The following is a 51,945-nucleotide window of genomic DNA, read 5'->3' as shown; positions in this document are numbered from 1 at the left end:
GGTATTAACCAGCGGGATTTCCTCCCGAACAAAAGTCCTTTACAACCCGAAGGCCTTCTTCAGACACGCGGCATGGCTGGATCAGGCTTGCGCCCATTGTCCAAAATTCCCCACTGCTGCCTCCCGTAGGAGTCTGGGCCGTGTCTCAGTCCCAGTGTGGCGGATCATCCTCTCAGACCCGCTACTGATCGTCGCCTTGGTGAGCTCTTACCTCACCAACTAGCTAATCAGACGTCGGCTGCTCGTATAACGTGAGGCCTTACGGTCCCCCACTTTCCCCCTCAGGGCGTATGCGGTATTAATCCGGCTTTCGCCGAGCTATCCCCCATTACACGGTACATTCCGACGCATTACTCACCCGTTCGCCACTCGTCAGCGGTGCAAGCACCCTGTTACCGTTCGACTTGCATGTGTAAAGCATGCCGCCAGCGTTCAATCTGAGCCAGGATCAAACTCTTCAGTTCAATCTCAAGCAAATTTTCTGGCACGCAAGTTCAAAGAAATAAACAAGTATCTCTTGTCTCTTGCAGTGCAAGTGTTCGGCTTTCGCCAAGCACTTACACCTATCGGTTATTCGTTCTGTTAAAGAGCAGTGCCATCCGCTGCGTCGTCATCACCGGAACCGTTTCGTTTCCGCTGTTTCGTTCGCTGCGTCAGCTGAGGAGGCGAACTATACGCCCGGCCCCCACCTCCGTCAACACCTTTTGCGAGAAAAAATGAACTTTCTTCGGCCAGTCTGCGCAAGTCGCTGATTTACAAGAAAGTGAGTGGGGAGGAATTTTCATGGAAACGTAAAACGCCGCTTGAAAGCGGCGCTTCGATGGGGTGGCGGTCTTGCTATGGCTTGGCCGCGGCCTGCGTTTCCGGCTGCAAATACGGCAAAAAGGCGTTGACCACTTCCGGCGCGTCCGGCTTGGTGCGGGTGCCGATGCTGATCACCTTGCTGGCGCCGGGCAAGATCAGGTACTTGTGGAAGTTCCACATCGGCGCGTCGTCGGTGGCGGCGATCAAGTCCTTGAACACCGGCTGGGCATCCGCGCCCCTGACATGCCCCTTGCCCGCCATCGGGAAGGTCACGCCGTAATTAGCCTGGCAGAAGGCGCCGATCTCGCTGTTGCTGTCCAGCTCCTGCAGGAAGTCGTTGCTGGGGAAGCCCACCACCATCAATCCGCGCGGACCATACTGCTTATATAGAGACTCCAACTGGGTGAACTGCGGCGTGAAGCCGCAATGGCTGGCGGTGTTCACCACCAACAACGGCCGGTCGGCGTATTGGCACAGATTGATCTGCCCGCCCATCAGTCCCGGCACGGTATGGTTCAGCAAAGCGGGACACGCGGCCAGCACCGCCTGCCCCCACAGCATCAATACCACTCCCCAGCGTTTCATCGCATCCTCCTTGCCAAACCGGCTATTGGTTCGGCGCTCGCTAGATATAAGAATAGGGCAATGCGCCCATGCATGGCCCTATCGTCTCACATCGCGAAGGCATATGCCCTCGCCCTGTCATTCCGGCTGGCTGGCGATATCCGCTCGCACCTTGTCCATGTCCAGGTCGCGCAGGCTCTGGATCAACTGCTCGAACTGGCCGGCCATCAGCGCGCCGGCCTGATTGAACACCATCACGCCATCCTTGACCGCGATCAGCGTCGGAATGGAGCGGATATTGAAATGAGCGGCCAGATCGCGCTCGGACTCGGTATCGATTTTGCCGAACACGATGTCGGCATGCTTCTCCGACGCCGCCTCGAACACCGGGCCGAACATCTTGCACGGGCCGCACCAGGGCGCCCAGAAATCGAGGATGACCAGCCCTTCTTCCTTCATGCTGGCGTTGAAGTTGTCGGCGGTGAGGTTGATGTAGGACATGGCGGCTCTCTTTCTATGAATCGGTGGCCCGCCAGGCGGCGGGCTGTCTCAGATCAAGATATGAGCGGGCCCATGCCATTGCAAGGCATCGCCCCGGTTGTATTTTTCAATCCGCCCGATAGCCGCTCAGCCTATGAACGGCAAAGCTAGGTACAGCTTGATCACAATGGCGTTGACGATATCGATGAAGAAGGCCCCCACCATCGGCACCACCAGAAAAGCCAGATGCGACGGGCCGAAGCGTTCGGTCACCGCCTGCATATTGGCGATGGCGGTGGGCGTGGCGCCCAGGCCGAAGCCGCAGTGGCCGGCGGCCAGCACCGCGGCGTCGTAGTTGCGACCCATCACGCGGAAGGTGACGAACACCGCGTACAGCACCATCGCCAGCGTCTGCAGCAGCAACAGCGAGAAGATAGGCAGCGCCAGCGCCGCCAGGTCCCACAGCCGCAGCGACATCAGCGCCAGCGCCAGGAACAGCGACAGGCTGACATTGCCCACCACCGACACCTCGCGCTCGAAAATCCGGTACCAGCCCAGCGCCGACAGGCCATTGCTGATCAACACGCCGACGAACAGCACGCAGACGAAAATGGGCAACTCGAACGCGGTGCCTTTCAGCAACGAGCCGATGAAGGTGCCGCCCAGCAAACAGACGGCGATCAGAGCCAGCGTCTCGATGAAGGAATGCGGCGTGATCAGCCGCTGCGCGTCCGGCTGCTCGAAGCCGCGCGGGGGATCGTCGGCATTGTGCTCCGCCCCCGGCGTCTTCACGCGCTTGACCAGAAAGCGCGCCACCGGCCCGCCGATCAGGCCGCCCAGCACCAGGCCGAAGGTGGCGCAGGCCATCGCCAGCTCGGCGGCGGAAGCCAGGCCGTATTTGTCGGCGAAGGTGCCGCTCCAGGCGGCGCCGGTGCCATGGCCGCCGGACAAGGTGATGGAGCCGGCCAGCAAACCCATCAGCGGATCCAGGCCCAGCGCGCTGGCCACCGCCACGCCCAGCGTGTTTTGCACCAGCAGCAAGCCCACCACCACGCCGAGGAAGATGCCCACCGTCCTGCCGCCCTGTTTCAGGCTAGCCAGATTGGCGGTCAAGCCGATAGCCGCGAAGAAGGCCAGCATCAACGGGGTTTGCAGCGAGGCGTCGAAGCGAACCTCGACGCCGGAAAACTGGCGCCAAGCCAGCAAGGCGGCGGCGACCACCAGGCCGCCGGCCACCGGCTCGGGAATGTTGTAGGTGCGCAGCACGCCGGTATGGGCGACCAGCTTGCGACCCAGCAGCAGAACGAGCGAGGCGGCCACCAGCGTGCCGTAGAAATCGAGTTGGATCATCGGTTCTCCTATTGTCGTTTTCGAGCGAAAACGCGCCGCTGCGCGACGCAGACAAACCGATGAAGCAGGAAGGCATGGAGGCGCTCCACATCCCGCCGCTTGCGCGGCGAGGCGGCACGAAGGCCGCCGGCTGGCTGGTCGGCGACTCCATGCGGAAACGCGCTTCTTTATAGGAGCGGAGAAACGGCGAAAAAGTTCGCGTAAAAACTTTTTACAATCAATCAGATGCCGATTCAGGCGCGGCTGATCCGCCAGCACTGGTGGATTTTGCGATTGCGGAAATCCTCGGGCACCGACTGCCCGCTGACATCCTGGATCTGGTAATCCTGGCTTAAACGATCGTCGAGCTGGAAGGTGCGCAGATTGTTGGAGAAGTACAGCCAGCCGCCCGGCGCCAGCAATGCCATCGCGTAGTCGATCAGCCAGACGTGATCGCGCTGCACGTCCAGGATGTCGCGCATCTTCTTGGAATTGGAGAAGGTCGGCGGGTCCATCACGATCAGATCGAACTGCTTGCCCGCGTCCACCGCCTCTTCCAGATACTGGAACGCGTCGGCGCGCACCAGTTTATGCTTGCCGAGATCCAGCCCGTTCAGCTCGAAGTTCCGGCGCGACCAGTCCTGATAGGTATTGGACATGTCCACCGTCTCCGAGGAGAGCGCGCCGCCGGCGCCGGCATAGACGGTGAAGCTGCCGGTATAGGCGAACAGATTGAGGAAACGCTTGCCGGCGGCCTCTTCGCGCACCCGCTTGCGGGTGTTGCGGTGATCAAGGAACAGGCCGGTATCCAGATACTGGTCCAGGTTGACGATGAAGCGTTGGCCGAACTCCTCGACCACGAAATCCTCGCCTTCGGCGCCCACTTTCTCGTACTGGCTGACGCCCTTCTGCCGGCGGCGGTTCTTCAGCGTGACCGCGGCGGCCGGGATGCCGGTCACCTGCGCGATGGCCGCCACCACGGCGTCGATCCAGGCTCGATACTCGTCATCGCCCATCTCCCAGCCGGTGTCGTACTCCTGCAGATGGACGCGCGATCCGTAGATGTCCAGCGCGAACGGGAATTGCGGCACGTCCTTGTCGTAGACGCGCCAGGCGTCCAGGCCCTGCCGGCGCGCCCACTTGGCGTAATGCTTGTAGTTCTTGGCCAGACGGTTGGCGAAGGCGCTGACGTCCTGCATGGCGTATCCTCGATTGCTGCAAAACAAACGCGCCAGCCTGGGCTGGCGCGACACGGTGTTCAAACCGGCATTATAAGACGCTATTGCTCGGAGTACATCGACAGCATCTTGTGATACACCGGCTCCGGCAGGTACTGGCGGATCACGCTCTCCCAGCCGCGGGGGCCGATCAGCCCCTTGACCATCGTCGACGATACCTCGGCGTATTCGCGCGGCGGCAGCAGGAACAGCGTGGTGATGTCCGGGTGCAGATCGGAATTGATGTAGCGCATCGTGCGTTCGTACTCATAGTCGCTGGCGGTGCGGATGCCGCGCACGATGTAGTTGGCGCCGACGCTCTGCGCGTAATTCACCAGAAACTGATTTTCGAACACCTCGACCCGCAGCTTGCTGAAACCCGTGGTCACTTCGCGCAGCAGCGCCACCCTTTCCTCGGCGCTGAAGGTGCAATGCTTGTCCGGATTCACGCCCACGGCGACGATCAGCTCGTCGAACAGCTCCACCGCCTCGCGTATCATCCACAAGTGGCCGTTGGTGACCGGATCAAAGCTGCCGGCATAGACGGCTCGTTTCAATTGACGCTTTCCTTTGGCTTTGATTGTGTTTTCCATGACGACTGTATCTTGCGTTGAGAGGGGTGGTAAAGAATTTTTTGTGCGGCGCGGCAAAATAGCGCCGCGCCGCGCCGGCTGTCAAGAAACGGTCACAACTGACAGTTGATCATCCAGTTGACGCCGAATTTATCACTAAAGCAGCCGAAAAGCGCGTTCCAGAACGTTTTGTGCAACGGCAACGTCACCTGCCCGCCCTGGCCGAGCGCGGCGAATATCCTCTCCGCGGCGGCGGTGTCGCCATCCAGATTCACCGACAGCGTGATCTGCTGGCTGGGTGCCAGCGGCCTGTCGGTATCCGAAATCATCAGCGTGTTGGCGCCGAACACCAGCCGCGCATGCATGATCCAGTTCGGGTTGATGTCGCCCATGGACGGCACGTCCTTGGGCGCGTCCGCGTAGCGCATCAGGATGGCGATTTCGCCATTCAGGGCCTCGCGGTAGAAGTTCAGCGCCGCTTCGGCGCGGCCGTCGTTGAAGTTCAGATACGGATACACATGCATGGCAAGCCTCCGCTCAGTGATGGGAAGGCCAGTGTACGCCGGGCCTGGATGGCAATGAAACGAAAAAGGCCCGCGGCGCTTTGCGACGCGGGCCCTGAGATGCCGATTTGGTCTCAGCCGTTGATCTCTTCGGCGCGGTGGCAGGCCACCATGCGCTGATCCAGCTCGCGCAATTGCGGCACCTCCGCCTTGCAACGCTCATTGGCGTGCGGGCAGCGCTTGTGGAAGGCGCAGCCGGAAGGCGGATTCAGCGGGCTGGGCAGCTCGCCCTCGATCTTGATCTTGACCCTGCGGTCCTCCGGATGGATGGACGGCGTCGCCGACAACAGCGCCTGGGTATACGGGTGCAGCGGCCGTTCGTAGACGCGGTCCTTGGCGCCCACCTCCACCGCGCGGCCCAGATACATCACCATCAGCTCGTCGGCGACGTGCTCCACCACCGCCAGATTGTGCGAAATGAACACATAGGCGGTATTGAACTCCTCCTGCAGATCCATGAACAGGTTCAGCACCTGCGCCTGGATCGACACGTCCAGCGCCGACGTCGGCTCATCAGCCACCACGATCTTGGGATTCAGCATCATCGCGCGGGCGATGGCGATGCGCTGGCGCTGGCCGCCGGAGAACATGTGCGGGTAGCGGAAATAGTGCTCCGGGCGCAGGCCGACGCGGGCCATCATCGCCCTCACCTTTTCTTCGCGCTCCTTCGCCGACAGATCGGTATTGATCAGCAGCGGCTCGGACAGCTGGTCGCCGATCTTTTGGCGCGGGTTCAAGGAGCCGTACGGGTTCTGGAACACCATCTGCACCTTGCGCCGCATCGCCTTCAGCTCGGCGCCGCTGGCCTTGGCCGCATCCTGGCCGTCCAGGATCAGCGAGCCGGAAGTCGGCTGCTCGATCAGGGTCAGCTGGCGCGCCAGCGTGCTCTTGCCGCAGCCGGACTCGCCCACCACGGCCAGCGTGCGGCCGGCCTCCAGCTCGAACGACACCCCGGCCAGCGCCTTCACCTGCGCCTTGGGCTTGAACATGCCCTGCGCCACATCGTAGTAACGGGTCAGATCTCCCGCCTGCAAAACCTTAGCCATGCTGCTTCTCCTTGGCCGGCAACGGGTAGTGGCAACGCACCGCGCCATGCTCGTGGGCGGTCAGTCCGGGCCGCTGGCCGCGGCAATTGTCCTGCGCGTACGGGCAGCGCGGCGACAACAGGCAGCCGCTGGGCCGGTCGTACTGGCCGGGCACGATGCCGGGCAGCGTCGCCAGCCGGCGCGCGCCCTTGCTGTGCTCGGGAATCGACGACAGCAGCGCCTCGGTATACGGATGGGCGGGATGGCGGAAGATTTCCGGCACCGTGCCCATCTCGGCCACCTGGCCGGCGTACATCACCACCAGCCGCTGCGCCACTTCGGCGACCACGGCCAGATCGTGGGTGATCAGGATCAGCGCCATGTTCTGGCTCTTCTGCAGGGACACCAGCAGCTCCATGATCTGGGCCTGGATGGTCACGTCGAGCGCGGTGGTCGGCTCGTCGGCGATCAAGAGCTTAGGGCTGCAGGCGATGGCCATGGCGATGGCGACGCGCTGGCTCATGCCGCCGGACAGCTGGTGCGGATAGGCGGAGAGCCGCGACTCGGCGGCCGGAATCTCCACCAGCTGCATCAGCTCCAGCGCGCGCGCCTTCAACGCCGCGCCGCGCAGGCCCTGGTGCACCTTCAGCACTTCCATGATCTGGTAGCCGACGGTGTAGCTGGGGTTCAGCGCCGTCATCGGGTCCTGGAAGATCATCGAGATGTCCTTGCCGACGATCTTGCGGCGGCCGCGCGCCGAAATGCTCAGCAGGTCTTTGCCGTCGAAGCTCAGCTCGTCGGCGACGATGCGGCCCTGCCCTTCCAGCAGGCCCATCATCGCCATCATGGTCACCGACTTGCCGGAGCCGGACTCGCCGACGATGCCGACGATCTCGCCCTGGGCGACATTCAGCTCCAGCCCTTCCACCGCGCGGAACGGGTTCTTCTCCGATCCGAATTCCACGGACAGGTTTTTGATTTGCAACAGACTCATGTTCTTGTCCTCAGGCGGCGCGCTTCAGCTTCGGGTCCAGCGCGTCGCGCAGGCCGTCGCCCATCAGGTTGATCGCCAGCACCGACAGCAGGATGGTCAGGCCCGGCAGGGTCACCACCCACCAGGCGCTCTCGATGTAGTCGCGGGCCGAGGCCAGCATGGTGCCCCACTCGGCGGTCGGCGGCTGCACGCCCAGGCCCAGGAAGCCCAGCGCGGCGATTTCGAGGATGGCGGAGGAGAAGCTCATGGTGGCGTGCACGATCAAGGGCGCCATGCAGTTGGGCAGCACGGTGACGAACATCAGGCGGCCCAGCCCGGCGCCGGCCACGCGCGAAGCCACCACGTAATCGCGGTTCAGCTCGGTCATCGCCGACGCGCGGGTCAGGCGCACGTAGGCCGGCAGCGACACGGTGGCGATGGCGATCATCGCGTTGGTCAGGCCCGGCCCCAGGATGGCCATGATGGCCACGGCCAGCAGCAAGGACGGCAGCGCCATCATGATGTCCATCAAGCGCATGATGGAAGCGCCCAGCACCTTGGGGAAGAACGCCGCCAACAGGCCCAGGATCACGCCCGGCACCAGCGCCATCAGCACCGACATCAGGCCGATGAACAGCGACAGCCGCGCGCCGTAGATCAGGCGCGACAGGATGTCGCGGCCCAATTCGTCGGTGCCGAACAGGAATTGCGCGCTGCCGGCGGCCTCCCAGGCCGGCGGCGTCAGCATGTGGTCGCGGTACTGCTCGATCGGGCTGTACGGCGCGATGACCGGCGCCAGCAGCGCACAGGCGACGATGAACAGCACGAAGACCAGGCCGGCGACCGCGCCCTTGTTGTGGGAAAAGCCCTGCCAGAACTCCTTCAGCGGAGACGGATAGGACAGTGCCAGGTCGGCCGTCTGCGCGGCCGCGGTTTGATTGGTTTGGCTCATGTTGCGTCCCTGCTTACTTGGCGTGACGGATGCGCGGATTGGCGATGCCGTACAGGATGTCGACGACGAAGTTGGTGACGATCACCAGCGTGGCCACCATCAGGATGCCGTTCTGCACCACCGGGTAGTCGCGGCGGGCGATGGCGTCGATCAGCCACTTGCCGATGCCGGGCCAGGAGAAGATGGTTTCGGTCAGCACCGCGCCGCCCATCAGCGTGCCCACTTGCAGGCCGATCACGGTCAGCACCGGGATCAGCGCGTTGCGCAGGGTGTGGATGAAGATGACGCGGGCCGGCGACAGGCCCTTAGCGCGCGCGGTGCGGACGTAGTCCTCGCGCAGCACTTCCAGCATCGACGAGCGGGTCATCCGCGCGATCACCGCCAGCGGAATGGTGCCCAGCACGATGGACGGCAGGATCAGGTGCGACAGCGCGCTCTTGAACGCGCCGGCGTTGCCCTCGGGATCGGCCGCCTCGGCCAGCCAGCTGTCGATCAGCATGAAGCCGGTCTTGGGATGGATGTCGAACATCAGGTCCATCCGGCCCGATACCGGCGTCCAGCCCAGCTTGACCGAGAAGAACATGATCAGGATCAGGCCCCACCAGAAGATGGGCATCGAGAAGCCGGTCAGCGAAACGCCCATCACGCCGTGGTCGAATATCGAACCGCGCTTGATGGCGGCCAGCACGCCGGCCAGCAGCCCCCACACCATGGCGAACAGCAGCGCGGACAGCGCCAGCTCCAGCGTGGCGGGGAACAGGGTCTTGAACTCGGCCCAGACGCTGGTCTTGGTCACCAGCGACTCGCCGAGATTGCCGTGCAGCAGATTGACGACGTAGTCGAAGTATTGCGCGTACAGCGGCTTGTCCAGCCCCAGCCGATGCAATGCTTCGGCATGCATCTGGGGGTCTAGCGTGCGCTCGCCCACCATCACTTCCACCGGGTCGCCGGGGATCAGGCGGATCAGCGCGAAAGTCAGCAGCGTGATGCCGAAGAAGGTGGGCACCAGCAGGCCCAGCCTTCGCAGGATGAATGAAAACATGGAAACCTCTCCCGGACGCGCGCATGGCGCGGCGTCCTCAGACCTAGACATCGCGTGCAAGGAATCCGAACAGGAAAGGTAGAAACGCAAGACGCGCCGTGAGGGCGCGAAAGAGAGAACCGGGTGCCGGACAGCAGACTGGCAACTAAACCACCCACCAGCATTAGCTGCATCCACTGTCGCGGCAGGAGAGACAATACCAGCGCGCTGTCCCGTCCCGCTTGACGCAGGTCAAGCCGCCGTCACCGCCGGCCGACCGTCGCCCCATCTCTAACCATTTTCCTGTGCAGACACTGCCATGCCGCCGCGGCCGCCCTCTCTGCCGGAGGACTGGATGCGACGGCACTTACGCCAGGCGGACGGAGCGTTCGCCCCGCCGCCGATTACGGTTACGCCTTGTGTGAAACCAGGCTTACTTGACGCTGACGCCGTAGAAGGAGTTCAGGCCGAACGGGCTGACCTTGAAGCCCTGCACCGACTTCAGCATCGGCTGATTGACGGTGGAGTGGGCGATGGTGGTCATCGGCACCTGCTGCTTCACGATCTCCTGCGCCTTCATGTACAGCTTGGTGCGCTCGGCGACGTTGGAAGTGGACTTGCCCTTCTGGATCAGGTCTTCGAACGGTTTGTAGCAGAACTTGGAGAAGTTGTTGCCGTTCATCGCGTCGCAGCCGAACAGCACGCCCAGCCAGTTGTCCGGATCGCCGTTGTCGCCGGTCCAGCCGATCAGCATCGAGTCGTGCTCGCCGGCCTTGGCGCGCTTCAGGTACTCGCCCCACTCGTAGGAGGTGATCTTGGCCTTGACGCCGATCTTGGCCCAGTCGGCCTGCACCATTTCCGCCATCAGCTTGGCGTTGGGGTTGTACGGACGCTGAACCGGCATCGCCCACAGCGAGATGTCGAAGCCGTTCGGGTAGCCGGCCTTGGCCAGCAGCGCCTTGGCCTTGGCCACGTCGTACGGCGCGTCCTTCAGGCTCTTGTTGTACGACCACTGGGTCGGCGGCATCGGGTTGGTCGCGGCCTGGCCTGCGCCCTGGTACACCGCCTGCAGGATGGCTTTCTTGTTGATGGCCATGTCCAGCGCCTCGCGCACTTCCAGCTTGTCCAGCGGCTTGTGCTTGACGTTGTAGGCCAGGTAGCCCAGGTTGAAGCCGGCCTGGGACATCACGCTCATTTTCGGATCGGCCTTCATCGCGGCGATGTCGGTCGGACGCGGATAGGTGGTGATCTGGCACTCGCCGGCCTTCAGCTTCTGGTAGCGCACCGACGGGTCGGTGGTGATCGCGAACACCAGGTTGTCCACCTTCGGGCCGTCGGCCTTGTTCCAGTAATCCTTGTTGGCCGCAAAGCGGATCTGCGCGTCCTTCTGGTAGCGCTTGAAGATGAACGGGCCGGTGCCCACCGGCTGCTGGTTGATCAGCTGCGGCTTGCCGTCCTTCAGCAGCTTGTCCGCGTACTCGGCAGACTGGATGGAGGCGAAGCTCATCGCCAGGTTCTGCAGGAAGGCGGCATCCACCTTCTTCAGCGAGAACTTGATGGTGTACGGGTCTACCTTCTCCACCTTGGCGATGTTGGCGTCCATGCCCATGTCGGTGAAGTAAGGGAATTCGGTCGGGTAAGCCTTGCGGAACGCGTTGCCCTTGTTGAGCATGCGGTCGAAGGTGAAGGCCACGTCGTCGGCGTTGAATTCGCGGGTCGGCTTGAAGTAGTCGGTGGTCTGGAACTTCACGCCCTTGCGCAGATGAAAGGTGTAGGACAGTCCATCCGAAGACACATCCCATTTCTCGGCCAGACCCGGGATCACTTTGGTGCCGCCGCGCTGGAATTGCACCAAGCGGTTGAACACGGTTTCGGCCGAGGCGTCAAAGTCGGTGCCGGAGGTGTACTGGCCCGGGTCAAAGCCCGCCGGGCTGCCCTCGGAACAAAACACCAATGTCCCGGCAGCCTGCGATGCCACGGAAGCCCCAGCAATCGCGCCAGCAAGCAGCAACTTCTTGAAAGTTTGCATAATGTTTCCCTTCCTTTGTACAGACTAATTAGTCTTTTCTGATATTCAACCTGAGCATGTCTAGGCTTCGGCTGGTGGGGGATACATTATTCACAGAGGGCGCTTTTGACAAGCGCCCTCTGACTTTTCATGCGCATTCCGACTATGACAATTCGTAAACGGAAAGTGAACTACACGCGGCGCAATATGACGGAACCCACGGAATAGCCGGCTCCGAACGATGAAATGACGCCAACATCTCCAGCACTCAAATCATGCGAATGAAGATGGAAGGCGATGATGGAGCCGGCGGAACTGGTGTTGGCGTAACGGTCCAGAATCACCGGGGCCTCCACCGTATCGGCCTCCCGGCCGAGCACGCGGCGGGCGATCAGCTGATTCATCGCCAGGTTGGCCTGGTGCAGCCAGAAGCGGCGCACGCCTTCCGGCGCGATGCCCAGGCTGCCCAGGTGGTCGACGATGTGCTCGCCCACCATCGGACACACCTCTTTGAACACCTTGCGCCCCTGCTGGACGAACAGCTTGTCGGGCTGGCCGACGCCAGTCTCGTCGCAACGGTTCAGGAAGCCGAAGTTGTTGCGGATGTTGTTGGAGAAAACCGTCGCCAGCTTGCAGCCCAGCACCTCGAAGCGGCGCTCGGAAACCGCGGCGTCGGCGCGCTCCAGCACCACCGCGGTGCAGGCGTCGCCGAAGATGAAGTGGCTGTCGCGGTCGCGGAAGTTCAGGTGGGCGGAACAGATCTCCGGATTCACCATCAGCACCGCGCGCGCCTGGCCGGCGGCCACGGCGTTGACCGCGGTCTGGATGCCGAATGTCGCCGACGAGCAGGCCACGTTCATGTCGAAGGCGTAGCCATCGATTCCCAACGCCTGCTGCACTTCGATCGCCATCGCCGGATAGGGGCGCTGCATATTGGAGCAGGCGACGATCACCATGTCGATGTCGGCGGCGGCGCGGCCGGCGGCCTCCAGCGCCTGCCTGGCGGCGGCCACGGCCATCTCCGCCTGCACTGACAACTCGTCGTTGCCGCGCTCGGGCAGATGGGGCGTCATTCTCGCCGGATCCAGCACGCCGTCCTTATCCATCAGGAAGCGCTGCTTGATGCCGGAAGCCTTTTCGATGAATTCGGCGCTGGATTCGGCCAGCGGTTCCATCGAGCCGGCGGCGATGTCGGCCGCGTGGGCCTCGTTGCGTCCGCGCACGTAGGCATTGAACGCCTCGACCAGTTCGGCGTTGCCGACCGCGTGGGGAGGGGTGAACAAGCCCGTCCCGCTGATAACAACCTTATGCATCTTTTTTATGTCCTCATCCCAGTGAACAGGAACGAAAGCGTGGCGGCGAACCCGGCCTTCCTCGGCCCGGCCGGTTGCGCCCGCCGCCACTCGGCGCCCTTGCGGGCGGATTTCGCGAAAATATTGCAGCGATTCTACACAGCCGCCGGCGCGCAGGTGTAAGAAATCCATAGCCTTTAATGGCTTAAACCAAGTAAAATTCTCGACTTTGCGACTTCCGGCGCTGGATTGCCTCGCCAAATACTTGACTGTTTTAGTCGGATATTAGGTATAATCTGAGGCAGAACCACCATCCACCGGAACTGAACATCATGCGCCTTACCACCAAAGGACGTTTTGCCGTCACCGCGATGCTGGACCTCGCGATGCGCGAGGGAGGCGGGCCGGTCACCCTGGCCGGCATCAGCGAGCGCCAGAGCATCTCGCTGTCTTACCTGGAGCAGTTGTTCGGCAAGCTCAGACGCGCCGAACTGGTAGACAGCGTGCGCGGTCCCGGCGGCGGCTACACGCTGGCCAAACAAATCTGCGACATCTCCGTTGCCGACATCATCGTCGCCGTGGACGAGCCGGTGGACGCCACCCAGTGCGGCGGACGCGAGAACTGCCGCGGCAGCCAGCGCTGCATGACCCACGACTTGTGGACCAACCTCAACGTCACCATTTTCGATTACCTCTCCAAGGTAAGCCTCGCCAGCCTGGTGGAAGAACAACACGCCAAAGAGCAGCAAGCCAAGGAGAGCAGCGTCGTGCAGGACAAGCGCGACAGCTGTAGCAGCTCCCGTGCAGCTGCCAGCAGCGCCCTGTGAGCGCACGAAAAATCTTGCGGAGATTAAATAAATGAGCCAGCCCAAGCTACCGATCTATCTGGATTACTCGGCCACCACCCCGGTGGACCCGCGCGTCGCCGAAAAGATGATTCCCTATCTGACCGGCAAGTTCGGCAACCCCGCCTCCCGCAGCCACAGCTTCGGCTGGGAAGCCGAGGAAGCCGTCGAGAACGCGCGCGCCGAAGTGGCCAAGCTGATCGGTGCCGATTCGAAGGAAATCGTCTGGACCTCCGGCGCCACCGAGTCCGACAACCTGGCGATCAAGGGCGCAGCCCAGTTCTACAAGAGCAAGGGCAAGCACATCATCACCGTCAAGACCGAACACAAGGCGGTGCTGGACACCTGTCGCGAGCTCGAGCGCCAAGGCTTCGAGGTCACCTATATGGACGTGCAGGAAAACGGCCTGCTCGACATCGACGCCTTCAAGGCCGCCATCCGTCCCGACACCATCGTGGTGTCCGTGATGTACGTGAACAATGAAATCGGCGTGATCCAGGACATCCCGCAGATCGGCGAGATCTGCCGCGAGAAGGGCATCATCTTCCACGTCGACGCCACCCAGGCGCCGGGCAAGGTCAAGATCGACCTGAACACCCTGAAAGTGGACCTGATGAGCCTGTCCGCGCACAAGGCCTACGGCCCGAAGGGCATCGGCGCGCTGTACGTGCGCCGCAAGCCGCGCGTGCGCCTTGAGGCTCAGATGCACGGCGGCGGCCACGAGCGCGGCTTCCGCTCCGGCACCCTGGCCACCCACCAGATCGTCGGCATGGGCGAAGCCTTCCGCATCGCCCGCGAAGAGATGGACAGCGAAAGCGAGCGCATCCGCATGCTGCGCGACCGCCTGTGGAACGGCATCCAGGACATGGAAGAAGTGTACATCAACGGCGACGCCGACCAGCGCGTGCCGCACAACCTCAACGTCAGCTTCAACTTCGTCGAGGGCGAGAGCCTGATCATGGCCATCAAGGATCTGGCCGTGTCCAGCGGCTCCGCCTGCACCTCCGCCTCGCTGGAGCCGTCCTACGTGCTGCGCGCGCTGGGCCGCAACGACGAAATGGCCCACAGCTCCATCCGCTTCACGCTGGGCCGCTTCACCACCGAGGAAGAGATCGACTACGCGATCGCCTTGCTGAAGTCCAAGATCGGCAAGCTGCGCGAGCTGTCCCCGCTGTGGGAGATGTACAAGGACGGCGTGGATCTGAACAGCGTTCAATGGGCGGCCCACTGAGCCGATAACAGATTACCGGCCGCGGAAACTTTGAAAGAAGCCGCGGCCCGCAGGAGAACAGACATGGCATACAGCGAAAAAGTGTTGGACCACTACGAAAACCCGCGCAACGTCGGCTCGTTCGACAAGGGCGACGACAGCATCGGCACCGGCATGGTCGGCGCGCCGGCCTGTGGCGACGTGATGAAGCTGCAGATCAAGGTGGGCGCGGACGGCGTGATCGAAGACGCCAAGTTCAAGACCTACGGCTGCGGCTCCGCCATCGCCTCCTCGTCGCTGGTGACCGAGTGGGTGAAGGGCAAGTCGCTGGACGAGGCGCTGTCGATCAAGAACACCGCCATCGCCGAGGAACTGGCGCTGCCGCCAGTGAAAATCCACTGCTCCATCCTGGCCGAAGACGCGATCAAGGCCGCGGTGGAAGACTACAAGCAAAAACACGGCAAGTAAGCGGAGGCGACTGATGGCACTCACTCTTTCCGAACGCGCCGCCCAGCATGTCGGCGCCTTCCTCGCCAAGCGCGGCAAGGGCCTGGGCGTGCGTCTGGGCGTCAAGACCTCCGGCTGCTCCGGCATGGCCTACAAGCTGGAGTTCGTCGATGTCGAGAACAGCGAAGATGTCCGTTTCGAAAGCTACGGCGTAGCCATCTACACCGACGCCAAGAGCCTGGCCTACCTCGACGGCACCGAGCTCGACTATGTGAAGGAAGGCCTGAACGAGGGGTTCCGCTTCAACAACCCCAACGTCAAGAACGAGTGCGGCTGCGGCGAGAGCTTCAACGTCTGACCCGCCGCCGCCCCGGGGCGGAGCGTTGTCGCGCAAGCGCTGATGCTCCGCCCCGAGTTTTTCTGGCCCCTGCCTTAGCCCGGACGCATCGATGAACCACGACTTCAACCAGGACTTCTTTTCCCTGTTCGGACTGCCGCGCCGCTTCGCCATCGACGCCGCCCTGCTTGACGCCGCCTGGCGCGCGGCGGCGGCCCAGGTCCATCCCGACCGCTACGCCGCCAGCTCCGACGCCGAAAAGCGCAGCGCGCTGATGCTGGCCACCCGGGTCAACGAAGCCTACCAGACGCTGAAGTCGCCGCTGAACCGCGCCCGCTACCTGCTGCAGCTGTCCGGCGTGGATACCCAGGAAGAGAACAACACCCGGATGCCGGGCGACTTCCTGATGGCGCAGATGGAGTGGCGCGAGAGCATAGACGACGCCCGCGCCGACGTGGACGCGCTGGAATCGTTGTCGCGCCGCCTGCGCGCCGAGGTCAAGAACCTGCAAGCCGAACTGGAAGCCTCGCTGGACGCGCGCGCCGACTTGGACGCCGCCGCCGTCCTGGTGAGAAAATTGCGCTTCATGGAAAAGCTGGACCAGGAGATCGGCGACGCCATCGGAAACCTGCTGGACTGAGTCCCGCGCGCCGCCGCTCCCGAGCAACGACATAAAGATCAAGACATGGCTCTACTGCAAATCGCCGAACCCGGCCTCTCAGCCGCCCCCCACCAGCATCGTCTGGCCGTGGGCATCGACCTCGGCACCACCAATTCTCTGGTCGCCACCGTCAGGAGCGGCTCCGCCGCCGTGCTGCCTGACGCGAACGGCCGCAGCCTGCTGCCGTCGGTGGTGCGCTACGGCGACGAGGGCGTGCTGGCGGTCGGCTACGACGCGCAGAAGGAACAAAACCGCGATCCGCACAATACCATCGTCTCGGTGAAGCGCTTCATGGGCCGCGGCGTCAGCGACATCAAGGATGCCGGCAGCCTGCCCTACCGCTTCGTCGACGCGCCGGGCATGGTGCAGCTGGTCACCCGCGCCGGCGTCAAGAGCCCGGTCGAGGTGTCGTCCGACATCCTGCGCGCGCTCAAAGACCGCGCCGAAGAAAGCCTGGGCGGCGAGCTGACCGGCGCGGTGATCACCGTGCCCGCCTACTTCGACGACGCCCAGCGCCAGGCCACCAAGGACGCCGCGCGCCTGGCCGGCCTCAATGTGCTGCGCCTGTTGAACGAACCCACCGCCGCCGCCATCGCCTACGGCCTGGACAACGGCAGCGAAGGCACATACGTCGTATACGATCTAGGCGGAGGCACGCTGGACGTGTCCATCCTGCGGCTGACCCGCGGCGTGTTCGAGGTGCTGGCCACCAGCGGCGACTCCGCGCTGGGCGGCGACGATTTCGACCACCGCGTGTTCTGCTGGCTGCTGGAGCAGGCCGGGGTGACCGCGCCGTCGGCGCACGACATGCGCCTGCTGCACACCCGCGCCCGCGAAGCCAAGGAAGCGCTGACCGACCACGCCAGCACTCGCGTCACCGCGATCCTGTCCGACGGCCAGTCGCTGGATCTGGAGCTGGACCAGGCCACGCTGCACGCCATCACCAAGACGCTAGTCGACAAGACCCTGACGCCGGTGCGCAAGGCGCTGCGCGACGCCAGGATCGCGCCCGAGGACATCCAGGGCGTGGTGATGGTGGGCGGCGCCACCCGCATGCCGCACGTGCAGAAGGCCGTCGCCGACTACTTCGGCCGCGCGCCGCTGACCAACCTGGACCCGGACAAGGTGGTGGCGCTCGGCGCCGCCATCCAGGCCAATGTGCTGGCCGGCAACAAGCAGGACGACGAGTGGCTGCTGCTCGACGTGCTGCCGCTGTCGCTGGGCATCGAGACCATGGGCGGCCTGACCGAGAAGATCATCCCGCGCAACAGCACCATCCCGGTGGCGCGCGCGCAGGACTTCACCACCTTCAAGGACGGCCAGACCGCGATGTCCATCCACGTGCTGCAGGGCGAGCGCGAGCTGGTCTCCGATTGCCGCAGCCTGGCCAAGTTCACGCTGACCGGCATTCCGCCGATGGTGGCGGGCGCCGCGCGCATCCGCATCACCTTCCAGGTGGACGCCGACGGCCTGCTGTCGGTCACCGCGCGCGAACAGACCTCGGGCGTGGAGTCCAGCATCGAGGTCAAGCCATCCTACGGCCTGTCCGACGACGAGATCAGCCGCATGCTGACCGACTCCCTGGCCAACGTGCAGGAAGACATCGAGGCGCGCAAGCTGCGCGAGGCCATCGTCGACGCCGAAAGCCTGCGCGACGCCACCGTCAACGCGCTGGCGCTGGACGGCGATCTGCTGGACGACGCCGAGCGCGCCGCAGTGGAAGCCGCCGCCGCCGCGGTGGGCGCCGCCATCGCCGAGGGTGTCACCCGCCGCATCAACGAGGCCAGCGCCGCGCTGAACCACGCCACCGAAACCTTCGCCTCCCGCCGCATGGACCGCAACATCCAGCGCGCGCTGAAGGGCCACAAGATTACCGATCTGTAAGGATACGCCATGCCGCGCATCATCGTTTTGCCCCATCCGGACCTGTGTCCGGAAGGTGCCGTGATAGACAACGTAGAAACCGGCCAGAGCATCTGCGACGCCCTGCTCGCCCACGACATCGAAATCGAGCACGCCTGTGAGATGTCCTGCGCCTGCACCACCTGCCACTGCATCGTCCGCGAAGGCGGCAACTCGCTGAACGAGGCCGACGAGCTGGAAGAAGACCTGCTGGACAAGGCCTGGGGCCTGGAGGCGCAATCGCGCCTGTCGTGCCAGGCCATCGTCGCCGACGAAGACCTGGTCATCGAAATTCCCAAGTACACGATCAACCACGCTAGAGAACACCACTGAAGGGAGGGCAAGCAGCATGAAATGGACCGACGTGAACGACATCGCCATCGAACTGGCCGAAGCCCATCCCGAGGTGGATCCCAAGTCCGTGCGCTTCGTCGACCTGCACAACTGGGTGGTGGACCTGCCCGGCTTCGACGATGATCACGCCCGCGGCGGCGAGCGCGTGCTGGAGGCGATCCAGCAGGCGTGGATAGACGAAGCGGAGTGATGCCGCTTCACGGCAAAGGCCCCGCAAAACGGGGCCTTTGTCTTGCGGCCATGCCGGCGCGTGAAAATCGCCGCCGGCAGGTTTATCATCGATAGACGCGCGCCGGCCTTCGCCGGCGCCCCGCTACGGAGCCGCCATGTTCACCCTGATCATCGGCAACAAGAACTACTCCCCCTGGTCGCTGCGCCCCTGGCTGCTGCTGAAGATGCTGGACGAGCCGTTCAAGGAGCAGCAGATCGATCTCTACCTGTCCGACAGCAAGGCCCGCATCCTGGCCGCCAATCCAGCCGGCAAGGTGCCGGTGCTGGTGGACGACAAGCTCAGGATATGGGACTCGCTGGCGATCAGCGAATACCTGGCCGAATGCTTCCCCTCCGCCGGACTGTGGCCCACCGACAGCGCGCTGCGCGCTGTCGCCCGCTCCATCGTCGCCGAGGTCCACTCCGGTTTTTCCGCGCTACGCGAAAACCTGCCGATGGACATCACGCTGCGCCAGGTCGACTACGAGAGCTCGCCGGCGCTGGAATCCGACATCGCCCGCGTGATCGCCCTATGGGAGGAACAGCGCGAGCGGCACGTCGCCGACGGCGAATTCCTGTTCGGCGGCTTCACCATCGCCGACGCCTGCTTCGCGCCGATCTGCACCTGCTTCCAGACCTACAACGTCAAGCTGCCCGAGCGCTCGCAAGCCTATGTCCGCCATATCCTGTCCCTGCCCGCCATGCAGGAATGGTATTCGGCGGCGGCGGCGGAAAGAAAACGCCCGTTCTGAGTCAGAGAATGTCGCAAAACGGGTGGATCAACGCGCCATAAGTCATTAGAATGGCGCGTTTTTTACATTTTCATTACGTCAAGGATTTCACATGAGCACCCCGTTCATCATTGGCGTTGCCGGCGGCAGCGGCAGCGGAAAAACCACGGTAACCAACAAGGTGCTGGAGACCATTGGTTCCGAGATGGCGGCGGTGATCATCCAAGACTACTACTATCGCGACCAGAGCCACCTGACCTTCGAACAGCGCCTGGGCACCAACTACGACCATCCGCAAGCATTCGACTGGCCGCTGCTGATCGCCCACATCGACGACCTGCGCAACGGCCGCGCCATCGAGATGCCGGTGTATGATTTCTCCAACCACACCCGCTCCGACCAGACCGTCACCGTGCAGCCGGCGCCGGTGATCGTGATCGAAGGCCTGTTCCCGCTGTACGACGCCGCGCTGCGCGAGATGATGTCGCTGAAGATCTTCGTCGACACCGATTCCGACGTCCGCTTCATCCGCCGCCTGAAACGCGACATCGCCGAGCGCGGCCGCACCATGGAAAACGTGATCGAGCAATACCTGTCCACCGTGCGCCCGATGCACAACCAGTTCATCGAGCCGACCAAGCGCTTCGCCGACGTGATCCTGCCGCACGGCGCCAACGATCCGGCGGTGGACATCATCACCACCAAGGTCGCCAGCCTGATGGTGTGACGGCGCAGGACGCCAAGCACGCGAAAGCCGCCCCTGGGCGGCTTTTTGCTTGCCCGGTTGACGCCGCCGGCCGCGCGGACGGACAATCGCCGCTCGCGCCATCCCGGCGCGCGCAACCAAGGAAACACGATGCACACCATCAAACCGCGCAATCCGCTGGCTTGCGCAGCCATCCTGAAAAAGGGAGGTGCCCACGGCCGCAGCCGATCCGGCCTGCGCCAATCTCAGAAACACTCGCTCTGGGCGGAACTGGAAGACTGGCGCGAAGAGCGCGACCAGCAGCCGATGGCCGCCAACCGCGGCCAGGACGCCGATGAGGCGTCTTTCTCCGCCGAGTTTCCAAAAGCAACAGGCCATCATCCGATGGCCTGTTGCTTTTGGATGCTCGTCCACTCGCATAATCAGACAATAGCTCTCCGAGCCCACAAAGCCCCCTGTCACAACCCAGCCTCGCATGTCTAGCCCTTAGGCTAAAGCGGCGATCACATCCCGCCAGCCAATCCACGTTCGTCGAGATGAACGTGAAGCACTCCCTCTTGAGAATAAGCCAGCCATATAACCAACCCTCATTTCCATCAGTATAACCTCTTAGCTAAACCGTATTTACCCCATCCTAAAGATCAGTTTAAGCACAATATATATTAGCCACGACTGTTATCAGAAATTTTTCCAACAATAAAATTCCCGCCACCTGAGTGCCGGAAAATACTTATAAGGCAGAGAATGCTTGCATATAAAAAAATGATCTACTAATTTGATCATGCATGCCCAGACCCGCTGGCATTTTGTCTGGAAGAAAACGATTCCCAGTCATCCTCCATACCGGGCACAGGCAAACTCTCCATTTCCGACACTCACTCCGGTGCCAAAATATCACTACTCACGCCCGCGAGCTGCGTCAGAATATAAAGTTTCCTTATAGATAAACTGGGAACAGATTTTTACTCCAGCCAGACCAACTGGTCTTTAGGCATGCAGCCTTTCCTAGTCGCAAGCGAGGAAAGCCATTCGCCAAACGTCTGGGATAAAAACCGGCGATGCCGGCGCGAATCGAGACAGCCATTCACTCGGCAAAGTCTGAGCGCGACATGCATCGCTCTCACACGACGCAGAAAGGAAACAAAATGAGCAAGACTATCAACATCCTGGTTGCAGTCAACGCGGAGAAGCTCGCCCAGCAAGTCGAAGACAAAATGCTATCGCCGGGGACAAAGGATCGCCCGACCAACTTAGGCTCCTATCAACAATCCGACGTCTTCATTTCCATGCTGACGCAAAGCCAATATACCAGCAATCAGGGAAGCTCGGAGTTGACGGTCCGCGCCAATTCCGGCGACAATATCCGCTGGACCATGGCCACTTTCGACGCCGGGTCTGACTATTCCGCATTTATTTACAACAGCACCTTCACCCCACCTAAAATCACTAATGTATCTTATCAGAACCTGCCAGTCCGGAATTACATTCCGAGCAACACTGAGCCGCTGATGGAATACAACGAACACATCTATGTCTGCCAGGGCACGGTCAACTCCGAAACCGCCGATACGGTTCAATACACGATGTCCTTTGCCGTGATCGACAACAGCAATGGCCAATATGTAGGCTATTTCATGTGGGATCCGTTCATCGCGATCAACAAGTAACCATCCTGGCCGGCCAAACCGGCCGGCCAGAAAGTTGGTTCACTCCTCACCTCTAGCCTTTATCGTCATAGCCAAGCGCTGGCGATCTCGGCAGCCGCCACGAACACGATTCGCCGCCATTGACCACGCGCGCCGCCAGCAGGGCTCCTCCCCTGCAACCTCCGCCAATTTCAACATGGCAGGCAGGTGAACAAAATCCCACGGAGCCATCCCCTGCCGCGTTGACCACCGCATCCACAACGTCCAAGCCAGATGACCCGCTCTCCTCGAACGCGCTCCAACTAGCACGAGAAGTCCAACGGAGGGATCCGCATCCACGGGGCCTGACATCATGCCGCGCAACAATTCAGCACATTACGTTTACACAAACGCACAGGAGAGGGCAGTAGAATGCCGGCATCGTCAAACTTGTTGGAATGCAGCCATGAAGAAGTGGATTAGCTCCTCACTGCTGCTGCTTTCGCTCGCCGGCTGCGGCAGCATGGGCCTGAAGAAGCCTGAAGTCAGCCTCAGCAATATCGAGCCCGGCAGCAGCACGCTGTTCGAGCAGAATTTCGCGGTGACGCTGCGCGTCGCCAACCCCAATCCCATCCCGCTGAACGCCAGCGGCGTCGACTTCGAGCTGATGCTGGGCGGCGAGAAACTGGGCGGGGGCAGCAGCAGCCAGCCGCTGTCCATCCCCTCGCGCGGCGAAGGCACGGTCACGCTGCAGGTGCATACCTCGCTCGCCGCCTGGATACGGCAGCTGGCCAACTGGCAGCAGCTGCCCGGCGGCAAGCTGAACTACGAGCTGCGCGGCCAGCTGCACGGCCTGGGCGGCTTCAAGGACCTGCCCTTCGACAACAAGGGCGAGTGGCAGCTGCCCAAGCGCTGATCACTGCTGCTCCACCGCCAGGCAGTTGTTGCCGTCGAAGCTGACGCTCAGCACTTCCTTGGTCTTCTTGTCGATGACGAAGTTGGTGGTGCATTCGTAGTGGACGGTGCCGCCGCCGGTCACGCCGTTGCTGACCCAGCGTCCCGGGGTTTCCACCACCCGGGACTGCCCGTCCTTGTCGGTCATCGTCAGCTTGGTGCCCGGCTCGTAACGGGTGTTTTCCTGCAGCGGCCGCTGCTCGGTGCTTTCCTTCACATAGGTGTACAGGCTGTTGCCGTTGGGCATCTGCATGGTCTTGGTCGGCGCGCCCCACTGCGCCAGCAGCTCGTTGACGTCGCGGCCCTGCCAGCGGTACACCTTCTGCGCATAGCCCTGCTGGGTGGGGAACATCGCGCAGCCGGCCAGGCTCAGCGCCAGCAACGGCAAGCATAACTTCTTCATCATTAGCCTTTTCCGATTGATAACGTTGCGACATTCTCGCGTCTGGGCAATAAAAACGCCAGCCCGCGGGCTGGCGTCGGCGCCGGGAAACGGCTCCCGTTTACAATTTGAAGCGGCTGAACGCCTGCCGCATGCCGCGCGCCACCCCGTCCAGCGTGCTCAAGGTCCGCTGCGCGCTTTGCAGCGCCGCATCGGAATCCAGGATCTTGTTGTTGATCGACTCGGTGCTCTGCGCCATCGCGGTGGTGGCGTTATGCTGCTCGCCGGTGGACAGCGCCACATCGCCGATCTTCTCCACCACCAGCTTCATCGCGCGGGTGATGTCCACCAGGCGCTCGCGCGCCAGCTCGGTCTGCGCCGCGCTGCCGTCCACCGCGCCTATGGTGCTGTCCATATTGCCCACTGCCTTGCCGGTCTCAGCCAGGATGTTCTGCACCATGTCGCCGATCTCGACGGTGGCGCTGCCGGTGCGCTCGGCCAGCTTGCGCACTTCGTCGGCCACCACGGCGAAGCCGCGGCCCTGCTCGCCGGCGCGGGCGGCTTCGATCGCCGCATTCAGCGCCAACAGATTGGTCTGGTCGGCGATGTCGCGGATCACGCCTGTGATCTTGGAGATTTCCTGCGAGCGCTGCTGCAGCGAAGCCAGCAATGCCGACAGCTCACCCACCGACCGGCTGGTGCGCGCCATTTCGCCGCTGATGCGCTGCAGCTCCTCGGCGCTGGCCTGGGAATTGGCGCCGGTGTCGCGCGCCAGTTCGTCGGTTTCGCGGGTGGCGTCGGCGATGTGGGAAATGCTCACCGTCACCTGCTCGATCGCCGCGGCGTTGGAGCTGGAGATGTCGGCCAGCATGTGAGAATCCTCGGCCAGCCGCGCCACGTCGGCGCCGACCGCGATCACCCCTTGCGCCAGTTGCTCGGCTTCGGAGCGCAGCTCGCGGAACATGGCGTTCAGGCGGCCGACGAACTGGTTGAACGCCTCGGCCATCTGCGCCACTTCATCGCTGCCCTCCGCCTCGATGCGGCGGGTCAGGTCGCCTTCGCCCTGCGATATCTCGCGCAGCGCGTCGCGCACCTGGAACAGGCCGCGCAGCAAACGGCGCAGATACGCGCCGGCCAGCAGCTGGGTGACGGCCAGCGCCGCCAGCAGCGACAGCGCCATCGACACCATCATCTGCCGCAACGGCGCGTCCAGCAGCTCGCGGTCCACCACCACGCCCAGCACCCAGTCGCTGCCCTCCACCGAGCTCAGCCGCAGCATGCGGCTCACGCCGTCCAGCTGCACCGTCGCCAATTCCGGCTTGTCCAGCAAGCCGGCGATGCGAGCGGCGTCCATGCCCGGCATCAGCTCGGACAAGGGCTTGAGCGCGGCGTCGCCCTTGGGATAGGCTATCAGCTTGCCGTCCTTGCCCATCAGGAACACGAAGCCGTTGCCCGGCAAAGACACCGACAGCACCGACTTCACCAGCTGGCCGATGGCGATATCGCCGCCGACCACCTTGTTGCCGGCCGGCAAGGCCTGGGCCACGGTGATCACCAGATCCTTGATCGACGCGCTGGCGGGCTTGTACGGCGCGGTGACGGTCACGCCGCCCTGCGCCTTGGCCGCCTTGAACCAGGCGCGCGAGGCCGGATCGTAGTCAGGATTGGGTTTCTGCTTGCCGGGAATGGAATACACCATGCCCTTGCTGTCGCCGTCGCCGACGAAGATCTGGGCATAACCGCCGGCTTCGGCCAGTTGCTGCAGATACAGGGTGGGGTCGCTCTCGCCGCCGTGGCGCACGGCGCTGGCGATGATCTGCTTGCGCTGTTCCAGCCAGGACGAGACGAATCGCTGCTGGCCGGTGATGGCCAGGTCCAGCTGGGTGGAAACGCTGGCAGACAGGTTGTCGCGGAATTGGAAATAGGCGCTGACGGCGGTGCTCAGCGTGGCCACCAGCATGGCCAGCGCCAGCAGCAGGGCAATCTTGCTTCGTATGGATTTCATGGCAATCGACTTGTAGCTTCTCTCTCGTTGCCAATCCTCCGGACAGCGAAAAGGGCGTCGACGACGCCCTTTGTGTTCCGCCGACTCGCGTCGGCGCATGCCGTTCATCACGGCTTGTAAGGATTGGCGCGTATTCAGACCGGGCGGATTGTAAACAACGTTTACAAGAACGGGGATAAAGCGCCAATCAATTATGCAAATGGTTTTGATTTTCCTGAAAAAAAACCCGCCAAACCATGGCTTTTTCGCCACACCGGCAAGCCGGCGCGGCGAAAAGCTTACAGCTTGAAGCGACCGAACGCGCCCTGCATATTGTGGGCCAGCTGCTTCAGCGACTCCAGCGTCTGCATCGCGCCCTGCAGCGCGGCGTCGGAGTCCAGGATCTGGTTGTTGATGGACTCGGTGCTCTGCGCCATCGCCGTAGTGGCGTTGTGCTGCTCGCTGGTGGACAGCGCCACGTCGCCGATCTTGTCTATCACCTGCTGCATCGCGTCGCTGATGGCGATCAGTCGGCCGCGCGCCTGGCTGGTCAGCTCCACGCTGGTATCCACCGCGCCGACGGTGCGCTGCATATTGCCCACCGCCTTGCCGGTTTCGCTCAGGATGTTCTCCACCATCTCGCTGATTTCCACCGTCGCCTTGCCGGTGCGCTCGGCCAGCTTGCGCACTTCGTCGGCCACCACGGCGAAGCCGCGTCCCTGCTCGCCGGCGCGCGCCGCTTCGATCGCCGCGTTCAGCGCCAACAGATTGGTCTGGTCGGCGATGTCGCTGATCACGTTGGTGATCTTGGAGATTTCCTGCGAACGCTGCTCCAGCGAAGCCAGCAGCGCCGACAGCTCGCTCACCGACTGGCTGGTCTGCTCCATCTCGTTGCTGATGCGCTGCATGTCGCCGGCGCTCTCGCGCGAGTGTTCGCCGGTGTTGCGCGCCAGCGAATCGGTCTCGCGGGTGGCATCGGCGATATGCGAGATGCTGACGGTCACCTCCTCGATCGCCGCGGCGTTGGAGCTGGAGATGTCGGCCAGACGGTGCGAATCGGCAGCCACCTGCTTCACCGCGCCGCCCACTTCGATCACGCCGTGCGCCAGTTGGTCGGCTTCTCCGCGCAGCTCGCGGAACATGCCGTTCAGGCGGGCGACGAACTGGTTGAACGCCTCGGCGGTCTGCGCCACTTCGTCTTCGCCGTGGATCTCGATGCGGCGGGTCAGATCGCCTTCGCCCTGCGAGATTTCATGCATGGCGTCGCGCACCTGGATCAGGCCGCGCAGCAGGCGGGTCAGGTAGCCGGAGCTCAGCGCCACCAGCACCAGCAGCACGATGACCACGCCGCCGGAGATCAGCCAGATCAGCTGGGTCACCGGCGCCAGCACCGCTTCCTCGTCGGCGGCCACGCCCATCACCCAGTCGGTGTTGGCCACCGGCTTCAGCGTCACCAGGAAAGTGCGGCCGTCGATGTCCAGCGGGGCCACGTCGCCGCTGCCCACCAATTGCTGGAAGCGGCTGTCGTCCAGGCCCGGGATCAGCTCGTTGATCGGGCGCAGCTCCTGGCCCGGCTTGGGATAGGCGATCACTTTGCCCTGGCGGGTCAGCAGGAAGGCATGGCCGTCGCCGGCCAGCTTGATGTCCAGCACCGACTTCACCAGCTTGTCGATCAGGATGTCGCCGCCGACCACGATCTCCTGGCCCTGGGCCTTGTCGGCGATGGTGATCACCAGCTTGTCCTTGGTCTCAGGCTCGGAATCCTTGTACGGATCGGTGACGATGATGCCGCCCTGCGCCTTGGCCTGCTGGTACCACGGGCGCTGCGCCGGCTGGTAGTCGGCGCTCGGCTTGGGACGGCCCGGCACCGAGTAGAACATCTCGCCGCTGTCGCCGTGGCCGGCATAGATGATGTTGAAGCCGCCGCCCTTGGCGATCTGCTGCAGGTAGTAGCTGGCCTGCGGGTCGCCGGCGCGGGACAGGCTGGCGGTGATCAGGTTCTTGCGCACGGTCAGCCATTCCGATACCAGCCCGCCCTGCAGCTGCAGAACCTGGGTGACCTCGCGCTTGGCTTCGTCGTAGGCATGATTGCGAATGTTCAGGCAGGCGATGACTGTCACGCTGATCGTGGCGACCAGAATGGACACCGCTGTCAACAAGATGAGCTTGTGTCGGATGGAGCGCATGAAATGATAAGCCGATGCTGATGAAAGCTTTATTATCCGTCATATCAGCTGGCACGCATTGTTAAAAATCACATACCATTTAAATACTTACAGCAAATTTAAATCAAACAGCGGTCAATCCTGCCTCTTCCTGCCTGCCGCGCCATGTCGCCGTCTGCCGCAGCAGCAGCGCGTGGATGAATTGCCGCAAGGGATCGGCGTCGCAGCGGGGATGCCAGACATGCTCGACGGCGATCTCCAGCATCGGGTCGGCCACCGGCCGCAGCGTCAGGCCGCCGGCTTCGGCGCGCAGCACCCGGCCGATCAACTCCGGCAGCACCGCCACCGCCGGCAGGCGCTCCAGCAGCAGCGGAATCGCCAGCAGGCTGGCGGTGGAGGCGATCACCCGCCGCGTCTGGCCATGCGCGGCCAGATAGTCGTCGACCAGGCTGGCGCTGTTGCCGATGTAGGACGTGTACAGGTGCGGCGGCTGCGCCAGCGACGCCGCGTCCAGCGCCTCCGGCATCGCCAGCCGACCGGCGTGGTGCGCGCAGACGAAGCGGCTGCGGAACAGCGCTTGCCGGGACAGCCGCGCGGCGCGCGCCGGAAAATGGCCGACGGCGCCGTCTATCCGCAGCGCCTCCAGCGCCGCCTCAGCCTCGCCGGCAGCCATCGCCGCCACCTCCAGCCGCAGGCCGGGCGCCTGCTGCTGCAAGGCGGCGATCAAATCCGGCAGCAGGGCCGCTTCCAGCAAGTCCGGCATCGCCAGCCGGTAAACGCCGTCCAGCGCCATCGGGTCGAATGCCGGCGGCGCCAGCAGCCGCTGCGCCTCGGCCAGCCACGCTTCCAGCGCCGGCAACAGCGCCTCGGCGTAAGGCGTGGCCGTCAGCCCGCGGCCGTCGCGGCACAGCAAGGGGTCGCCGCACTGCTGGCGCAGCTTTTTCAGGATATGGCTGACCGCCGGCTGGCCCAGGCATAGCAAGTCGGCGCTGCGGCTGACGCTGCGGGTGCTGAGCAGCGCGTGCAGGGCCACCAGGCTGTTCAGATCCAGCCGCCGCAGCTTCAGCGCGTCAATATCATTCACAGTAATGCATCCAATGAAAAACATCGATTTTATTAAATCATAAGCGCTTTCTACACTGGCGGCATCCCCACCCTCGGATGCCGCGCATGCACGCTTTTTCCCATCAACCCCACTGGAGCCGGCTGGCGGCGATCGCGCTGATCGCCTGGCTGGAATTCCTGCAGAACGGCCTGCTCAATTTCGCCTCGTCGCAGGTGATGGGCGGCGTCGGCTCAGGTCCCGAGGAGTTCAGCCAGGCGGCGATGGCCTACGCGCTGTGCGCGGTGGTGACGCTGTTCAACCATCAATGGTGCGTCGAGCGCTTCGGCTCGCGCCGCCATCTGCAAGGCTCCATCCTGCTGTTCGCGCTGGGCGCGCTGATCGCGGCCGCCGCCTCGTCGCCGGCCGGTTTCATCGCCGGCCGCGCGGTGCAGGGGCTGGGCGGGGCCGCCTTCTTCACCGCCGCCCGTCTCGAAGTGGCGCAACTGCCGCCCGCCAAGCGGGGGGCGGGCCTGGTCGCCTTTGGCCAGGCGCTGCTCTTGGGCAGCGCGCTGGGGCCGCTGCTGGGCGGCGTCTTGCTGCAGGCCTATGGCTGGCGCGCGCTGTGCTGGGGCATCCTGCCCTTGCTGTTGCCCGCCTGGTGGGCGGCCGGCCAATTGCCGCTGCGGCCGCCCGCGCATCGACCCGCGCATTATCCGACCTGGACTTTCATGCTGCTGCTGGCCGCCGCCTTCCTGCTGCAGTGGCTGATCCAGCAAACGCCGTACCAGTTGTTCGCCCATCCTATATGGCTGGCCAGCCTCGCCGCGGCGGCCGTCGCCGTCTTCCTGCTGTTCCGCGCCGCGCATCGCCGCCAGGCATCCGACCGCCGCCGCTGGCGGCTGCTGCGCCGCCCCGGCTACCGGCTGGGACTCGTCGGCTACAGCTGCTGCTACCTGCTGGTATCGGCCAACAGCTACATCCTGCCGATGCTGTCGGTACAGGCGCTGGGCTTCGACCTGCCCACCAGCGGCATGCTGCTGTCGGTCAGCTACCTGGCCGGCATCGCCTTCGCGCTGCTGTACGCCAAGCTGCTGCTGAAGGGCCAGGCGCCCGGCCTGATGGAGACCATGGCCTATGGCTGCCTGCTGCTGGCCGGCTACGGCTGGTTGATGAGCGGCCTGAACGGCGAGGCGACGCTGGGCCGCGTCGCCGCCATCCTGCTGCTCAACGGCGGCTTCATGTCGCTGTTCATCATGGCGGTGGCGCAAAGCGCCTTTCGCGGCATCGCTCCGTCAGCGTTCGGCCGCGCCTACCAGACTAAGAACATCGTGCGCCAGGTGTCGATCTCGGCCGGCGTCGCCTTGGCCAGCGTATTCATGCAGGCGCGCAACGCGCTGCATTACAGCCGTTTGTCCGAGCGTTTTTCCTGGAATTCGCCACAGTTTCTCGACTCATTGCATCAATTACGACAATTCATGCCCGATTTGAGCGATACTCAACACCTCGGAGTGCTGGCCGGCGAACTCGTCCGGCAAGCCACGCTGGTTTCCTGCCTCGACTTCTTCCGCCTGGAAAGTTGGATAGGCCTGGCGCTGGCAGCCTGCCTGCTCGCGGCCAGAAAGACCGGCTGAGCCGGCGCTCCGTGGCATCTGAGTTTCAGCGGGAAGAATCAAACCATGCGCAAAAGCGGCCAATCGGAGACCTTCAACAAGATTGTCGAAGCAAGCCTGCAACTGTTCAATCAGGAAGGCGAGCGCGTCATCACCACCAACCACATCGCCGAGCGGATGAACATCAGCACCGGCAAGCTCTACTATCACTTCCGCAACAAGGAAGAGATCATCAACGAGCTCTACCAGCGTTACGTCAAGGGCATGGCGGAGCAGCTGTCTTCGGCGCTCAGCCACAGCAACTCGATCGAGGCGATGGTGGTGGCGATGGAAAAGACGCTGCGCCACATCTGGAGCTTCCGCTTCCTGCCCAAGAGCCTGCCCAGCCTGTTCTGCGTCAATCCCCAACTGGAAGAAGAGCACCAGCAGCTGTCGCGCGGCCAGCTCAGCGGCAAGCTGGGCCAGCTGTTCACCCGCCTGCGCGAGCAGGGCATGATCCTGGTCGACGACCAGCAGCTCGTCCATCTGGTGCAGCACTTCCAGATGGTGCAGACCGGCTGGATCAGTACCATCAAGCAAAACGCCAGCGCGGCGGAACTGGACAAGCTGGTCCAATCCGGCTGCCGCAGCCTGATGTATCTGCTGACGCCCTACGTCAGCCCGCGCTTCCAGTCTCCGTTCGAGCGCGCCTGCGCGCGCTTCGCCTGAACGCCGCCGCTCCGACAGCGATAAAAAAACACCCCGCGAGCGATCGCGGGGTGTTTTGTTTCCAGCCTGCCGGCCCGGCTAGCGGACCGACGGTCCCGGTTTAGATCATGCCCTTGCTTTTCAGCAGGTCGAACATGGTCTTGCCGATTTCGGCCGGGCTGCGGGTGTAGGCGATGCCGGCCTTCTCGAAGGCCTTGAACTTCTCTTCCGCCGTGCCCTTGCCGCCGGAGATGATGGCGCCGGCGTGGCCCATGCGCTTGCCCTTCGGCGCGGTGACGCCGGCGATGTAGCCGACCACCGGCTTGGTCACGTAGGACTTGGCGAACTCGGCCGCTTCTTCCTCGGCGGAACCGCCGATTTCGCCGATCATCACGATGGCGTCGGTGTCCGGATCGTCCTGGAACAGCTTCAGAGCGTCGATGTGGCTGGTGCCCGGAATCGGGTCGCCGCCGATGCCGATGCAGGTGGACTGGCCCAGGCCCAGCGCGGTGGTTTGCGCCACGGCTTCATAGGTCAGCGTGCCGGAGCGCGACACGATGCCGATGCGGCCCGGGTTATGGATGTGCCACGGCATGATGCCGATCTTGCACTCGCCCGGGGTGATGATGCCGGGGCAGTTCGGGCCGATCAGGCGGATGCCGGCTTCGTCGACGGCCTTCTTCACGTACAGCATGTCCAGGGTCGGCACGCCTTCGGTGATGCAGACGATCAGCTTCACGCCGCTGTCGATGGCTTCCAGAATGGAATCCTTGGCGAAGGCTGCGGGCACGTAGATCACCGAGGCGTCGGCCTGGGTCTGACGCACGGCGTCCTTCATGGTGTTGAACACCGGCAGGCCCAGGTGCTCGGAACCGCCCTTGCCCGGGGTCACGCCGCCCACGACCTTGGTGCCGACCTTCAGCGCCTGTTCGGCGTGGAAGGTGCCGTTCTTGCCGGTGAAGCCTTGCACCAGCACTTTGGTGTCTTTATTTACCAATACGCTCATTTTGTATTCCTCAGCTCAGTGCGGGTCTCAGGCCACGGCCTTGACGGCGGCGACGATCTTCTCGGCAGCGTCGTTCAGACCCTGGGCGGAAGTCAGTTTCAGGCCGGATTCGTCCAGGATCTTGGCGCCCAGCTCGGCGTTGTTGCCTTCCAGACGGACCACGACCGGCACGGTCACGTTCACTTCCTTCACGGCGGCGATGATGGCTTCGGCGATCATGTCGCAGCGGACGATGCCGCCGAAGATGTTGATCAGCACGCCTTGCACCGAGGTGTCGGCCAGGATCAGCTTGAAGGCCTCGATCACGCGCTCTTTGGTCGCGCCGCCGCCGACGTCCAGGAAGTTGGCCGGCTGGCCGCCCTTCAGCTTGATGATGTCCATGGTGGCCATCGCCAGGCCGGCGCCGTTCACCATGCAACCGATATTGCCTTCCAGGGCCACGTAGTTCAGGTCGAACTCGGAAGCCTTCACTTCACGCTCGTTCTCCTGGCTCTTGTCGCGCTGGGCCAGCAGTTCCGGGTGGCGGTACAGGGCGTTGGAGTCCAGGTTGATCTTGCCGTCCACGCAAGCCAGCTCGCCGTTTTCGCGCAGCGCCAGCGGGTTCACTTCGAACAGGGCGAAGTCGTTCTCGACGAAAGCCTGGTAGGAGCCCAGCATCAGCTTGCTGAACGCGGCGATCTGCGCGCCGGACAGGCCCAGCGCGAAAGCGGCGTCGCGCGCCTGGAACGGCTGCATGCCGACCAGCGGGTCCACTTCGATCTTGATGATCTTTTCCGGGGTCTCTTCAGCCACCTTCTCGATTTCCACGCCGCCTTCGGTGGAAACCATGAACACGACGCGCTGGCTGCCGCGATCCACCACGGCGCCCAGGTACAGTTCGCGCTGCACCGGGTACATGTCTTCGCAGACCAGAACCGAGTTCACCGGCTGGCCGGCGGCGTCGGTCTGGTAGGTCACCAGGTTGGTGCCGATCAGGGTCTTGGCGACTTCGGCGGCTTCTTCGCGGCTCTTCACCACTTTCACGCCACCGGCCTTGCCGCGGCCGCCGGCGTGCACCTGGGCCTTCACGACGGCGAATTTGCCGCCCAGCTTGTCGTAAGCGGCAGCCGCTTCTTCCGGCGACTTGGCCAGAATGCCTTGTTGCACCGGCAGGCCGTAACGGCTCAGCAGCTCTTTCGCTTGGTATTCATGCAGGTTCATCTATGGTTTCCTTTATTGGAAATCAGACAGGTACTCGCCCCATCCTAATCTGCCTCTGCCGCTCAAAGCGGCAGCCATTTCTTCGCGGGAACACGTTTTACCATCTTGCCAGTCCCCATAACAAGACTGTTCCGAGAAATGCCACCCCCAGTGGCACTGGCAATCGCCCCCTAGCCCTTGCTGAGCAGATAAATACCGAGCAAGGAAAACTGAGGGCTGCGATGAGCAGCAAAACCCCGCGCAAGCCATCCAGCACGCCCGCTTCGTCAAAGGCGATTTTAATCACCCAAACCAGCGAACCCACCATCGCCAATATCACGATAATGACCAGATACATTGCCAGGGTCATGCCGCGTTCCCGCTCAACTTAGCCGTGCAACGCGCGCTTGTCGGCGGCGAGAGCGGCTTCGTGGATCACTTCCGACAGCGACGGGTGGGCGTGGACGATGCGCGCCAGGTCTTCGCTGGCGGCCTTGAATTCCATCGACACCACGCCTTCGCTGACCAGTTCGGACACCATCGGGCCGATCATGTGCAGGCCCAGGATGCGGTCGGTCTTGGCGTCGGCCAGAATCTTCACCGTGCCTTGCGCTTGGCCCAGGCCCAGCGCGCGGCCGTTGGCGCCGAAGCCGGAGGTACCCTTCTTGTACTCGACGCCCTCGGCCTTCAGCTGCTCTTCGGTCTTGCCGACCCAGGCGATCTCCGGAGAAGTGTAGATCACCCACGGGATCACGCCGAAATCGACGTGCGGCTTCTGGCCGGCGATGCGCTCGGCCACCGCCACGCCCTCTTCCGACGCCTTGTGCGCCAGCATCGGGCCGCGCACCACGTCGCCGATCGCCCAGACATTGGGCAGGTTGGTGCGGCAATGGTCGTCCACGGCGACGAAGCCGCGCTCGTCCAGCTGCAGGCCGACGGCCTCGGCGCCCAGGCCCTGGGTGTTCGGCACGCGGCCGATGGAGACGATCAGCTTGTCGAACTCGGCCTTGACCGCCTCGCCGTTCAGCTCGTAGCTGACGGTGACGCTCTTCTTGCCGGCCTTCACTTCGCCGATCTTCACGCCCAGCTTGATGTCCAGGCCGGTATCCTTGGTCAGCGTCTTGAACGCTTCCTTGGCGATCTGCTGGTCGGCGGCCGCCAGGAAAGTCGGCATCGCCTCCAGGATGGTGACTTCAGAGCCCAGGCGCTTCCACACCGAGCCCATTTCCAGGCCGATCACGCCGGCGCCGATCACGCCCAGGCGCTTGGGCACGGCGGTCAGCGCCAGCGCGCCTTCGTTGTCCAGCACCAGCTGGTTGTCGGTGGCCAGGCCCGGCAGCGCGCGCGGGCTGGAGCCGGTGGCCACGATCACGTGGCCGGCTTCCAGGGTGTCCACCACCTTGCCGCCGTCGGTGACTTCGATCAGCCACTTGTCGCCCTGGCGGCCCTTGAAGGCGGCCAGGCCGTGGATGTTGGCGACCTTGTTCTTCTTGAACAGGAAGCCGATGCCGGCGGCGTTCTTATTGATGATGTCGGTCTTGCGGGACAGCATCTGGCCGACGTCCATCTTGGCGCCGGACACGCTGATGCCGTGCTTGGCGAAGTCATGCTGCACGGCGTGGAAGTTTTCCGACGACTGCAGCAGCGCCTTGGACGGAATGCAGCCGACGTTCAGGCAGGTGCCGCCCAGCGACGGCTTGCCTTCCGGATTCTTGAACGCGTCGACGCAGGCGGCGCTGAAGCCCAGCTGGGCCGCGCGGATGGCGGCCACGTAGCCGCCGGGACCACCGCCGATCACTACAACATCAAACTGTTGGCTCATGGATTTTCCCTTGGGGTCAGGCCTTGCCCACTTTGAACAGCAAGGCCCCGAAAGCGATCATGAACAGCGCGATGATGATCTTGCCGAACAACACGTAGCGGTCTTCGCGCATCCCCTGCTGGCGTTTCTTCCAGGTGAGGAACAACAAGGCCACCCCGGCCAATACCGAGGCGAACGCGTAAACCCAATCCGGCAGATTCATTTTGGCTCCGTTCATGCAGATTCAAACAGGCCGGCTTGCGCCGGCCCGGTGCTTCATTACAGGTCGAGCAGCAGACGCGCCGGATCCTCGATGGCGTCCTTGATCGCCACCAGGCTCAGCACCGCTTCGCGACCGTCGATGATGCGGTGGTCGTAGGATTGGGCAAGATACATCATCGGACGCACCACCACTTGACCGTTCTCAACCACGGCGCGCTCCTTGGTGGCGTGCATGCCCAGGATCGCCGATTGCGGCGGGTTGATGATGGGGGTGGACATCATCGAGCCGAAGGTGCCGCCGTTGGAAATGGTGTAGGTGCCGCCGGTCAGCTCTTCCACGGTCAGCTTGCCTTCCTGGGCGCGCTTGCCGAATTCGGCGATCTGCTTCTCGATGTCGGCCAGCGACAGCTGGTCGGCGTTGCGGATCACCGGCACCACCAGGCCGCGCGGGCTGCCCACGGCCACGCCGATGTCGAAGTAGCCGTGGTAGACGATGTCGTTGCCGTCCACGGACGCGTTGACGATCGGGTATTTCTTCAGCGCGGCGACCACGGCCTTGACGAAGAAGCCCATGAAGCCCAGCTTGATGCCGTGCTCTTTCTCGAACTTGTCCTTGTACTTGGCGCGCAGGTCCATCACCGGCTTCATGTTCACTTCATTGAAGGTGGTGAGGATGGCGTTGGTCTGCTGCGACATGATCAGACGCTCGGCCACGCGCTGGCGCAGACGGGACATCGGCACGCGCTGTTCGGCGCGGCCGGACAGGATGCCGGCCACGTTGACGGCGGCCGGAGTGGCGGACAGGGCGGCGCCGGAACCGATCACCGGGCCAGCCTGGGCCGGAGCGGCTTGCTTGGCGGCCTGCACGTCTTCCTTCAACACGCGGCCGTCGCGGCCGGAGCCGGCCACCTTGGACAGGTCCACGCCGGTTTCCGCGGCCAGCTTGGCGGCGGACGGCATCGCGGCGGCGGCGGCGGCCGGAGCGGCCTGCACCGGAGCGGCGGCGGCCGGAGCCGGGGCGGCTGCGGCGGCCGGGGCGGCGTCGCCAGCCTTGGCGGCGGTGTCGATCTTGGCGATCAGCTGGCCGGAGGTCACGGTGGCACCGTCCTGCTCGATGATTTCCACCACCACGCCGGCTTGCGGCGCCGGCAGTTCCAGCACCACCTTGTCGGTTTCCAGGTCGATCAGGTTTTCGTCGCGCTTGACGAACTCGCCAACCTTTTTGTGCCAGCTCATCAGCGTGGCTTCGGATACGGACTCGGGCAGTTGCGGGACTTTGACTTCAATCAGCATGTTCTTCTCCATGGCGGGGCGGCCGCGATGCCGCCCCTTCTTTCTCGTTGGCTCAGCGGGCGACCGACATCGCTTCTTCGACGAAGGCCTTCAGTTGGGCGACGTGCTTGCTCATATAACCGACCGCCGGCGAAGCCGACGACGGACGACCGGCGAACGACAGCTGTTGCTTGGCGCTCAGCAGGCCTTCCAGGCGGTGGCGGATCTGGTACCAGGCGCCCTGGTTGCGCGGCTCTTCCTGCACCCACATCACTTCCTTGGCCTGGGTGAAGCGCGCCAGCTCGGCGGCCACCTGCTCGGTCGGGAACGGGTACAGCTGCTCGATGCGCACGATGGCGATGTCGTCGTCCAGGCCGCGCTCCTTGCGGGCGGCGGCGAGGTCGTAGTACACCTGGCCGGCGCACAGCAGCACGCGCTTGACCTTCTTCGGATCCTTGACCACGGCGTCGCCGATCACCGGGCGGAAACCGCCGGTGGTCAGGTCTTCGATCGGGCTCATCGAATCCTTGAAGCGCAGCAGGCGCTTGGACAGGAAGATCACCAGCGGCTTGCGGTACGGGCGCAGCACCTGGCGGCGCAGCATGTGGAACATCTGCCCGGCCTCGGACGGCATCACCACCTGCATATTGTGCTCGGCGCACAGCTGCAGCCAGCGCTCCAGGCGCGCGGAGGAGTGCTCCGGGCCCTGGCCGTCGTAGCCGTGCGGCAGGATGGTGGTCAGGCCGCACAGACGGCCCCACTTGGTCTCGCCGGAAGAGATGAACTGGTCGATGGCCACCTGGGCGCCGTTGGCGAAGTCGCCGAACTGGGCTTCCCAGATCACCAGCTGGTCCGGAGCGGAACAGGCGTAGCCGTATTCATAGGCCAGCACCGCTTCCTCGTTCAGGATGGAGTCGATCACCAGGAAGTCGGCCTGGTTGTCGGACATATTGCGCAGCGGCACATAGCTGCCCTGGTCCCAGCTCTCGCGGTTCTGGTCGTGCAGCACGGCGTGGCGGTGGCTGAAGGTGCCGCGGCCGGAGTCTTCGCCGGAGATGCGCACGCCGAAGCCGTTGGTCACCAGCGAGGCATAGGCCAGCGTCTCGGCCATGCCCCAGTCGACGTTCTGCTCGCCGGCGGCCATCGCCTTGCGCGCGGCCAGCACTTTCTGCACGGTCGGGTGCAGCTTGAAGCCTTCCGGCAGCGTGGTGAACTTGTCGGTCAGGCGCTGGATGTCGGCCTGCGGCAGCGAGGTGTCGGTCGGATGCGCCCAATGGGTGCCCAGGTACTGGCTGAAGTCCAGCGCGTGTTCGCGGCGGTAGTTGGTCAGCGCGGTCTGCTCGACGTGCTCGCCCTTGTCCAGCGCGTCGCGGTAGGCCTGGATCTGCGCGTCGGCCTCTTCGGCCTTCAGCACGCCTTCCTGCACCAGGCGCTCGGCGTACATCGCGCGCACGCCCTGGTGCTTGGCGATCTTCTTGTACATCATCGGCTGGGTCAGGAACGGATCGTCGCCCTCGTTGTGGCCGAGCTTGCGGTAGCACACCAGGTCGATCACCACATCCTTCTTGAAGGTCATGCGGTAATCCAGCGCGGCCTGCATCACGTAGCAGACGGCTTCCGGATCGTCGCCGTTCACGTGCAGGATCGGCGCTTCGATCATCTTGGCCACGTCGGTGCAGTACATCGTCGAGCGGATGTCGCGGGTGTCCGAAGTGGTGAAGCCCACCTGGTTGTTGATGACGATGTGGATGGTGCCGCCGGTGCCGTAGCCGCGGGTCTGCGACAGGTTGAAGGTGCCCTGGTTGACGCCCAGGCCGCCGAAGGCCGAGTCGCCGTGGATCAGCACCGGCACCGCTGTCTTGCGTTCCGTGTCCTTGCGGCGCTCCTGGCGCGCGCGCACCGAGCCTTCCACCACCGGATTGACGATTTCCAGGTGCGACGGGTTGAACGCGAGCGACACGTGCATCGGACCGCTGGCGGTCGGGATGTCGGACGAGAAGCCCATGTGGTACTTCACGTCGCCGGAGGCCATCTGCTGGGCGGCCTTGCCTTCGAATTCGGCGAACAGGTCGCGCGGCTGCTTGCCCAGGGTGTTGACCAGCACGTTCAGGCGGCCGCGGTGGGCCATGCCGATGATCAGTTCCTGCACGCCCTGCTCGGTGGCGTTCTGGATCAGGTGGTCCAGCGCCGCGATGGCGGATTCGCCGCCTTCCAGCGAGAAGCGCTTCTGGCCGACGTACTTGGTGTGCAGGTAGCGTTCCAGCGTTTCGGCCGCGGTGATCTGCTTCAGGATGCGCTGCTTCTTGGCCGCGTCGTAGCGCGGGGTGGACAGATCGCCCTCGAAGCGCTTCTGCACCCAGTGTTTTTCATCGGACTGGGTGATGTGCATGAATTCGACGCCGATATTGCCGCAGTAGGTCTGCTTCAGGCGCGCGATGATGTCCGACAGCGGCAGCTTCTGCGGGCCGGCCAGCGAGCCGACGTTGAACTGCACCGCCATGTCGGCGTCGGTCAGGCCGTGGGTAGCCGGGTCCAGCTCGCGCACGATGGCCTGGTCCATGCGTCGCAGCGGGTCCAGATTGGCCTGGCGCGCGCCCAGCACGCGGTAGGCGGAGATCAGCTTCAGCACGCCTACCTGCTTCTGCATCGCCTCCCAGTCGGTGGCGGCGGCGCCGCGCTGGCCGATCACCGGCTTCTTGGCCAGCTGGATGAACGACTCCTGGATCGGCAGGTGCGGCACGTCGCGCTCGGCGGCGCCCGGCGCCTGCGCCAGCTTGTCGAAGTAGTCGCGCCACTCGTTCGGAACCGAGTTGGCGTCAACGAGGTACTGTTCGTACAGCTCCTCGATGAACGGGGCATTCCCACCGAACAGATAGGAATGGCTGTACATGGATTGCATCATGGTCTGGCTACCCTTTGTCTAAGACGTTGCAGCATTCATTCAAAGCGCTTGGGCAAGGCGTCCTTGCCCCAGCGCTCTGTAAAAAAGGGCTGGCTGAAGCCCCCGCTTCAACCAACCCTGGTGTTTCACATCAGCGCTTGGCGACTTCCACGAAGTCGCGGCGCGCGGCGCCGGTGTACAGCTGGCGCGGACGGCCGATCTTCATGCCCGGATCGCCGATCATCTCGTTCCAGTGCGCGATCCAGCCCACGGTGCGGGCCAGCGCGAAGATCGGGGTGAACATGGAGACCGGGATGCCGATCGCGGACAGCACGATGCCGGAGTAGAAGTCCACGTTCGGGTACAGCTTGCGCTCGATGAAGTACGGATCGGACAGCGCGATCTTTTCCAGCTCCATCGACAGCTTGAACTTCGGATCGTTGTGCAGGCCCAGCTCGTTCAGCACCTCGTCGCAGGTCTGCTTCATGATGGCGGCGCGCGGGTCCATGTTCTTGTACACGCGGTGGCCGAAGCCCATCAGCTTGTAGCGCTTGTCCTTCACGCCCTGCATGAAGTCGGCGACGTTGTCCACCGAGCCGATCTCGTCCAGCATCTTCAGCACGGCTTCGTTGGCGCCGCCGTGGGACGGGCCCCACAGGCAGGCGATGCCGGCGGCGATACACGCGAACGGGTTGGCGCCGGAAGAGCCGGCCAGACGCACGGTGGAGGTGGAGGCGTTCTGCTCGTGGTCGGCGTGCAGGGTGAAGATGCGGTCCAGCGCGCGCGCCAGCACCGGGTTCACCTTGTACTCTTCGCACGGGGTGGAGAACATCATGTGCAGGAAGTTTTCCGCGTAGGTCAGGCCGTTCTTCGGATAGGAGAACGGCAGGCCCTTGTTGTAGCGGTAGGCTTGCGCGGCGATGGTCGGCAGCTTGGCCACCAGGCGATGCGCGGAAATGCGGCGGTGCTCCGGATTGGAGATGTCCAGCGAGTCGTGGTAGAAGGCGGACAGCGCGCCCACCACGCCGACCATCACGGCCATCGGGTGCGCGTCGCGGCGGAAGCCCTTGAACAAGCTCATCAGCTGGTCATGCAGCATGTTGTGGCGCATGACGCCGCGTTCGAAATCCTTGCGCTGCGCCGCGGTCGGCAGTTCGCCGTTCAGCAGCAGGTAGCACACTTCCAGATAGTCGCTCTTCTCGGCCAGTTGCTCGATCGGGTAGCCGCGGTAGTACAGGTGGCCCAGATCGCCATCGATGAAGGTGATCTTGGATTCGCAGCTGGCGGTGGCCAGGAAACCCGGGTCGAAGGTGAACATGCCGGTTTTGCCAAAGGCGCGGATGTCGACGACATCCGGACCCAGCGAGCCCCCCAGGACCGGCAGGTCCAGGGTTTCCTTACCCTCGTTGTAGCTGAGCGTGACTTTGCGTTTAGTTTCCACAGCAATACTCCCAGTCATTATTTCGTTGTTGTAATGGTTTGGGGCCAGGCCATCACAGCGATCGCAGGATCGCCACGATGTCCATCAATTCCGGATCGTCGAGATCGGCCTTGCCGTTGACGACATCCAGAAAATCAGTATCCGGCAGATCCAGCAGCTGCCGGTACGCGTCGATCTGGGCGGGCGCCAGCTGGTCGAACGGGCCGGCGAAGAATTTCTCCAGCACCAGGTCCAGTTCCAGCAGGCCCCGCCGCGACCGCCAGCGGATCCGTTTCAGTTCGATCGGATCGTAAGCCGTCATACCGCACGCTTGACCATCAGGTCCTTGATCTTGCCGATCGCGCGGGTCGGATTCAGGCCCTTCGGACACACGTCGACGCAGTTCATGATGCTGTGGCAGCGGAACAGGCGGTACGGGTCTTCCAGATTGTCCAGACGCTCGTTGGTGGCCTCGTCGCGGGTGTCCGCGATGAAGCGGTAGGCGGCCAACAGGCCGGCCGGGCCGACGAACTTGTCCGGGTTCCACCAGAACGACGGGCAGGACGTGGAGCAGCACGCGCACAGGATGCACTCGTACAGGCCGTCCAGCTCCTTGCGGTCTTCCGGCGACTGGCGGCGCTCGCGCTCCGGCGGCGGCGTGTCGTTGATCACGTACGGCTTGATCGAGTGGTACTGCTTGAAGAACTGCGCCATGTCCACGATCAGGTCGCGCACCACCGGCAGGCCCGGCAGCGGACGCAGCTCGATCGGCTGCTTCAGCGTGCGGAAGTCGGTCAGGCAGGCCAGGCCGTTCTTGCCGTTGATGTTCATCGCGTCCGAGCCGCATACGCCTTCGCGACAGGAGCGGCGGAAGGACAACGTGTCGTCCTTGGTCTTCAGCTTGACCAGCGCGTCCAGCAGCTTGTGCTCGGTGGCGTCCATGTCCACGCTGATGTCCTGCATGTACGGCTTGGCATCCTTGTCCGGATCGTAGCGGTAGATGCGGAATTTGACGTTTTCGGTAGTCATTTCTGTTCAACCCTTAGTAGGAGCGGGCCTTCAACTTGATCGTGTCCACGGTCAGCGGCTTCATGTTCACCGGCTTGTACTGCAGGCGGTTGCCGTCGCGGAACCACAGCGTATGCTTCAGCCAGTTGACGTCGTCGCGGCCGTTCGGCGTTTCCGGCGTGTCCGGCGCGTCGTCGCGCACGTGAGCGCCGCGGCTTTCGGTGCGGGCGTTGGCCGAAACCATGGTGGCCTTGGCCACCTCGATCAGGTTCTCCAGCTCCAGCGCTTCGATGCGGGCGGTGTTGAACACCTTGGACTTGTCGCCGATCTCGGTCTTGGCCACCATGTCGGCCACTTCCAGGATCTTCTCCACGCCCTCGGCCAGCATGTCCTTGAAACGGAACACGCCGCAGTGCGTCTGCATCACGCGCTGCATCTCGGCGCGGGCGTCATGCACCTGCACGCCGCCTGTCTGGTTGTCCAGGCGGGCGACGCGGGCGACCGAGCGCTCGACATCGGCCATCGCCAGCTGCGGCAGGTCTTCCGGCTGCTGCTTGATGAACTCGATGATCGAGTTGGCCGAGCTCTTGCCGAAGACCAACAGGTCCAGCAGCGAGTTGGTGCCCAGGCGGTTGGCGCCGTGCACCGACGCGCACGCCACTTCGCCGGCGGCGTAGAAGCCGTGCACCGGCTGGCCGTCGATCACCACTTCGCCGTGGTAATTGGTGGGGATGCCGCCCATCTGGTAATGGCAGGTCGGCACCACCGGGATCGGGGCCTTGATCGGGTCCACGCCGGCGAACTTGATCGAGATCTCGCGGATGCCCGGCAGCTTGGACATGATCACCTCGGGGTCGAGGTGGGTGATGTCCAGCAGCACGTGATCCTTGTTCGGGCCGCAGCCGCGGCCTTCGTTGATCTCGGACACCATCGCGCGCGACACCACGTCGCGGGAGGCCAGGTCCTTGGCGTTCGGCGCGTAGCGTTCCATGAAGCGCTCGCCGGAGCTGTTGCGCAGGATGCCGCCTTCGCCGCGGACGCCTTCGGTGATCAGCACGCCCGCGCCGGCCACGCCGGTCGGGTGGAACTGCCAGAACTCCATGTCTTCCAGCGGGATGCCGGCGCGGGCGGCCATGCCCAGGCCGTCGCCGGTATTGATGAAGGCGTTGGTGGACGAGGCGAAGATGCGGCCGGCGCCGCCGGTGGCGAACAGGGTGGCCTTGGCCTGGAACACCACGATCTCGGAGGTTTCCATTTCCATGGCGACAACGCCCTGCACGCGGCCTTCGGCGTCGCGGATCAGATCCAGCGCCATCCACTCGACGAAGAAGTGGGTGTTGGCGCGCACGTTGCGCTGGTACAGCGCGTGCAGCATCGCGTGGCCGGTGCGGTCGGCGGCGGCGCAGGCGCGGCGGACCGGCTTGCCTTCGCCGAAGTCGGACATGTGGCCGCCGAACGGACGCTGGTAGATGGTGCCGTCCGGGTTGCGGTCGAACGGCATGCCGAAGTGTTCCAGCTCGACCACCACCTTCGGCGCCTCGCGGCACATGAATTCGATGGCGTCCTGGTCGCCCAGCCAGTCCGAACCCTTGACGGTATCGTACATGTGCCAGTGCCAGTTGTCCGGCTCGGAATTGCCGAGCGAAGCGGACACGCCGCCTTGGGCGGCCACGGTATGGGAACGGGTCGGGAACACCTTGGACAGCACGGCGGTCTTCAGACCAGCTTCCGACAGTTGCAGCGCGGCGCGCATGCCGGCGCCGCCGGCGCCCACGACTACCGCATCAAAATGACGAACAGCTACGCCCATTACAGCCCCCAGACCACTTTAACGGAATAGATGAAACAGGAAACCAGCCAGACGATGGTGAACACGTGCAGCGCCAGGCGGATGCCCACCGGCTTCACGTAGTCCATCCACACGTCGCGGATGCCCACCCATACGTGCAGGAACAGCGCCAACAAGGTCACCTGGGTGAACAGCTGGACCCAGGCGTGGCTGAACAGAGACTTCCAGCCTTCGTAGCCGGACGGCAGCGCCAGCAGGAACAGCGCCAGGGCCACGGTGTAGAGCACCATCACCACGGCGGTGACGCGCTGCATGATCCAATCGCGCAGGCCATAGCCGGCGCCGACGACGTGACGGTTTACCATAGAGCGATACCTCCCAGGACCACGGTCAGCACCAGGCTGACGACCAGCACGGTTTTGGCGGTGGCGCGGGCGGTCTCGAGTTCGAGACCTTTGTGAATGTCGAGAAACAGAAAACGGATGCCGGCACAGAAGTGATGCAGGTAGGCCCAGATCAGGCCCAGCAATACCAGCTTCATCAGCGGGTGGGACACTACCGCCTTGTAGGTGTCGAACGATTCGGCGGAGCTGAGCGAACCGTGCAGCAGATAGATCAACAGCGGGAGGGAAAAGAACAACGCCACACCACTGACCCGGTGCAGGATGGAGACGAAACCCGGAACGGGCAGTCTGATCCTGGCCAAGTCCAGATGCTTCGGTCTTTGCTTCTGCATAAGGCTTTCCTTGGATGTTTTGTGACCAAGTGGTTTACATGACGCCCGCCCACCGCGAGCGAAGCGCCTGGCGGACCCGTCCTTTTTCCTGGGAGCGGTATCCGCCTTTACCTGGCATATTGCGTAATTCATTTGCGATATGCGCGGGGGATTCTAACAAATGTTGGTCTATCCCGCTGGCCGCTGGCCTCTTAATCTGCGTCAAGGACAGCGGCGTTCAGCCGTGTTTCACTGTATAAGCCAGCTGGTGCGTCAGGCAGTAGCGCTGCCGCCACTCTAGCGGGCGGCCGTCCATGTCCGCCGACAGCCGCAGCAGGCACAGAGCCGGCACATCGGCCACCATGCCGGTCACGCCCAGCAGCCCCGCCTCCTCGCGCGGCAGCATCTCGGCGCGGAACTGCTCGCACACCACCTTCACCCGCACGCCGAAGCGCTGCTGCAGCGTGGCGTACACCCCGGCCGAGTTGCGCAGCCAGCGCGCGTCCATGCCGTCGAACGTCTCCGCCGGCAGCAGCGCGTCGTCCAGCGCCACCGGCGCGCCATGCCAGCGCCACAGCTGGCGAATTCTCAATAAAGGCGCTAGGCGCCGCAATTGCAAAGCCTCGGCGATGTCCTCGCTGGCGTTCAGCCGGGACATGCCGAGAAATTCCCTGACCAGTTCGTCCGGCCGCTCGAAAAACAGGCCCGGCGTCAGCAGCGAGGCCTCGCCCCAATCGCCCGGCACCGGCGCCGCATAAGTGCCCCTGCCCTGCTGGCGGTACAGCAAGCCCGCGTCCACCAGCTCCGACAGCGCCTTCCTTACCGTGCCCTGGCTCGCGCCCAGCTCGTCGGCCAGCTCCCATTCGCTGGGCAGCGCGTCGTGCGCCTGCCATTCGCCGCCGCTCATGCGCTGCATCAGCAGCTGTTTGACCTGGGCATAAAGCGGCTGTCTTTTCAGCGTATTGGCTGTCATGGTCTGTGTTTTAACACCAAACAATTCCAGCGTAAAGATAAGTCTTATATAAGACATAAGACTCAAACGATTGTTTAACAACATATTCTTGACAGATAACCCAAATCGATAAACAGCCGTGATACACTCCAGGCCACATCTATACTGCAGAGCACCATCTGCAGCTCATTATCGGATACATCAAAGGAGAGTCCGCCAATGAAAGCCCCCGTTCGCGTTGCCGTTACCGGCGCTGCCGGCCAGATCGGCTACAGCCTGCTGTTCCGCATTGCCAGTGGTGAAATGCTGGGCAAGGATCAACCGGTCATTCTTCACCTGCTGGACCTGCCGCAGGCTCAAACCGCGCTGAAGGGCGTGATGATGGAGCTGGAAGACTGCGCCTTCCCGCTGCTGGCCGGCATGGTAGCCACCGACGACCCGAACGTGGCCTTCAAGGATGTGAAGGTCGCCCTGCTGGTCGGCGCCCGCCCGCGCAGCAAGGGCATGGAGCGCAAGGACCTGCTGGAAGCCAACGGCGCCATCTTCACCGTTCAGGGCAAGGCGCTGAACGACCACGCCGCCCGCGACGTCAAGGTGCTGGTGGTGGGCAACCCGGCCAACACCAACGCCTGGATCGCGATGAAGTCGGCTCCGGATCTGGATCCGAAAAACTTCACTGCCATGTTGCGTCTTGACCACAACCGCGCGCTGTCGCAAATCGCCGCCAAGACCGGCAAGCCGGTGGCCGCGATCGAGAAGCTGGCCGTGTGGGGCAACCACTCGCCGACCATGTACGCCGACTACCGCTTCGCCACCATCGACGGCCAATCGGTCAAGACCCTGATCAACGACGACGTATGGAACCGCGACGTGTTCCTGCCCACCGTGGGCAAGCGCGGCGCCGCCATCATCGAAGCGCGCGGCCTGTCCTCCGCCGCCTCCGCCGCCAACGCCGCCATCGACCACATCCGCGACTGGGTGCTGGGCAGCAACGGCAAGTGGGTGACCATGGGCATTCCGTCCGACGGCTCCTACGGCATCCCGGAAGGCGTGATGTACGGCGTACCGGTTGTATGCGAAAATGGCGAATACAAACGTGTAGAAGGCCTGGAGATCGACGCGTTCAGCCGCGAGCGGATGGACCTGACCCTGGCCGAGCTGGAAGAAGAGCGCGCAGCCATCGCTCACCTGTTTGGCTGATTTTCCGGCCTGACCGAAGAGAAGCGCACCGAACGGTGCGCTTTTTGTCTTTGGTCAAACCGCGAAAATACATTTGAATTTACTAATACAGACTGCCATTTGGAGCGAAAGCATGATCGAAGTTGAAGTTTTGAACCAAATCGCGGCCAAAATCGAAGACCTGGCCGCCCGCGCCGCCGATATTCGGGGGTATCTTTGACTACGACGGTAAAAAAGACCGTCTGGAAGAAGTCAGCCGCCTGACCGAAGACCCGGATATCTGGAACGACCCCAAAAAGGCGCAGGATCTGGGCCGCGAGCGCAAACAGCTGGAAGACGTGGTGCTGGTGCTGGACAGCATCAACGCCACCATCGGCGACAGCCGCGAACTGTTCGACATGGGCAAGAGCGAGGAAGACGACGACACCATCCTCGCGGTGCAGGCCGATCTGGAAGAAGTGGAAGAAAAAGTGGCGAAGATGGAATTCCGCCGCATGTTCCACGACCCGATGGACCCGACCAACTGCTTCATCGACATCCAGGCCGGCGCCGGCGGCACCGAAGCCCAGGACTGGGCCGGCATGCTGCTGCGCATGTACACCCGCTACGCCGAACGCAAGGGCTTCAAGGTGGACGTGCTGGAACTGTCCGAAGGCGAAGTGGCCGGCGTCACCAGCGCCACGCTGAAGATCGAGGGCGAATACGCCTACGGCCTGCTGCGCACCGAAGTGGGCGTGCACCGCCTGGTGCGCGTGTCGCCGTTCGACTCCAACGCCCGCCGCCACACCTCATTCTCGTCCGTCTTCGTCTACCCAGAAGTGGACGACAGCTTCGAGATCGACATCAACCCGGCGGACGTGCGCACCGACACCTACCGCGCCTCCGGCGCCGGCGGCCAGCACATCAACAAGACCGACTCCGCCGTGCGTCTGACCCACATCCCGACCAATATCGTGGTGCAGTGCCAGAACGACCGTTCCCAGCACCGCAACCGCGACGAGGCCTGGCAGATGCTGCGCGCCAAGCTGTACGAGCTGGAGCTGAAGAAGCGCAATGAGGCCAAGCAGGCGCTGGAAGACACCAAGACCGACGTGGGCTGGGGCCACCAGATCCGCTCCTACGTGTTCGACCAGTCCCGCATCAAGGATTTGCGCACCAGCTACGAAGTGGGCAACATCAAGGGCGTCATGGACGGCGACCTGGACGGCTTCATCGAAGCCAGCCTCAAGCACGGCGTCTAAGCCATATCGGGCCGGCCCCTCCGCGGGGCCGGCCTTCGCGTTGTACTTTTAGTTAATTGCCGAAGGAACCCTACCCGGCACGGAGTCATCATGTCTGATCACGAACAAGCACAGGCGCAAAGCCAAGACGAAAACCAGATCATGGCGGAACGCCGCCTGAAACTGAAAGCGATCCGCGAAAAAGGCATCGCCTACCCCAACGACTTCAAACGCAGCCACTTCGCCAAACCGCTGCAGGACGACCACGCCGCCAAAGAAGCGGAAGCGCTGGAAGCCGAGAAAATCGAAGTCGCCGTCGCCGGCCGCATGATGCTTAAACGTGTGATGGGCAAAGCCAGCTTCGCCACCCTGCAGGACAGCAGCGGCCGCATCCAGGCCTTCATCTCCCGCGACAACGTGGGCGAAGACGTCTACGCCGACTTCAAGCGCTGGGACCTGGGCGACATCATCGCCGTCAAGGGCCTGCTGTTCAAGACCAAGACCGGCGAACTGACGGTGCAGGCGACCGAAGTGCGCATGCTGTCCAAGAACATCCGTCCGCTGCCGGAAAAATTCCACGGCATCGCCGACCAGGAAACCAAATACCGCCAGCGCTACGCCGACCTCATCATGAGCGAGGAAAGCCGCGACACCTTCATCAAGCGCTCCAAGATCGTGCAGAAAGTGCGCGACGTGATGGTGGGCGAAGGCTACCTGGAAGTGGAAACCCCGATGATGCACCCGATCCCGGGCGGCGCGTCGGCCAAGCCCTTCGTCACCCACCACAACGCCCTGGACATGCCGCTCTACCTGCGCATCGCCCCGGAGCTGTACCTGAAGCGCCTGGTGGTGGGCGGCCTGGAACGCGTGTTCGAGATCAACCGCAACTTCCGCAACGAGGGGATGAGCACGCGCCACAACCCCGAGTTCACCATGATCGAGTTCTACGAAGCCTACAGCGACTACCAGCGCATGATGGAGATGACCGAAACCATCATCCGCGAATGCGCGCTGGTTTCCTGCGGCTCCACCACCGTGACCTACCAAGGCAAGGAAGTGGACCTGGGCAAGCCGTTCGACCGCTTCACCATCGTGGAAGCGATCAAGCACTACAACCCGCAATACACCGACGCGCAGCTGTCCGACGCCGCCTGGGTGGCCAGCGAGATCAAGCGCCTGGGCGGCAAGCTGCCCCCGGCCCCGGGCCTGGGCAGCCTGCAGCTGGCGCTGTTCGAAGAGTGCGCCGAGTCGCTGCTGTGGAACCCGACCTTCATCATCGACTACCCGGTGGAAGTCTCCCCGCTGGCGCGCGGCTCCGACACCCAGCCGGGCCTGACCGAGCGTTTCGAGCTGTTCATCGTGGGCCGCGAGCACGCCAACGGCTACTCGGAGTTGAACGATCCGGAAGACCAGGCCGCGCGCTTCCAGGCGCAGGTGGCCCAGAAGGATGCGGGCGACGACGAGGCAATGCACTACGACGCCGACTACATCCGCGCGATGGAATACGGCCTGCCGCCGACCGGCGGTTGCGGCATCGGCATCGACCGTTTGGTGATGTTGCTGACGGATGCGCCTTCCATTCGCGATGTGATCTTGTTCCCGCATATGAGGCCGGAGTAAGATTTGGTGCAGACATTGGGCTGATGAGAAAGCCGCTCACTGCAAGGTGGCGGCTTTTATCATTTCCAAGAATCAAAAATGCACCTTTCATAAAATTTATATTAATTTACCTGTTCATTTCTCCAAAATTTTCAGAAATTCAGATAGAGTACTGAAAATCTCAACCCATAGAATTTTGAGGTAGAAATGTCAATTATAAAAAAAGTAAAAATATCTGGCTTTAAATCAATATCTAACCAAGAGCTAGATTTTGGTCAAGTTAATGTAATAATAGGAAGTAATGGGGCTGGGAAAAGCAATATACTAGAAGCTATAAATATGCTTGCATGTTGCTTTGATGGCGGAGTGGACTACGGGAAAATAAATAAAAAAGGAGGAAGACTGAGTGCCCCTCATATATTTAGAAGTTCTTTCAAAAATCAGAAAAGAAAAAACACCTTTGATCTTTCTATCGAATTTTCAAATAATATAACCTACAAAACAACAGTAAATTCTCAAAGCAATTTATACTTCAAAACTGAGTCCGTTAAATTAGACGGAAAGTCATTAGGCGGACGAAGTCCAAATGGAACAAAAATCTTAAACAGATCACTAGAAAATCAGATATCAACAGAGAAGAGTATTCTTGAAATACTATCAACCTACAACATTTCAGAATTAAAATTAGCTCAAGATTCATTTAGAAATTTTGGAATATATGCTCCGTCCACTCCAATATTAAGAGGTGTCGCCAGTGACGAAAGCAAGCTATCTCCCGTCGGAATATACGGTGGGCGACTAGCAGAAGCACTAAAAGAAGTATTTAACCAAAAAGCTGCTGACAAAAAAGACTTTATGAGATTTTTTACTCTTTTTGATTGGGTAAAAAGCTTTGGGATTGTAAGACCTAGTGAAAACCTTGATCTAATTTCTGAGCATATTAACTTAGGCAGATCTGTTGTGAAATATACTGACAAGTATATGAATACAAAATTTAACGATCTTTATGCATATGATGTGAGTGAGGGCAACCTATATGTCATGTTTATTTTAACACTACTATGGCATACTGACTCACCAAAAATATTTGCTATCGACAATATCGACAGTACACTGAACCCAGGTCTTGTTAAGAATTTAATGCACGAAGTGATAAAAATTGTCACCAACTCGCCCGAAAAGCAAATATTTCTAACAACTCACAATCCAAGTACAATTGATGCGCTTGATTTATTTGATGAGCGAGTAAGGCTATATGTAGCATCCCGTGACCATAACGGGCATAGTGTTTATAATAGAATCGCTCCGCCAAGTGGGATGACAAAGGACAAGTGGGAAAGTGAAAACTACGGGTTAAAGTTATCTGAGATCTGGCTATCTGGTGTAATTGGCGGAATAACATCAAATATATAACATGAAAAAAATACTGCTTGTTGTTGAAGGGAAAACAGACTATCCAATAATTAAAAGCACAATAGAACACTTCTTTAAAGATATTGGAGGCGTAGAAATTATCGAATTATCCCCACAAAGAGATGCAACTTCAGGCAACTACGAAACAAGCGGATGGGGGGATGTAAAAAATTGGTGCAAAAAATTCTCTTTGAAGAACATGCCTGACACTACCAATCCATTAGCAATGGCCGCGTATAGACAAAACTGGAAAAGCCTCGTAAGCTTTACTCAAGCCGATTTATTAATAATTCATCTTGACACGGACATCGCATCAAAAATAAAAGACACCCCATATAAAATTGCAGACTGCCTTGACAAAAAAGATTTCTGCAAAAAAACCATCTTTTATTGGACAAACACCCCCCAGACAGAAGAAAAACTTTATCCTGTTGCCGCAGCTGACTCTATTGAAACATGGGTACTCGCAACTGAGGAAAGTGAATCGGCCGCATTTCTCGGATTGGGTCATGACTTTGACATTGAGAAATTAACAGATGTGCGAGAAAGAATGAAGGCAGCTGGAATATCAACTAATAAAGTCATGAAAACATACGACAAACATGGAGATCGAATAAAAGAGAAAATTGAGCTGGTATTACAAAGATGCAAAGAAGTAAATGAATTACAAAAAAAACTTCACTCCATTTAATTTTTTACTAAAAAACATGTAGCATGTTTGCCTTTAAATTTTAATTTTTTTTGTCCACTATGCGAGCACTTTGGACTCAGGACCGTAGATACCGTCTTTCACGTCAAGCGGCTCTTGCGTAGTCGGCCCGGTAAGGTTGGCGTGTTTTCAGCACGCCAAAGCACAGATGGACAAGCTTGCGCATAGCTGCTCCCAGGGCGGACATTTTCGTCTTGCCCCGCGCTAATAATCGGTGATACAGCGCCTTAACATGTGGGTTGTATCGTATGGCGACCACTGCTGCCATATACAGCACGGCTCGAAGGCGCGCTGGCCCAGCTTTGGATAGGTGAGCTCGGCCCAAGAGCGAACTACCTGATTGACGTTCCACTGGCACCAAACCGAGATATGCGGCCAATTGCTCGGCGCTGACGAAATGATGGGTATGCATGATGGCCAGAAGATTGCTGCCCGACTGCGGGCCAATGGCCGGAATGCTGCTCAACAGGGCCAGGTCCGCTTTCAATTCCGGGTGACGGTCAATATGGTCGTCGATATCCTGCTGCAACTTGGCCAGTTGTGTTCCGATAAACGCAATCGACTCGATCAGCGACTGCTGAATCAGCTCTGGTGTATCGGTGGCTTCGGCTTTTTCTTGCCGATTCAGCTCACGGCGAAGATCCTGCTGCAGCGCCTCGCGCCGAGCCAGCAACGCCTGTAGCGCACGGGCTTGCCGGCTGGGAGGAATCCAGGCCATAGGTTGGAGCAAGGCTCCATAACGCGCCAGGACCAAGCTATCTACGCCATCGGTCTTGGTTCGAATCGCCAAGCCTTTAGCGAAGTCGCGGATTTGCGCCGGGTTGATGATGGAAACGATCACACCGGCATCGCACAAGGCGATGGCTGCTTGTTCGTGATACACGCCGGTGCCTTCCATCACAGCATGAACCTGCCGGGGCTCCAG

General features: G+C 62.3%; 51 protein-coding genes and 1 other annotated feature. Of the genes, 20 read left to right on the top strand and 31 right to left on the bottom strand.

The features are described from left to right. Nucleotides 1–427 (bottom strand) — a sequence feature (16S ribosomal RNA rRNA prediction is too short). Nucleotides 428–837: 410 nt separating this feature from the next. The 12 genes from ACY3GB_RS19105 to ACY3GB_RS19050 form a co-directional block, all read right to left on the bottom strand. Further along, a complete protein-coding gene (locus ACY3GB_RS19105; protein ID WP_463090118.1) occupies nt 838–1,389 on the bottom strand; it encodes a glutathione peroxidase in 552 nt (183 codons plus the stop codon). Between the two features lie 117 nt (nt 1,390–1,506). Beyond that, nucleotides 1,507–1,869 carry a thioredoxin gene (trxA, locus tag ACY3GB_RS19100; RefSeq protein WP_070980837.1) on the bottom strand — a complete coding sequence of 121 codons (363 nt, stop codon included), beginning with the start codon at nt 1,867–1,869 and terminating at the stop codon, nt 1,507–1,509. A 126-nt stretch (nt 1,870–1,995) separates the two neighbouring features. Further along, on the bottom strand, nt 1,996–3,198 hold the full coding sequence (gene gltS / locus ACY3GB_RS19095; protein ID WP_463090117.1) for a sodium/glutamate symporter: 1,203 nt from the start codon (nt 3,196–3,198) through the stop codon (nt 1,996–1,998). Nucleotides 3,199–3,431: 233 nt separating this feature from the next. Then, complete coding sequence (locus tag ACY3GB_RS19090) at nt 3,432–4,376, bottom strand: class I SAM-dependent methyltransferase (protein WP_463090116.1); 945 nt, start codon at nt 4,374–4,376, stop codon at nt 3,432–3,434. 80 nt (nt 4,377–4,456) lie between these two features. Beyond that, a complete protein-coding gene (coaD, locus tag ACY3GB_RS19085; protein ID WP_463090115.1) occupies nt 4,457–4,987 on the bottom strand; it encodes a pantetheine-phosphate adenylyltransferase in 531 nt (176 codons plus the stop codon). 92 nt (nt 4,988–5,079) lie between these two features. Next, the gene (locus ACY3GB_RS19080; protein ID WP_463090114.1) at nt 5,080–5,490 is read right to left on the bottom strand and encodes a VOC family protein; all 411 of its coding nucleotides are present in this window, start codon (nt 5,488–5,490) and stop codon (nt 5,080–5,082) included. Nucleotides 5,491–5,603: 113 nt separating this feature from the next. Then, the gene (locus tag ACY3GB_RS19075; protein WP_463090113.1) at nt 5,604–6,575 is read right to left on the bottom strand and encodes a peptide ABC transporter ATP-binding protein; all 972 of its coding nucleotides are present in this window, start codon (nt 6,573–6,575) and stop codon (nt 5,604–5,606) included. After that, complete coding sequence (locus ACY3GB_RS19070; protein ID WP_463090112.1) at nt 6,568–7,548, bottom strand: ABC transporter ATP-binding protein; 981 nt, start codon at nt 7,546–7,548, stop codon at nt 6,568–6,570. The genes ACY3GB_RS19075 and ACY3GB_RS19070 overlap by 8 nt, the downstream gene beginning before the upstream one ends. A 10-nt stretch (nt 7,549–7,558) precedes the next feature. Continuing rightward, complete coding sequence (locus ACY3GB_RS19065) at nt 7,559–8,479, bottom strand: ABC transporter permease subunit (protein ID WP_463090111.1); 921 nt, start codon at nt 8,477–8,479, stop codon at nt 7,559–7,561. A gap of 13 nt (nt 8,480–8,492) precedes the next feature. Continuing rightward, nucleotides 8,493–9,521 (bottom strand): ABC transporter permease subunit, encoded by a 1,029-nt coding sequence (locus ACY3GB_RS19060; protein ID WP_463090110.1) that lies wholly within the window; start codon nt 9,519–9,521, stop codon nt 8,493–8,495. A 412-nt stretch (nt 9,522–9,933) separates the two neighbouring features. Then, nucleotides 9,934–11,529, bottom strand: a complete 1,596-nt coding sequence (locus ACY3GB_RS19055; RefSeq protein ID WP_463090109.1) for an ABC transporter substrate-binding protein — start codon at nt 11,527–11,529, stop codon at nt 9,934–9,936. A 170-nt stretch (nt 11,530–11,699) separates the two neighbouring features. Next, the gene (locus tag ACY3GB_RS19050; protein WP_463090108.1) at nt 11,700–12,821 is read right to left on the bottom strand and encodes a beta-ketoacyl-ACP synthase III; all 1,122 of its coding nucleotides are present in this window, start codon (nt 12,819–12,821) and stop codon (nt 11,700–11,702) included. Between the two features lie 311 nt (nt 12,822–13,132). Here ACY3GB_RS19050 and iscR point away from each other — a divergent pair, with 311 nt between their 5' ends. From iscR to ACY3GB_RS18985, 13 genes are all read left to right on the top strand, one after another. Beyond that, nucleotides 13,133–13,627: a Fe-S cluster assembly transcriptional regulator IscR gene (iscR, locus tag ACY3GB_RS19045; protein WP_463090107.1), complete on the top strand. Its 495-nt coding sequence runs from the start codon at nt 13,133–13,135 to the stop codon at nt 13,625–13,627. A gap of 31 nt (nt 13,628–13,658) precedes the next feature. After that, nucleotides 13,659–14,876: an IscS subfamily cysteine desulfurase gene (locus ACY3GB_RS19040; protein ID WP_463090106.1), complete on the top strand. Its 1,218-nt coding sequence runs from the start codon at nt 13,659–13,661 to the stop codon at nt 14,874–14,876. A 63-nt stretch (nt 14,877–14,939) separates the two neighbouring features. After that, entirely contained in the window at nt 14,940–15,323 is a 384-nt protein-coding gene (iscU, locus tag ACY3GB_RS19035) for a Fe-S cluster assembly scaffold IscU (RefSeq protein ID WP_043628269.1), read from the top strand. Nucleotides 15,324–15,336: 13 nt separating this feature from the next. Continuing rightward, nucleotides 15,337–15,660: an iron-sulfur cluster assembly protein IscA gene (iscA, locus tag ACY3GB_RS19030; protein WP_463090105.1), complete on the top strand. Its 324-nt coding sequence runs from the start codon at nt 15,337–15,339 to the stop codon at nt 15,658–15,660. A 91-nt stretch (nt 15,661–15,751) separates the two neighbouring features. Next, nucleotides 15,752–16,279 (top strand): Fe-S protein assembly co-chaperone HscB, encoded by a 528-nt coding sequence (hscB, locus tag ACY3GB_RS19025; RefSeq protein WP_463090104.1) that lies wholly within the window; start codon nt 15,752–15,754, stop codon nt 16,277–16,279. 45 nt (nt 16,280–16,324) lie between these two features. After that, nucleotides 16,325–18,184: a Fe-S protein assembly chaperone HscA gene (hscA, locus tag ACY3GB_RS19020; RefSeq protein ID WP_463090103.1), complete on the top strand. Its 1,860-nt coding sequence runs from the start codon at nt 16,325–16,327 to the stop codon at nt 18,182–18,184. A gap of 9 nt (nt 18,185–18,193) precedes the next feature. Further along, nucleotides 18,194–18,535, top strand: coding sequence for an ISC system 2Fe-2S type ferredoxin (gene fdx, locus ACY3GB_RS19015; protein ID WP_021478295.1), 342 nt, complete (start codon nt 18,194–18,196; stop codon nt 18,533–18,535). Nucleotides 18,536–18,551: 16 nt separating this feature from the next. Next, nucleotides 18,552–18,746, top strand: coding sequence for a Fe-S cluster assembly protein IscX (iscX, locus tag ACY3GB_RS19010; RefSeq protein WP_463090102.1), 195 nt, complete (start codon nt 18,552–18,554; stop codon nt 18,744–18,746). Nucleotides 18,747–18,882: 136 nt separating this feature from the next. Continuing rightward, nucleotides 18,883–19,518 (top strand): glutathione S-transferase family protein, encoded by a 636-nt coding sequence (locus tag ACY3GB_RS19005; RefSeq protein ID WP_463090101.1) that lies wholly within the window; start codon nt 18,883–18,885, stop codon nt 19,516–19,518. A gap of 91 nt (nt 19,519–19,609) precedes the next feature. Beyond that, nucleotides 19,610–20,224, top strand: a complete 615-nt coding sequence (udk, locus tag ACY3GB_RS19000) for a uridine kinase (RefSeq protein ID WP_463090100.1) — start codon at nt 19,610–19,612, stop codon at nt 20,222–20,224. 129 nt (nt 20,225–20,353) lie between these two features. Continuing rightward, nucleotides 20,354–20,686, top strand: a complete 333-nt coding sequence (locus ACY3GB_RS18995) for a hypothetical protein (protein WP_463090099.1) — start codon at nt 20,354–20,356, stop codon at nt 20,684–20,686. Between the two features lie 662 nt (nt 20,687–21,348). Further along, nucleotides 21,349–21,870, top strand: coding sequence for an AidA/PixA family protein (locus ACY3GB_RS18990; RefSeq protein ID WP_463090098.1), 522 nt, complete (start codon nt 21,349–21,351; stop codon nt 21,868–21,870). Between the two features lie 424 nt (nt 21,871–22,294). Next, the gene (locus ACY3GB_RS18985; protein ID WP_463090097.1) at nt 22,295–22,744 is read left to right on the top strand and encodes an LEA/WHy family protein; all 450 of its coding nucleotides are present in this window, start codon (nt 22,295–22,297) and stop codon (nt 22,742–22,744) included. Here ACY3GB_RS18985 and ACY3GB_RS18980 read toward each other — a convergent pair whose 3' ends face one another. The 4 genes from ACY3GB_RS18980 to ACY3GB_RS18965 all read right to left on the bottom strand — a co-directional run bounded on the left by ACY3GB_RS18980 (nt 22,745) and on the right by ACY3GB_RS18965 (nt 28,397). Next, nucleotides 22,745–23,188, bottom strand: a complete 444-nt coding sequence (locus ACY3GB_RS18980) for a hypothetical protein (RefSeq protein WP_231179512.1) — start codon at nt 23,186–23,188, stop codon at nt 22,745–22,747. A gap of 97 nt (nt 23,189–23,285) precedes the next feature. Further along, nucleotides 23,286–25,169: a methyl-accepting chemotaxis protein gene (locus tag ACY3GB_RS18975; protein ID WP_463090096.1), complete on the bottom strand. Its 1,884-nt coding sequence runs from the start codon at nt 25,167–25,169 to the stop codon at nt 23,286–23,288. 278 nt (nt 25,170–25,447) lie between these two features. Beyond that, nucleotides 25,448–27,334, bottom strand: a complete 1,887-nt coding sequence (locus ACY3GB_RS18970; RefSeq protein ID WP_463090095.1) for a methyl-accepting chemotaxis protein — start codon at nt 27,332–27,334, stop codon at nt 25,448–25,450. 103 nt (nt 27,335–27,437) lie between these two features. Further along, nucleotides 27,438–28,397: a LysR family transcriptional regulator gene (locus ACY3GB_RS18965; RefSeq protein WP_463090094.1), complete on the bottom strand. Its 960-nt coding sequence runs from the start codon at nt 28,395–28,397 to the stop codon at nt 27,438–27,440. Nucleotides 28,398–28,483: 86 nt separating this feature from the next. Between ACY3GB_RS18965 and ACY3GB_RS18960 the strand changes: the two genes are divergently transcribed. Both ACY3GB_RS18960 and ACY3GB_RS18955 read left to right on the top strand, forming a co-directional pair. Next, nucleotides 28,484–29,989: an MFS transporter gene (locus ACY3GB_RS18960; protein WP_463090093.1), complete on the top strand. Its 1,506-nt coding sequence runs from the start codon at nt 28,484–28,486 to the stop codon at nt 29,987–29,989. Between the two features lie 45 nt (nt 29,990–30,034). Then, nucleotides 30,035–30,676, top strand: a complete 642-nt coding sequence (locus tag ACY3GB_RS18955; protein ID WP_463090092.1) for a TetR/AcrR family transcriptional regulator — start codon at nt 30,035–30,037, stop codon at nt 30,674–30,676. A gap of 100 nt (nt 30,677–30,776) precedes the next feature. On the opposite strand, the gene sucD is transcribed toward ACY3GB_RS18955, so the two are convergent. The 14 genes from sucD to ACY3GB_RS18885 form a co-directional block, all read right to left on the bottom strand. Next, nucleotides 30,777–31,661, bottom strand: a complete 885-nt coding sequence (gene sucD, locus ACY3GB_RS18950; RefSeq protein WP_259043276.1) for a succinate--CoA ligase subunit alpha — start codon at nt 31,659–31,661, stop codon at nt 30,777–30,779. A gap of 27 nt (nt 31,662–31,688) precedes the next feature. After that, the gene (sucC, locus tag ACY3GB_RS18945) at nt 31,689–32,861 is read right to left on the bottom strand and encodes an ADP-forming succinate--CoA ligase subunit beta (protein WP_021478969.1); all 1,173 of its coding nucleotides are present in this window, start codon (nt 32,859–32,861) and stop codon (nt 31,689–31,691) included. 97 nt (nt 32,862–32,958) lie between these two features. Further along, the gene (locus ACY3GB_RS18940; RefSeq protein WP_343481283.1) at nt 32,959–33,210 is read right to left on the bottom strand and encodes a hypothetical protein; all 252 of its coding nucleotides are present in this window, start codon (nt 33,208–33,210) and stop codon (nt 32,959–32,961) included. A gap of 18 nt (nt 33,211–33,228) precedes the next feature. Then, nucleotides 33,229–34,662 (bottom strand): dihydrolipoyl dehydrogenase, encoded by a 1,434-nt coding sequence (gene lpdA / locus ACY3GB_RS18935; RefSeq protein WP_463090091.1) that lies wholly within the window; start codon nt 34,660–34,662, stop codon nt 33,229–33,231. A 16-nt stretch (nt 34,663–34,678) separates the two neighbouring features. Next, the gene (locus ACY3GB_RS18930; protein WP_463090090.1) at nt 34,679–34,879 is read right to left on the bottom strand and encodes a hypothetical protein; all 201 of its coding nucleotides are present in this window, start codon (nt 34,877–34,879) and stop codon (nt 34,679–34,681) included. A gap of 41 nt (nt 34,880–34,920) precedes the next feature. Then, nucleotides 34,921–36,156 carry a 2-oxoglutarate dehydrogenase complex dihydrolipoyllysine-residue succinyltransferase gene (odhB, locus tag ACY3GB_RS18925; RefSeq protein WP_463090089.1) on the bottom strand — a complete coding sequence of 412 codons (1,236 nt, stop codon included), beginning with the start codon at nt 36,154–36,156 and terminating at the stop codon, nt 34,921–34,923. Between the two features lie 52 nt (nt 36,157–36,208). Further along, nucleotides 36,209–39,037 carry a 2-oxoglutarate dehydrogenase E1 component gene (locus ACY3GB_RS18920; protein ID WP_463090088.1) on the bottom strand — a complete coding sequence of 943 codons (2,829 nt, stop codon included), beginning with the start codon at nt 39,035–39,037 and terminating at the stop codon, nt 36,209–36,211. A 130-nt stretch (nt 39,038–39,167) separates the two neighbouring features. Further along, nucleotides 39,168–40,475 carry a citrate synthase gene (gene gltA, locus ACY3GB_RS18915; protein ID WP_463090087.1) on the bottom strand — a complete coding sequence of 436 codons (1,308 nt, stop codon included), beginning with the start codon at nt 40,473–40,475 and terminating at the stop codon, nt 39,168–39,170. A 34-nt stretch (nt 40,476–40,509) separates the two neighbouring features. Continuing rightward, entirely contained in the window at nt 40,510–40,758 is a 249-nt protein-coding gene (locus tag ACY3GB_RS18910) for an FAD assembly factor SdhE (protein WP_021478550.1), read from the bottom strand. Next, a complete protein-coding gene (locus ACY3GB_RS18905; RefSeq protein WP_021478551.1) occupies nt 40,755–41,465 on the bottom strand; it encodes a succinate dehydrogenase iron-sulfur subunit in 711 nt (236 codons plus the stop codon). Before ACY3GB_RS18905 ends, ACY3GB_RS18910 begins: the two co-directional genes overlap by 4 nt. A gap of 13 nt (nt 41,466–41,478) precedes the next feature. After that, a complete protein-coding gene (sdhA, locus tag ACY3GB_RS18900; RefSeq protein WP_463090086.1) occupies nt 41,479–43,254 on the bottom strand; it encodes a succinate dehydrogenase flavoprotein subunit in 1,776 nt (591 codons plus the stop codon). Beyond that, nucleotides 43,254–43,598, bottom strand: coding sequence for a succinate dehydrogenase, hydrophobic membrane anchor protein (sdhD, locus tag ACY3GB_RS18895; RefSeq protein WP_021478553.1), 345 nt, complete (start codon nt 43,596–43,598; stop codon nt 43,254–43,256). The genes sdhA and sdhD overlap by 1 nt, the downstream gene beginning before the upstream one ends. Beyond that, complete coding sequence (gene sdhC / locus ACY3GB_RS18890; RefSeq protein WP_021478554.1) at nt 43,592–43,969, bottom strand: succinate dehydrogenase, cytochrome b556 subunit; 378 nt, start codon at nt 43,967–43,969, stop codon at nt 43,592–43,594. Before sdhC ends, sdhD begins: the two co-directional genes overlap by 7 nt. A 217-nt stretch (nt 43,970–44,186) precedes the next feature. Continuing rightward, entirely contained in the window at nt 44,187–44,921 is a 735-nt protein-coding gene (locus ACY3GB_RS18885) for a GntR family transcriptional regulator (protein ID WP_021478555.1), read from the bottom strand. Nucleotides 44,922–45,119: 198 nt separating this feature from the next. Between ACY3GB_RS18885 and ACY3GB_RS18880 the strand changes: the two genes are divergently transcribed. The 5 genes from ACY3GB_RS18880 to ACY3GB_RS18860 all read left to right on the top strand — a co-directional run bounded on the left by ACY3GB_RS18880 (nt 45,120) and on the right by ACY3GB_RS18860 (nt 51,002). Further along, on the top strand, nt 45,120–46,100 hold the full coding sequence (locus ACY3GB_RS18880) for a malate dehydrogenase (protein ID WP_463090085.1): 981 nt from the start codon (nt 45,120–45,122) through the stop codon (nt 46,098–46,100). Nucleotides 46,101–46,212: 112 nt separating this feature from the next. Continuing rightward, nucleotides 46,213–47,320, top strand: a protein-coding gene (gene prfB / locus ACY3GB_RS18875) for a peptide chain release factor 2 (RefSeq protein WP_104946273.1) whose coding sequence is annotated in 2 segments (ribosomal slippage) — nt 46,213–46,296 and nt 46,298–47,320 — 1,107 coding nt in all. Because the reading frame shifts where the segments join, the coding sequence is not laid out codon by codon here. Between the two features lie 90 nt (nt 47,321–47,410). Then, complete coding sequence (lysS, locus tag ACY3GB_RS18870; RefSeq protein WP_463090084.1) at nt 47,411–48,919, top strand: lysine--tRNA ligase; 1,509 nt, start codon at nt 47,411–47,413, stop codon at nt 48,917–48,919. 186 nt (nt 48,920–49,105) lie between these two features. After that, nucleotides 49,106–50,311, top strand: a complete 1,206-nt coding sequence (locus ACY3GB_RS18865) for an AAA family ATPase (RefSeq protein ID WP_463090083.1) — start codon at nt 49,106–49,108, stop codon at nt 50,309–50,311. Between the two features lies 1 nt (nt 50,312). Further along, complete coding sequence (locus ACY3GB_RS18860; RefSeq protein ID WP_463090082.1) at nt 50,313–51,002, top strand: hypothetical protein; 690 nt, start codon at nt 50,313–50,315, stop codon at nt 51,000–51,002. A gap of 103 nt (nt 51,003–51,105) precedes the next feature. Here ACY3GB_RS18860 and ACY3GB_RS18855 read toward each other — a convergent pair. Continuing rightward, the coding region (locus ACY3GB_RS18855; protein WP_463090081.1) for an IS110 family RNA-guided transposase at nt 51,106–51,945 on the bottom strand (840 nt) is incomplete at its 5' end.

The sequence above is a fragment of the Chromobacterium sp. Ag138 genome (assembly GCF_055181315.1).
The sequence above is the reverse complement of the archived record's forward strand: the minus strand, read 5'-3'. Positions and strand labels throughout refer to the sequence as shown.

Bases quoted from the DNA above. Each gene is read 5' to 3' on its own strand.
- ACY3GB_RS19060 (WP_463090110.1), bottom strand. From the start codon at position 9,521: ATGTTTTCATTCATCCTGCGAAGGCTGGGCCTGCTGGTGCCCACCTTC.
- trxA (WP_070980837.1), bottom strand. From the start codon at position 1,869: ATGTCCTACATCAACCTCACCGCCGACAACTTCAACGCCAGCATGAAG.
- udk (WP_463090100.1), top strand. From the start codon at position 19,610: ATGAGCACCCCGTTCATCATTGGCGTTGCCGGCGGCAGCGGCAGCGGA.
- ACY3GB_RS18880 (WP_463090085.1), top strand. From the start codon at position 45,120: ATGAAAGCCCCCGTTCGCGTTGCCGTTACCGGCGCTGCCGGCCAGATC.
- ACY3GB_RS19050 (WP_463090108.1), bottom strand. From the start codon at position 12,821: ATGCATAAGGTTGTTATCAGCGGGACGGGCTTGTTCACCCCTCCCCAC.
- fdx (WP_021478295.1), top strand. From the start codon at position 18,194: ATGCCGCGCATCATCGTTTTGCCCCATCCGGACCTGTGTCCGGAAGGT.
- ACY3GB_RS18930 (WP_463090090.1), bottom strand. From the start codon at position 34,879: ATGAACGGAGCCAAAATGAATCTGCCGGATTGGGTTTACGCGTTCGCC.
- gltA (WP_463090087.1), bottom strand. From the start codon at position 40,475: ATGACTGGGAGTATTGCTGTGGAAACTAAACGCAAAGTCACGCTCAGC.
- iscU (WP_043628269.1), top strand. From the start codon at position 14,940: ATGGCATACAGCGAAAAAGTGTTGGACCACTACGAAAACCCGCGCAAC.
- lysS (WP_463090084.1), top strand. From the start codon at position 47,411: ATGTCTGATCACGAACAAGCACAGGCGCAAAGCCAAGACGAAAACCAG.
- ACY3GB_RS19105 (WP_463090118.1), bottom strand. From the start codon at position 1,389: ATGAAACGCTGGGGAGTGGTATTGATGCTGTGGGGGCAGGCGGTGCTG.
- ACY3GB_RS18910 (WP_021478550.1), bottom strand. From the start codon at position 40,758: ATGACGGCTTACGATCCGATCGAACTGAAACGGATCCGCTGGCGGTCG.
- ACY3GB_RS18905 (WP_021478551.1), bottom strand. From the start codon at position 41,465: ATGACTACCGAAAACGTCAAATTCCGCATCTACCGCTACGATCCGGAC.
- ACY3GB_RS19075 (WP_463090113.1), bottom strand. From the start codon at position 6,575: ATGGCTAAGGTTTTGCAGGCGGGAGATCTGACCCGTTACTACGATGTG.
- ACY3GB_RS18970 (WP_463090095.1), bottom strand. From the start codon at position 27,334: ATGCGCTCCATCCGACACAAGCTCATCTTGTTGACAGCGGTGTCCATT.
- ACY3GB_RS18865 (WP_463090083.1), top strand. From the start codon at position 49,106: ATGTCAATTATAAAAAAAGTAAAAATATCTGGCTTTAAATCAATATCT.
- hscA (WP_463090103.1), top strand. From the start codon at position 16,325: ATGGCTCTACTGCAAATCGCCGAACCCGGCCTCTCAGCCGCCCCCCAC.
- ACY3GB_RS19005 (WP_463090101.1), top strand. From the start codon at position 18,883: ATGTTCACCCTGATCATCGGCAACAAGAACTACTCCCCCTGGTCGCTG.
- ACY3GB_RS19055 (WP_463090109.1), bottom strand. From the start codon at position 11,529: ATGCAAACTTTCAAGAAGTTGCTGCTTGCTGGCGCGATTGCTGGGGCT.
- ACY3GB_RS19040 (WP_463090106.1), top strand. From the start codon at position 13,659: ATGAGCCAGCCCAAGCTACCGATCTATCTGGATTACTCGGCCACCACC.
- sdhA (WP_463090086.1), bottom strand. From the start codon at position 43,254: ATGGGCGTAGCTGTTCGTCATTTTGATGCGGTAGTCGTGGGCGCCGGC.
- sdhD (WP_021478553.1), bottom strand. From the start codon at position 43,598: ATGGTAAACCGTCACGTCGTCGGCGCCGGCTATGGCCTGCGCGATTGG.
- iscX (WP_463090102.1), top strand. From the start codon at position 18,552: ATGAAATGGACCGACGTGAACGACATCGCCATCGAACTGGCCGAAGCC.
- ACY3GB_RS18980 (WP_231179512.1), bottom strand. From the start codon at position 23,188: ATGATGAAGAAGTTATGCTTGCCGTTGCTGGCGCTGAGCCTGGCCGGC.
- ACY3GB_RS18975 (WP_463090096.1), bottom strand. From the start codon at position 25,169: ATGAAATCCATACGAAGCAAGATTGCCCTGCTGCTGGCGCTGGCCATG.
- iscA (WP_463090105.1), top strand. From the start codon at position 15,337: ATGGCACTCACTCTTTCCGAACGCGCCGCCCAGCATGTCGGCGCCTTC.
- gltS (WP_463090117.1), bottom strand. From the start codon at position 3,198: ATGATCCAACTCGATTTCTACGGCACGCTGGTGGCCGCCTCGCTCGTT.
- odhB (WP_463090089.1), bottom strand. From the start codon at position 36,156: ATGCTGATTGAAGTCAAAGTCCCGCAACTGCCCGAGTCCGTATCCGAA.
- ACY3GB_RS18885 (WP_021478555.1), bottom strand. From the start codon at position 44,921: ATGACAGCCAATACGCTGAAAAGACAGCCGCTTTATGCCCAGGTCAAA.
- sucD (WP_259043276.1), bottom strand. From the start codon at position 31,661: ATGAGCGTATTGGTAAATAAAGACACCAAAGTGCTGGTGCAAGGCTTC.
- lpdA (WP_463090091.1), bottom strand. From the start codon at position 34,662: ATGAGCCAACAGTTTGATGTTGTAGTGATCGGCGGTGGTCCCGGCGGC.
- ACY3GB_RS19090 (WP_463090116.1), bottom strand. From the start codon at position 4,376: ATGCAGGACGTCAGCGCCTTCGCCAACCGTCTGGCCAAGAACTACAAG.
- iscR (WP_463090107.1), top strand. From the start codon at position 13,133: ATGCGCCTTACCACCAAAGGACGTTTTGCCGTCACCGCGATGCTGGAC.
- ACY3GB_RS18985 (WP_463090097.1), top strand. From the start codon at position 22,295: ATGAAGAAGTGGATTAGCTCCTCACTGCTGCTGCTTTCGCTCGCCGGC.
- ACY3GB_RS19070 (WP_463090112.1), bottom strand. From the start codon at position 7,548: ATGAGTCTGTTGCAAATCAAAAACCTGTCCGTGGAATTCGGATCGGAG.
- ACY3GB_RS18955 (WP_463090092.1), top strand. From the start codon at position 30,035: ATGCGCAAAAGCGGCCAATCGGAGACCTTCAACAAGATTGTCGAAGCA.
- ACY3GB_RS18990 (WP_463090098.1), top strand. From the start codon at position 21,349: ATGAGCAAGACTATCAACATCCTGGTTGCAGTCAACGCGGAGAAGCTC.
- hscB (WP_463090104.1), top strand. From the start codon at position 15,752: ATGAACCACGACTTCAACCAGGACTTCTTTTCCCTGTTCGGACTGCCG.
- coaD (WP_463090115.1), bottom strand. From the start codon at position 4,987: ATGGAAAACACAATCAAAGCCAAAGGAAAGCGTCAATTGAAACGAGCC.
- ACY3GB_RS18920 (WP_463090088.1), bottom strand. From the start codon at position 39,037: ATGATGCAATCCATGTACAGCCATTCCTATCTGTTCGGTGGGAATGCC.
- sdhC (WP_021478554.1), bottom strand. From the start codon at position 43,969: ATGCAGAAGCAAAGACCGAAGCATCTGGACTTGGCCAGGATCAGACTG.
- sucC (WP_021478969.1), bottom strand. From the start codon at position 32,861: ATGAACCTGCATGAATACCAAGCGAAAGAGCTGCTGAGCCGTTACGGC.
- ACY3GB_RS19065 (WP_463090111.1), bottom strand. From the start codon at position 8,479: ATGAGCCAAACCAATCAAACCGCGGCCGCGCAGACGGCCGACCTGGCA.
- ACY3GB_RS18995 (WP_463090099.1), top strand. From the start codon at position 20,354: ATGCACACCATCAAACCGCGCAATCCGCTGGCTTGCGCAGCCATCCTG.
- ACY3GB_RS19080 (WP_463090114.1), bottom strand. From the start codon at position 5,490: ATGCATGTGTATCCGTATCTGAACTTCAACGACGGCCGCGCCGAAGCG.
- ACY3GB_RS18940 (WP_343481283.1), bottom strand. From the start codon at position 33,210: ATGACCCTGGCAATGTATCTGGTCATTATCGTGATATTGGCGATGGTG.
- ACY3GB_RS18960 (WP_463090093.1), top strand. From the start codon at position 28,484: ATGCACGCTTTTTCCCATCAACCCCACTGGAGCCGGCTGGCGGCGATC.
- ACY3GB_RS18860 (WP_463090082.1), top strand. From the start codon at position 50,313: ATGAAAAAAATACTGCTTGTTGTTGAAGGGAAAACAGACTATCCAATA.